The organism is Hyphomicrobium sp. (assembly GCF_003987855.1).
In the GTDB taxonomy this organism is placed as follows: domain Bacteria; phylum Pseudomonadota; class Alphaproteobacteria; order Rhizobiales; family Hyphomicrobiaceae; genus Hyphomicrobium_B.
In genome coordinates this window covers 139,874-183,692 of record NZ_RXIZ01000012.1, presented here as the reverse complement: position 1 = coordinate 183,692, position 43,819 = coordinate 139,874, and the positions used below count along the sequence as shown (strand labels likewise).

Here is a 43,819-nt window from a genome sequence, read left to right as displayed (position 1 = left end):
AATGGGCGTTGAAATCGCAAATCCCTTGCCACGGGCAACCATATCGCTCACCCCAAACGGGGTGTCGAACTCGAGTCCTTGCGGAAAGTCGATATTCAGTCGGCGGAGATAACGCTCTATTTCGATCCCTGTCTTTGATCGGGCGCTGTAGCGAATAAACGGGAGCTTGCCAGCGAGTCCCGCCAAATCGGCGACGGAACGCGGCGCCTTGTGCTTGGCGGGAAGCACGAGGATATAGGGCTCGGTCACGAGTTCGTGGCGATCGAACCCTTCGATGTCGCTCATATCGTCGACGCCGATAAAAAGGTCGAGATTTCGCGTCAAGAGGGCACCGGCGTGGGTGGCCGTGAGCCCCGACTGCACCGAGACCTGATCGGCATGGTTCACGAGAAACGACGCAATTGGACCCGTAAGCGCCCGGGAGAGGCTGTCGACCAAGCCGGCCCGGATCAGAGCAAGCCGCCCTTTTGCCGTGTGCCGGATCACGGTTGCGAGCTGGCGGGCTTCGGATACGAGCGCGGAAGCGCGCTGGCGCATTATTTCGCCAGCTGGTGTCAGCGCCAATGGGCGTACACTCCGATCGAAAAGCTGCACACCCATTCGGGATTCGAGGTCTGCCACTGCCTGAGACACAGCAGGCTGGGTCAGCGACAGCTTCTGAGCGGCGAGTGCCATCGAGCGCGCCTCGCAAACGCCCAGGAAAGCTTCCAAGGCGTGGAGATCGAACGGGAGCTTATTCGCGCGTGTCGCCATCCCCCACTGAATAAGATTTTCTTATATTAACGTCAATCCACCGGTGATCTATAAGTAAACTCGTTCCTACCCGGGCTCGACGACGGGCTCTTCAGGTCAGCCAAGAGATGGCCATGCTCAGCTCCGATCGCTACTCAATTTTCTCTGTCCTCGCAGAAGCACTCAAGGGGCAGACCGGCTGGAAGCCGACTTGGCGCAAAGCGGCTCCCAAGCCCAGCTACGACATCGTCATCGTCGGCGGCGGCGGCCACGGGTTGGCAACCGCATACTATCTGGCGAAGAGGTACGGAAACGCGAACGTCGCGGTCATTGAGAAAGGCTGGATCGGTTCCGGCAACGTCGGGCGAAACACGACGATCGTTCGCTCGAACTATCTGCTTCCTGGCAACATCCCGTTCTACGAAACAAGCATGAAGCTTTGGGAGGGACTGGAGCAGGATCTCAATTATAACGCGATGGTTTCTCAGCGCGGCGTTCTCAACCTTTATCATTCGGACGGCCAGCGCGATGCGTATGCGCGCCGCGGCAACGCCATGCATCTTCACGGTGTCGATGCCGAACTGCTCGATCTCAATGGCGTTCGCGCCATGTATCCATGGCTCAACTACGACAATGCGCGGTTCCCCATAAAGGGCGGACTGCTCCAGCGTCGCGGCGGAACGGTTCGCCATGATGCGGTGGCATGGGGCTATGCTCGCGGCGCCGACCGGCTCGGCGTCGACATCATCGAGAATGCCGAGGTTACCGGATTCCGAATCGACGGCGGAAAGATCCGCGGCGTTGAGACGACTCGCGGCTTTATCGGAGCGAACAAAGTCGGCCTCGCCGTCGCCGGCAACTCGTCGCGGGTTGCGGCGATGGCGGGCCTTATGCTTCCGATCGAAAGCCACGTTCTGCAGGCTTTCGTGTCGGAAGGTATCAAGCCCTTCATCGATGGCGTCGTGACGTTCGGCGCCGGTCACTTCTACATCAGCCAGTCGGACAAAGGCGGCCTCGTTTTCGGCGGCGATATCGATGGTTACAATTCTTACGCGCAGCGGGGTAACCTTCCCGTCGTCGAGGACGTCCTCGAAGGCGGGATGGCGCTGATGCCACGGATCGGGCGCGTGCGCCTTCTTCGCTCGTGGGGTGGCATCATGGACATGAGCATGGACGGATCGCCGATCATCGATCAGACACCCGTCGACGGCCTCTATTTCAATGGCGGCTGGTGCTATGGCGGGTTCAAGGCGACCCCTGCTTCAGGCTTGTGCTTTGCGCATCTCATAGCCCGCGACGAGCCGCATGAAGTCGCGAAAGCCTATCGACTCGATCGTTTCCGCACCGGGCACATGATCGACGAGAAGGGCATGGGCAATCAACCCAACCTGCATTGAAGGCTAGGCGAACATGCGCATCAAATGTCCTTATTGCGGTGAACGCGGCAACGACGAGTTCTCATATCTCGGAGACGCCAGCGTGAAGCGGCCTGACCCTTCCGCAGCCGATGCGAGCGACGCCTTCTACGCGTTTGCATACGAGCGCAAGAACGTTGCCGGTCCCATGCAAGAGCTCTGGTATCACGCCGCGGGATGTCACGCCTGGCTGGTCGTCACGCGCGACACCCGAACCCACGAAATCTCCGATGTGAAACCTGCTCAAGACGTCGCTCTGGAGCAGCAGAAAACCGCGAGCGCGCCATGACGCAATCTCAATCCTTCCGCGTTGCAGGCCTTGGTCTCGTCGACCGCGCGCAGCCGCTGGATTTCACTTTCGACGGCGTGCCATATACCGGTTTTGCCGGCGATACGCTGGCTTCTGCGCTGCTCGCCAACGGCGTCCACCTCGTCGGCCGGTCGTTCAAGTATCATCGGCCGCGTGGGATTCTCACGGCGGGATCGGAAGAGCCGAACGCACTGGTCGAGTTGCGGTCGGGGGCCCGGCGCGAACCGAACACGCGCGCAACGGTCACCGAGCTTTACAGTGGCCTGGATGCAAAAAGCCAGAACCGCTTTCCCTCGCTGTCCCTGGATCTTCTGTCCATCAACGGCTTGCTGTCGCCGGTCTTTTCTGCCGGCTTCTACTACAAGACTTTCATGTGGCCGGCTTCATTCTGGGAGAAGCTTTATGAGCCGATGATCCGTCGCGCTGCAGGGCTTGGCCGCGCGGCTGACGCCCCCGATCCCGACATCTACGACAAGGCGAATGCCTTCTGCGATGTCCTTGTCATTGGATCGGGGCCGGCAGGCTTGATGGCCGCGCTCACAGCGGCGCGCTCCGGAGCGAAAGTCATTCTAGTCGATGAAAACTTCGCCTTTGGCGGAAGGCTCATCAGCGATTGGCGGACAATTGAGGGCAAGAGCGGCTCGGAGTGGGTCAATTCGGTCGTCACCGAGCTTGCCTCTCTGCCCAACGTTCGGTTGATGCCGCGTACCACCGTTTTTGGCGCCTACGATACCGGCACCTTCGGCGCCGTTGAACGCGTCGCCGATCATGTGGCGGTTCCTGGTCCTGGGCAGCCTCGGCAGACGCTCTGGCATATCGTTGCGAAGCAATCGATCGTCGCGCAGGGATCGATGGAGCGGCCGATCGTTTTCGGCAACAACGATCGCCCCGGCGTGATGCTCGCGAGCGCCGTCCGCAGCTACATAAACCGCTTTGGTGTGGCCCCTGGTCGAACCGCGGTCGTCTTCTCAAACAACGACGAAGCGGCGAATACGATCGACGATTTGGTTCGCGCCGGCGTGACGGTGGCCGCGCTCGTCGATACCCGTCCGATGCTCCCACCCGCGATCAAGGCTAAGGCGCGAAAGCATGGCATTCGCGTTTTTGAAGGCGCTGCCGTGACCGACGCGGTCGGCGGGCAGCGGGTAAGTGGAGCCCGCATCGCAGCCGCGTACGGGTCAATCAATAACATCGTCTGCGATCTGATCGCAGTTTCAGGCGGCTTCAATCCCAATCTTCAGGTGACAACGCATCTTGGCGGACGGCCGCAATGGCAGGAGAGCCTAGCGGCATTTGTTCCCGGCACGCTGCCGAAGGGAATGTCGGTCGCGGGCGCAGCCAACGGAAGCTTCTCGCTGGCTGCGTGTCTCAGGGAAGGCGCGAGAGCGGGCGCCAACGCCGCGGCGGCCGGAGGTTTTAACAACGGATCGGCATCGGCGCCTGCGGTCGAGGACGAGCTGACCGAAGTTTCAGCCTTCTGGCATGTCGATGGCGCAAAGCATAAGGCCTTCGTCGATCAACAAAACGACGTGACAGCTGCCGACGTCCGCTTGGCGGAGCGCGAAGGCTTCCGGTCGGTCGAGCACCTCAAGCGCTACACCACCCTCGGCATGGCGACCGACCAGGGCAAGACGTCGAACGTCAATGGCTTGGCGATGATGGCTGAGCTCACCAAAAAGTCCATTCCGGCGACCGGCACGACCGCAGCACGGCCGCCCTATGTTCCCGTCTCCCTTGGCGTCCTCGCCGGCGAGCATCGGGGCAAACACTTCAAGCCGACGCGGCTTACCCCGTCGCACGACTGGGCGAAGGAGCAGGGCGCGGTCTTCATCGAAGCCGGCCTGTGGCTGAGAGCGCAGTATTTTCCAAAGCCCGGCGAAGCTGATTGGCTGACGACCGTCAATCGCGAGGTCAAAACCGTCAGAAGCGCGGTGGGTGTGTGCGACGTGTCTACGCTCGGCAAGATCGAGGTGCACGGTACCGATGCTAGGAAGTTTCTCGATCGCGTCTACATCAACATGATGAGCACGCTTGGTGTCGGCAAATGCCGCTACGGCATGATGCTGCGCGAAGATGGTATCGCGATGGATGACGGAACCGCCGCCCGCTTCGCGGACGACCGGTATTTCATCACGACAACGACGGTCAACGCCATCAAGGTTCTGCAGCATCTTGAACTCTGCCGTCAGTGGCATTGGCCCGATCTCGACGTGCAGCTCTTCCCGGTCAGCGATCAGTGGGCGCAATATTCCGTCGCAGGCCCGCGTGCGCGCGATCTTCTGGCCAAGATCGTCGATAAGCCGTTCGATATCTCGAACACGGCTTTTCCTTATATGGCGTGCGCGGAAATCACGGCGCTTGGCGGTATCAAAGCGCGGATCTATCGCCTCTCATTTTCTGGCGAGCTGGCCTTCGAGATTGCTGTTCCGGCGCGGCACGGCGATCTGCTCATGCGGAAACTGATGTCGGAAGGAAAAGAATTCGGCGCCATTCCCTACGGGACCGAAGCTCTCGGCGTGATGCGCATCGAGAAAGGCCACGTCGGCGGATCGGAACTCAACGGAACGACAACGGCGGCGGATCTGGGGCTTGGAAAGATGGCTTCGACGAAGAAAGATTTCGTCGGCCGAGTTCTCGCACAGCGGCCCGGCCTTGCTGATCCGGATCGGCCGCGCCTCATCGGATTCCGGCCGGTCGATCGGACCGCTCGACTCCGCGGTGGAGCGCACTTCATCGGCAAGGACGACCAGCCGATTGCAAAAAACGATCAGGGTTACATGACCTCGGTTACGTATTCGCCGATGCTTGGCCATTGGGTGGGCCTTGGGTTCCTCGCTCGCGCAGAGGCTCGCATCGGCGAAATCTTATCGGCGGTCGATCCCGTGCGCGGGGAAACCACGCTTGTGGAGGTCGTCTCGTCTGCTTTCTACGATCCAGAAGGAGCACGCTTGCGTGTCTAATCTTGCGAACGGCCTCGCCGCTGGAAAAGGCGCATCGATATCGGAGCGTTCTGACATCGCCGTCACTCACGTCGCCGCACGGCGTGGTGCGCGAGCCGCTCTGGACGACGCTGCACGGACGGCATTTGGGACAGCTTTGCCGTCGGCTCCGCGTGTGATCGAGGCGGGCACAGCGACGATCGTCTGGGCGGGGCCCGATCAGTGGCTTTTTATCGAAAAGGCCCAGGCCGGGTCCGATCCGAGCGTCAAGCTCGCCGCCACTTTTCAGGGGTTAGCGTCCGTCGTGGACGTGAGCGACAGCCGAACTCTTTTTCGGCTCGCCGCATCTGGGCCGTCGGAAGCGCTCATTCGGGGCATGGGCATAGACTTCGAGCATAATTCGTTCAAACCGGGCGATGTCGCGATCACGCACGTCTCCCATCTCGGTGTGATGGTGTGGCGGCTGCCCGACGGGAGCGGCTACGAATTTGCCTGTGCGCGCACCTATGCCCGCGATTTTCGCGATTGGCTAGGCAAAGTCTAAGATTAACGGGTGCCGGGTCCCTGCGTCTTTGCGGCCAAATAAATTTGTGGCCGCATAGTGGAATAATTTTCTTTGTCGTGCCAACCTGATTTTTTATTGATCGCATTTCAACCGCCGTTCCGGCGGAAAGCTTGCATGACAGACAAGACGCGCAAAACTCCCGTCGACGTTCTTGAGCCCGAGCCTCTCGCCACCGGATCAAATGCACCCGGCGCGGCGGAGCATACCCTCGAGCAGGCAATCGGCCATCAGGTCCGTCATCATCGCAAGCACACCGGCTTGACGGTGGCCGAGCTGGCGGCGGCATCGCAGATCTCGCCGGGGATGCTTTCCAAGATTGAGAACGGGCAGATCTCGCCATCCCTCAGCACTTTGCAGCTGCTGGCATCGGCGCTGAACGTGCCGTTGACAGTGCTATTTGCGTCGTTTGAGCAGCGTCGAGACTGCTCGTATGTGAAGTCGGGCGAGGGTGTCGTTATCCGTCGGCGCGGCACGAAAGTCGGCCATCAATATCAGCTCCTCGGCCATTCTCTCGATGGTCCCGTTGTCGTCGAACCCTACTTGATCACGCTCTCCGACGACGCTGTCGCGTACACCGGTTTTCAGCACGAAGGTGTCGAGTTCATTTTTATGCTTTCGGGCGAAGTGGAATATGCCCACGCCGACCGCAGTTATCATCTGCGCGCCGGAGATGCGATCCTCTTCGACAGTGCAGCGCCGCACGGACCTGCACGCCTGATCGAAGCGCCGATGAGCTATCTTTCGATCATCATCTACCCTCGGCCGTGATCAAAAGCTTTCTTTTAAAGAAATCTTCTTTCTTCTGAGTTGACAGGGTGTCGCGCCCAGAATAATGTCTGACCATTCCTTCGTCGCCCGGTCAGGAGACATCAGTTATGTGCGGCATCGTCGGACTATTCCTAAAAAATCCAAAAATGGAGCCGCAGCTCGGTGAGCTCCTTTCGGGCATGCTTTCGACCATGTGCGAACGCGGTCCCGATTCAGCAGGCTTTGCAATCTACGGCGCTGCAGAAGACGGCCGGACGAAAATCACGCTCCAATCCGCCAAGGCATCCGAAGACTTTGCCAAGCTCAAAGCAGCATTGGCCAAGAACACGAAATTGGATGGAAAGCTGTCGCTTCACGACACGCATGCGGTCCTCAGCGTTCCTTCCGAAAGCATCGACGACGCGAAGGCAATGTTGGCTACCGAATTCCCGACCATTCGTATTATGGCCACGGGAGAAAACATCGAGATCTACAAGGAAGTGGGTTATCCGACGGAAGTCGCGAAGCGCTTCGACCTCGCCCATATGTCGGGAACGCACGCGATCGGCCATACGCGCATGGCAACGGAATCGGCCGTGACGACGCTCGGCGCCCATCCGTTCTCCACGGGCGCGGACGAATGCCTCGTTCACAACGGATCGCTGTCGAACCATGCAAGTCTTCGTCGTGAGCTGATCCGCGATGGCATGACCTTCAACACTGAAAATGACACCGAAGTCGCGGCCTCCTACCTGACCTGGCGCATGAAGCAGGGCATGGATCTCGGACAGGCGCTCGAGAAGAGCCTTGATGACCTCGACGGGTTCTTTAACTTCGTTGTTGGCACCAAAGAAGGGTTCGGCGTCGTTCGCGATCCGATCGCCTGCAAACCTGCCGTCATGGCCGAAACCGACGACTACGTCGCATTCGGCTCGGAATATCGCGCGCTCGCTGGTCTGCCTGGAATTGATAAGGCGAAGGTCTGGGAGCCTGAACCCGCAACCGTCTATTTCTGGCAACGCTGATGCAGCAGCTAATTGGGGAACTCATGCGTACGTTCGATCTCGCTAAGAGTCCGTTGCGCGAACTTAACGAAGCACTGCACCGTCAGAAGGACGGTGCCAATGAAGCTCATTGGGAAGTGCTCAATCCGCGCGGCGGTCACGCCATCGCCGTCGGCATCGATGCACCGATCGAAGTCGATGTTCGCGGCAGCGTCGGTTACTACTGCGCCGGCATGAACAAGAAGGCGTCGGTCACTGTACACGGCTCGGCCGGGCCTGGCGTTGCTGAAAACATGATGTCCGGAAAGGTCGTCATCAAGGGCGATGCCAGCCAGTACGCGGGCGCTACCGGACGGGGCGGACTTCTCGTCATCGAGGGCAACGCATCGTCAAGATGCGGCATCTCGATGAAGGGCATCGATATCGTCGTCAAAGGCAATATCGGCCATATGTCGGCTTTCATGGCTCAGTCCGGCCACCTGGTCGTGCTCGGCGACGCGGGAGATGCGCTTGGCGATTCCATCTATGAAGCGCAGCTTTTTGTACGTGGCAAAGTGAAGAGCCTCGGCGCCGACTGCATCGAGAAAGAGATGCGGCCCGAACATCACGAAGCCTTGTCAAAGCTTCTCGAAGGCGCTGGCATCACAGATGCCAAGCCGAGTGAATTCCGGCGGTATGGCTCCGCCCGCAAGCTCTATAATTTCAACATCGACAACGCGGACGCATACTGATGTCGCCAAAAATCCCTCTTACAACGCCGCGCCCGTCGGCGACGTTCGACGATTACACGCTATCGGAAATCCGGCGCGCTTCCGCGACCGGCATCTACGACATCCGCGGCGGCGGCGCGAAACGGCGCGTCCCGCATTTCGATGACCTGCTGTTTCTTGGTGCATCTGTCTCACGCTATCCTCTCGAGGGATACCGCGAGAAGTGCAGCACGACCGTCACGCTCGGCACGCGCTTCGCCAAGAAGCCAATCGAGCTCAAAATCCCGATCACGATCGCAGGCATGAGCTTCGGCGCTCTATCTGCGAACGCTAAGGAAGCGCTTGGCCGCGGCGCATCGATCGCCGGCACGTCAACGACCACCGGCGACGGCGGCATGACGCCTGAGGAGCGCGGACAGTCCAAGACGCTCGTCTATCAATATCTGCCGTCGCGATACGGCATGAATCCGGACGACCTGCGCAAAGCAGACGCTATCGAAATCGTGGTCGGCCAGGGTGCGAAACCCGGCGGCGGCGGCATGCTGCTCGGCCAAAAGATTTCCGATCGTGTCGCCGAGATGCGTAACCTGCCGAAAGGCATCGACCAGCGCTCCGCTTGCCGTCATCCCGATTGGACGGGCCCTGATGATCTCGAAATCAAGATTTTGGAACTGCGCGAGATCACGAATTGGGAGAAGCCGATCTATGTGAAGGTTGGCGGGACGCGGCCTTATTACGATATCGCGCTGGCGGTCAAAGCAGGCGCCGATGTCATCGTGCTCGACGGCATGCAGGGCGGCACCGCCGCCACGCAGGAGGTCTTCATCGAGCACGTGGGCTTGCCGACGCTAGCCTGCATTCGTCCGGCTGTGCAGTCGCTTCAAGATCTCGGAATGCACCGTAAAGTGCAGCTCATCGTTTCGGGTGGCATTCGCAACGGCGCAGACGTCGCCAAGGCGCTGGCTCTCGGCGCGGACGCTGTTTCCATCGGCATCGCCGCCTTGGCAGCCCTCGGCGACAACGATCCGGCACTCGATGCGGAATATGCGAAGCTTGGCACGCGCGCCGGCTGCTACGATGACTGGCATGAAGGTCGCGATCCTGCCGGCATCACGACGCAGGACCCGGAGCTGTCGAAGCGGCTCGATCCGGTGCGCGCAGGGCGCCGCCTCGCAAACTATCTCAAGGTCATGACGCTTGAAGTGCAGACGATCGCGCGGGCGGCGGGACACAACAATATTCATAACCTTGAACCTGAAGATCTTTGCGCGCTGACGATCGAAGCAGCCGCAATGGCCCGCGTTCCGCTCGCCGGAACGTCATGGATCCCGGGAGTCAATGGATCGGGCGGCTTTTAAGCCGCCCCTTTTTTTGCACAACCGCACCAATACAGAATGAAACAGAAGTGTTGAGGAACGACAGCATGGCCCAGGATCTCGCTCAGCTCGCTAAAGAGCGCGGCATTCGCTACTTCATGATTTCTTACACCGACCTCTTCGGGTCTCAGCGTGCCAAGCTTGTGCCGGCATCAGCGATCGCCGACATGCAAAAAGACGGCGCGGGCTTTGCCGGATTTGCGACTTGGCTGGATATGACGCCAGCCCATCCCGATCTCTTCGCGATGCCGGATCCTGCAGCCGTCATCCAGCTCCCCTGGAAGAAGGATGTTGCCTGGGTCGCTGCAGACTGCGTGATGGAAGAAAAGCACGTTGGTCAAGCCCCGCGCGTGGTTCTCAAGAAGCTGATGGCGGAAGCCGCAGAGCTTGGCCTTTACATCAAGACGGGCGTCGAGTGCGAGTTCTTCCTGATCTCGCCCGAGGGAACGGAAATCTCCGACGACAAGGATAACGCGTCGAAGCCTTGCTACGATCAACAGGCGCTCATGCGCCGTTACGATGTGATCGCCGAGATCTGCGATGCGATGCTTGAACTCGGGTGGGGGCCTTACCAAAACGATCACGAGGACGCCAACGGCCAGTTCGAGATGAACTGGAACTTCGATGACGCGCTGATCACCGCCGACCGCCATTCATTCTTCAAGTTCATGGCCCGCTCGATTGCGGAGAAACACGGCCTGCGCGCGACATTCATGCCGAAGCCCTTTGCCGGCCTGACGGGCAACGGCTGCCACGCTCACATCTCCGTCTGGGACAAAGACGGCAAGACCAACATGTTCTATGATGCGTCGGAGGAGATGGGCCTTTCGAAGCAGGGCTACAACTTCCTCGGCGGAATCATGAAGCACGCCGAAGCGCTCGCAGCGATCACCAACCCGACTGTCAACTCCTATAAACGCATCAATGCTCCGCGAACGATTTCTGGCGCGACGTGGTCGCCGAACTCGGTGACTTGGACGGGCAACAACCGCACGCACATGGTTCGCGTTCCGGGCAAGGGCCGTTTCGAGCTCCGTCTTCCGGACGGTGCCGCCAACCCATATCTCTTGCAGGCCGTCATCATCGCCGCCGGACTCGACGGCATTCGCACCAACGCCGATCCTGGCAAGCGTCTCGACATCGACATGTATCAACTTGGACATACCATCAAAGACGCGCCGCGCCTGCCTCTGAACCTGCTCGACGCGATCCGCGCGTTCGATAAGGACACGGAGCTCAAGTCCGCGCTCGGTAATGACTTCTCCGCCGCATACATCAAACTCAAGACTGAAAACTGGAATTCCTACGCCTCGCACTTCACGGATTGGGAACGCGCCAACACGCTGGATTGCTAATTCCTCGCCTCCTCCAAATCTTGCCCCGGCCAGTCGGCCGGGGCTTTTTTATTGTTACAAATTTGAGATGTTGAAACGCGTTCACATTATGAATTGCACAGATGCGGCCGTTGTCCGGCCGACATCGGTATGGCAAATTCGGCATGGTAGTCATCATTTAAGCCGCTCGCGTCGCTGAGCGACCGAGAAAGCCGAGTTTACATGCCAACGAAATCCACTCGTGCCGCCTGCGGCATTCGCGTGGTAGCGAGTACACTTTCTACTGAGGACGCAATCTGCGCTGCACGAGCGGAACTCGCGGATGGTGTATTTCAACATATCCTTGTTTTCTTTTCGACACGGCATGAGCCAAACGCTCTGATCGCGGCCCTCAAAGAAAATTTTCCCGACGTCACCTTTTCGGGCTGCAGCACTGCTGGCGAGGTCGGGCCTCTCGGCATGACGCAGGACGGCATTGTGCTCATCGCATTTCCTGAGATCGGCTTTCGCGTCATGAGCGAAGTCATCCCGGACATCGCCAAAGGTGGCGTAGAGCGCGCCTCTGAAATCGCCCGCCGGTTGAGAGTGCAGATGATCACCGGCGTTTCGCGAGCGGCAAAGGAGAACATTTTCGCGCTCGTGCTCGTCGACGGACTTTCCGACCGAGAGGAGCCGTTGACCGCGGCGCTGCATTGGTCGCTCGATGACATGGAGCTTCTCGGCGGATCCGCCGGAGATGGACTGGCGTTCCATAAAACAGCGCTTATTCATCGCGGCGAGCTCATTCGCGGCGGAGCCATCCTTTTCGTCATCGAGACGGCGACGCCGTTCCGCGTTTTCAAGACGCAGAATTTCGAGCCGACACCCATCAAGCTCGTTGTGACGGCCGCCGATAACGAGAACCGCATCGTCTACGACCTCAATGCCGAACCGGCAGCAAGCGAATACGCTTCCACTATCGGCGTTCCCGTCGAAGACCTCGGGCCGATGAGTTTTGCTGCCTATCCCCTCGTCGTGAAGGTCGGCGGGGAATACTACGGTCGGGCGATCCGGAACATGAACCCAGACGGCAGCCTGTCGTTCTTTTGTGCCATCGACGAAGGTCTGGTTTTCACGGTCGGCCGGCCGCGTGATATGGTGCAGTCGACGTTGGAAACGTTGAAGCAAATTGATGCCGATCTCGGTGGCATCGACTTCGTGCTCGGTTTCGATTGTATTCTCAGGCGCCTCGATGCCGAAACCGGGCAGCTTCGCCATAAAGTCGAAGAAATCTATGAGCGCTATGGGCTCGCCGGCTTTCACACTTACGGAGAGCAGTTCAACGCCATGCATCTCAATCAAACACTAACGGGCATTGCGTTCTCAAAGCCACCTGCCAAGACTTCGCCGCCATGAATGATGAAGACGACCTGTCGGATTATCCGCTGTCACGACAAACCGATCTACGGCGGGTCGTCGATAAGCTGAGAAAGATCAACGCGGCGCTCATGAGGCGTGTTGAACGTTCCATGGATCAACAGGCTACGTCATTCTCTTTGTTCCAAACGGCAATCAATCAAGAAGCGCAAATTCGACGACGGACGGAAGAGCTAAATTTCGCGCTGACAAAGCTCGCTCAGACGAACCTCGAACTGAGTGAAGCACGTGATGAGGCTGAGCGCGCAAACGTCTTCAAAACCCGCTTCTTCACTTCTGTCGGCCACGATCTATTGCAGCCGTTGCATGCTGCGCGACTCACGCTCTCTGAACTCACGGAAGCGCAGAGCGATGCTGACCAGAAGAAGCTCGCGCAGAACATTTCAACCGCTCTCGTCAGCATCGAAGAACTGCTCACGAGCATTCTCGACATCTCCAAACTCGAAGCCGGCGTGTTCGTGCCGAACGTTCAGCATGTATCGCTCGGGGCCATCTTCGAGCAGCTTGCCAACAGTCTAGAGCCGGTGACGAGAAGGAAGGGTCTTCGGTTTCGCTGGCGGCCGACCGAGCTTGCCGTCAGTTCCGACCCGCTGATGTTGCGCCGTATTCTGCAGAACCTGCTGGCAAATGCTGCTCACTACACGGACAGTGGAGGCGTGCTGCTGGCTGCGCGGGCGCGTGGCAGCGAAGTTGTGATCGAGGTTTGGGATACGGGTCCCGGCATCCCGCTCCAGGAGCAACATCACATCTTCGAGGAGTTTCAGCGCGGAACGGCATCGGAGCGCGCCGGGGCCGCCGGGTTCGGACTGGGCCTAGCGATCGTGCGGCGCATGGTGGACGCGCTCGGGCATCAACTGGTGCTGCGGTCAATCGAGGGACATGGGTCGCGATTTTCCGTACTGGCGCCGTCCACGTCAGCACCCGAGACTGCGAAAGTTCGCCGGAACAGCACCAACGATGTCACGAGCTTCTTCGGAGCCAAGCAGGCGATCATCGTCGATGATGACCTGACCGTCCTCGGCGCCATGCAGACACTTCTGCTGCGGTGGGGCGTCGATGTTCGACCAGCGCGTGATCTTGAGGATGTCGACGATATCCTTGCCGATCCTACATTTCGACCCGCGATCATTCTTGCCGATCACCACTTGGACGACGGCGTTTTTGGTTTCGACGTGGTTCAGCGCGTTCGAAGCCGACTGACGGCCGATATCCCTGCAGTCTTGATCACTGCGGATCAGACCGAGTCCGCAGCGGAAGCGGCACAAAAGCTCAACTGCGAGCTGCTCTTGAAACCGGTCCGCCCCGGCGAGTTGCGCGCGCTGATGAAGCATCTCATCGGTTAAGGCGAGCGTCAGCTGCCGTTCGCCTCACCGAGGATAATGCTGAAGTCCAGCTTTTGCGCTTCGATGACGGCTTGTGTACGCGAAGAGACATTCAGTTTACGAAGAATCTCCGACACATGTGCCTTTACGGTTGTCTCTTCGATCTGCAGTTCGTGGGCGATTTGCTTGTTCAATAAGCCCTGGCGCAACATTCTCAAGACGCTGAGTTGCTTCGGCGTCAGTGTCCTCAAACGTCGCGCTAGATCGCTGCGCGTTTCCGAGGTCTGAACTTCAGGAGGCTGATAGCCCTTTGGAAGCGTCAGAGATCCTTCCAGTACGTCCTTGATCGCTTCCGCAATCTCGGTGCGATCCGCTGACTTCGATATAAATCCGGCGGCTCCATAACGCATCACATCCTGGACGATGCGTGGATCTTCCAATGCCGAAACCACAACGATCGGCATGCGCGGATGCAGGGTGCGCAATTCCAGCAGGCCATCAAAGCCGCGCACACCGGGGAGCGCAAGATCAAGCAGGACGATATCGAACGGTGTTCCGCTACCGAGCTCAGTCTTTGCGGCTTCGATCGATATCGCTGAGTGAGCGACAGTGCCAGGAAATGCTGTAGAAATTGCCCTTTGAAGTGCTTCAACAAAGAGTGGGTGGTCGTCGACGATCAAGATGTGCGCTGGCACAGACAATATAACCTCCGGAAAGCCGCCAAGATCTGCTCAGCGGATCCTGACGTTCACGCCCGAGAGCCACTATGTGCGGCAAACGTACGCATAAATTGCACTTAACTCCCGAAGGTATGTGCCAACAAACACGACTTTGGTCGTAGACCTGTTGGACTTAGACAAGAGATAAGGCTTGTCATCGATCCCGCCCGTAAATGAGGCGCTCGGACAATATTTCGCTGCGTGAAGCAGAAACAATGATCACGCTTTGCGCGGTTTGGCGCGTGTGGTCGGCGACGCAGCCGCGGGATCGTCGGGCCAAGGGTGCTTGGGATACTGCCCGCGCATATCAGCCCTCACCTCGCGCCACGATCCATCCCAAAAGCCCGGTAGATCACGAGTGATCTGAATAGGACGCTGAGCAGGAGAGAGAAGATGCAGCGTCAGAGGCAAACGGCCTCTTGCAATGGTCGGGTGATCCTTCAGTCCAAATAGCTCTTGGACGCGTATATGCAGAGCCGGAGCATCTTCGGCTTCGTAATCTAGCGCATGGTGATTGCCGGTCGGAGCTGTAAAGTGCGTTGGAGCTTCTTCATCGAGCCGAAGACGCAATTGCCTTGGGAGAATTGCAGCAAGAGCGTGTTCGAGCAGTTCCACATCGACGTCGGCTGCGCGCGTTTTTCCGACAAGAAATGGTGAGAGCCATTGCGTGATCGAAGCCTCAAGAGCTTGGTCGGAAAGATCTGGCCATGCTTTGTCGCCTCGGCGGAGGAAAGCTACTCGATTCCGGAGCTGCTGTTGCGCTTTCGACCAAGGCAGCGAAGCTACTCCGAGGCTCGCGATGCCTTCCGCCAAAATATCGGCAGCATCTTCACTGCTGGTCAATTGTCGGGCTTCGGACTTCATGATTATCGCGCCGAGACTGCGTACGCGACGTGCTCTTAATGCGCGCGCGTCTTTGTCGAACACGATTTCGTCCCGCGTCTCAATGCGGCCGGACGAGATCAATTCAATTTCACTTTCATCGATAGCGGCCGCGAGGAGAATGCGCGTTGAGGCGGCCCGCCCTTGCAGCTCGGCCGCAACGATATACGGCGCCGAGGCGAGATGCTGAGTGTCGTCCATCTGACCGGCGCGGCCGCTTACAAGAAGAAAGCTTCCCCGCTTTCCTCGGTTCTTTGCGATGCGGTCTGGGTAGGCGAGGGCGAGAAGTTCGGACGCCGACACATCGCGTGCTTGTCCGTTCTTATTCTCTACAGCTCGCGCCCATTGCCGTGCGAGCGCGCGCATTCCATCGGAGCGCCGTGATCGGTCACGACGAAAATTCTCGAGACGAACGGACAGATCGACGTCGTTTCCGCCAAGACCTCTTTCTACCAAGATCGCGGCGATCTCAGCGGCCAACGGCGCACGCCCATAGTCACCGGCCTTCCAAACCATCCGCGCCAAGCGCGGCGGGAGAGGAAGCGAGCGTATTCGCCGGCCCTCATCGGTGAGCCGGCCCTGGGTGCTCAAGGCACCGATCGTCTCGAGTTCGGTTCGGGCGGCCGCCAGTGCGCCATCGGCGGGGGGATCGAGCCAGGAAAGCGACCGCGGATCATGTGTTCCCCAATCCGCGCAGTCCAAAAGCAGGCCCGATAGATCGGCGGAGCGGATCTCGGGCTCCACGAAAGGCAACAAGCCCTGGGTCTCCGGTTCGTCCCAAAGTCGGTAGCAGACGCCCGGCTCCGTTCGTCCCGCGCGACCACGACGTTGGTCAGCCGACGCTTTGGATACGCGCACGGTTTCAAGCCGCGTGATGCCGATGTCAGGTTCGAAGCGCGGCACGCGAGCGACGCCGCTGTCGATCACAACGCGCACACCTTCAATGGTAATCGACGTTTCCGCGATTGATGTCGCGAGCACGATTTTGCGTCTACCATTGGCGGCCGGCGAAATCGCGCGATCCTGAGCAGCTGCGTCTAGTCCGCCAAAGAGCGGAACGACCTCAACATTCGCGGGCAACGAAAGCTCGGCAATGCGATCAGCAACGCGCGCGATTTCACCCTGCCCCGGCAGGAACGCGAGGATTGATCCCGTGTCATTTGCGACCGCGCGCCGAATTGCGGTTGTCATGTCGTCGTCTAAGCGACCGGTGCGGCCAACATATCGCGTTTCGATCGGAAAGGTGCGCCCTTCGCTTTCGATTACGGGAGCATCGCCGAGAATTTTCGAAACGACGCTCGCGTTGAGCGTAGCCGACATCACCAGGATCTTCAGATCAGGTCGAAGACCTGCGCGGGAATCAAGTGCGAACGCGAGGCCCAAGTCGGCATCCAGCGAGCGCTCATGGAACTCATCGAATAGAATGGCCGCGACCCCCTTCAATTCGGGATCATCGAGAATCATGCGCGTGAAAACGCCTTCCGTTACGACTTCGACGGCGACACCCGGGCCTGTTTGCGAAGCAAGACGCGCGCGCAGGCCAATTTCGCGGCCAAGGGTACTGCCGAGCGTTGCCGCCATGCGTTCGGCTGCGGCGCGAGCGGCAAGGCGTCGAGGCTCAAGAACGATGATCTTTTGATTTCCGCGCCACGGCTCTTCGAGCAGTGCCAGAGGTACGCGCGTCGTCTTACCCGCACCAGGCGCCGCAACGAGTACGGCTGTCCCGTTCGTGCGGAGCGCAGCGCGAACGTCGTCGAGCACCTCATCTATGGGTAGCGGAGCGGCGAAGCGTTGGATCGTCATGATCCGCCGAGATACGATGCCGGGCGCGCTAAAGCAAAGGTCGTCCGCCTAAGCCTTTGATGTGGCCGCACGGCGTATTGCTTCGATATTAGCGCGATAGCTCGCTTCAGTTCCGCCCTTGAATACCGCGGAACCCGCGACGAGGACGTTTGCACCCGCTTCCGCGACAAGCCGAGCGGTTTCCGGCGTCACCCCTCCGTCGACTTCAATATCGATTGGCCGAGAGCCGACGAGTGCCTTGACCCGCCTGATTTTGTCGACGACGGCGGGAATGAACGACTGCCCGCCAAATCCGGGATTGACGCTCATGAGGAGAATGAGATCGAGGCGATCAAGAACATACTCGATGACGTTCTCGGGGGTTGAGGGATTTAACGAGACGCCCGCTTTTTTGCCGAGCGCGCGGATCGCCTGAAGAGAACGATCGAGATGGGGCCCCGCTTCGGCGTGAACGGTAATGATGTCGGCGCCCGCTGCTGCAAAATCGCCGAGATAGGGATCAACGGGTGCAATCATCAGATGCACGTCGAAGATTTTCTTCGATGTGCCGCGAACAGCTTTGATCACAGGAGCGCCGTAAGTGATGTTCGGCACGAAGTGCCCGTCCATCACATCGCAGTGGATCCAATCGGCACCGGCGGCGTCGACGGTTCTGATCTCTTCGCCGAGCTTGCTGAAATCGGCAGAAAGAATTGATGGAGCGATCAGGAGCGGGCGAGACACGGATAACCTTTCGACTGTTCGTTCAGATAACGCGGCGGCGGCGTTCAACGAGCTGCAGGATGAGCGGTGTCAAGATGAGTTGCATGGCGAGATCAAGCTTTGACCCCGGAATAACGATGGAGTTGGCCCGCGACATGAAGCTGTCGTGCAACATCGAAAGCAAGTACGCGAAGTCTATGCCTCGTGGTTCCTTGAACCGAATGATCACCATCGATTCGTCGGGAGTGGGGATCCAGCGCGCGATGAACGGGTTCGACGTATCGACAGTCGGTATGCGCTGGAAGTTGATGTCCGTCTGGGTGAATTGCGGGCAGATGTACTGCACATAATCGGGCATGCGGCGCAGAATCGATTGCGTGACTTCCTCTGTCGTGTAGCCACGCTCCGAGCGATCGCGCTGGATTTTCTGAATCCATTCGAGGTTGATCACGGGGACGACGCCGATTTTAAGATCCGCATGGCGCGCCACATCGTGCTCGCCAGTGACCACGGCGCCGTGCAGCCCTTCATAGAGGAGGAGGTCGGTGTCGGGCTCCACCTCTTCCCACGGCGTGAAAGAGCCAATCGGCGTTCCGAAAGTCCGAGCTTCCGTTTCGTCGTGAATGTAGTGCCGGTAAAGTCCTTTCCCGTTCTCGGCGTACGTCTGGAAAAGCGTTTCCAGCTCTTCGATGAGGTTCGCCTCGATACCGAAATGACTAAAGTTGTGATTGCCGCGCTTGGCCGCGGCCTTCATTGCCTTTTCCATGCCGCAACGATCATAGCGATGGAAAGCGTCGCCTTGGACGAAGGCGGCTTTGACGTGTTCACGCCGGAAAATGGTGTCGAAGGTCTGCTTCACCGACGTTGTTCCCGCGCCGGAGGAACCGGTGACCGAGATGATCGGATGCTTGATCGACATTGATAAGGCTCGCCGTGCTTCTGTTAAGACTCTGAGGTCACGGCAATGCTCTGAACAGGCCCCGGCGGCCGAAGAGCGGAGAGCGCTCACCCTTGAATTCTTGGCCGCTGTAGATGCGCATGACGCGATCAACCTCATCGCGAGATCCGCATATCAACGGTGTCTTCTGATGCAATGCGCTAGGCACGACGTCAAGAATGCGGTCTCGGCCCGTTGTCGCCCGACCGCCCGCTTGCTCAACGATCCAGCTTAACGGATTGGCTTCATACATGAGGCGAATTCGCCCTTGATGGAAGCCTTTTCGGCGATCTCCGGGATAAAGGTAAATGCCGCCACGAGTCAGGATGCGGAATACGTCCGCGACCGGGGATCCCGTCCAGCGCATGTTGAAATCGTGGCCGCGCGGCCCGTTCTCTCCGTTCTCGCAGTCGTGAATATATATGCGGATCGGTTCGTCCCAGTGACGCGCGTTGGAACCATTGATCGCGTATTCGTTCGCCTCGGTCGGAATGGCAACGTTCCTAGTGGTGAGATGGTAAACGCCGTGAGCCCGATCGAGCGTGAAAATCTGGGTGCCGTGGCCGACGGTCAGCGCGAGTACGGTCTGAGGACCGTAAACGAAGAACCCCGCCGCAAGCTGATGCGCGCCAGGCCGGAGGAACGCTGCCTCGCCCTCGGATGAGGGGTGGCGCGGCAGAACCGAGAAAATCGTGCCAACCGAGACATTCGCATCGACGTTCGACGATCCATCGAGGGGATCGGTTGCAACAAGAAGCGGCGCATCCTTGGTAAGGGAAATCGGCATTGCCGCCTCTTCGGAGGCTAGCGCGGCGACCGGCGCATCTCTCAAGGCATCGACGATGATGCCGTTCGCAAGAACATCGATCTCTTTTTGCTCGTCGAAATCGCCTGTGCGCGCGACCACGCGTCCGAGCCGGTTGTCCAGGCTTCCTCGGCCTATGATCTCGGAAAGGCGTACGCTGGCGTCGGCAAGCGCGGAAACGGTGTCCGCAACCTGGCCGCGCGTGCGGCCCTCCAGCGTCCAGTTCGCAAGGTACTCTTTAAGCGTGGGGAGACCCATCCTGTCCTTCCAGCGCCCAACGATGCTTCATAGAACTATCTAAGCTTAAGTGGGCGCGAGAAGCGAGATGGCAGTTTCAGCTTAACGTGCACTGGCGAAGACGCCGCGCAGTTTTGCTGGCCTGCAGCATCCGGCTGTTTGGCGTCAGGAGTTGTAGGCGCGCTCTATCAGACGTCGAATTCCTCGATCTTCGAAAACGCTTGGCGCAGAGCGTCTGACCACGAGCCGGAGAGTTTCCGGAAATACTCATCGTCGGCACTGATGCGCTTCTCGCGCGTCACATCGAAGGTGTCGCGCTCGTAGATGACGAGATCGATCGGCATGCCAACCGAAAGGTTCGACCGCAATGTGGAATCGAATGAGAGCAAGATAAGCTTTGCAGCTTCACCCAGGCGCATGTCGGAACGCGCGACGCGGTCAAGGATCGGCTTGCCGTACTTGTGCTCGCCAATCTGGAAGAAAGGCGTGTCGTCGGTGGCCTCGATGAAATTGCCTTCCGGGTAGATCTGGAAGAGGCGGGGGCGTTCGCCCTTTATCTGGCCGCCGAAAATGAAATTGGTATTGAACCCGAGCTTGCTTGCTTCCAGTGCGGCGCCATCGATGCGGCGCGCTTCGCGGACGGCATCCCCGACGACACGGGCGGCGCGATACATGTTCGGGGCGTTATAAAGAGTGGGAAAATCCTCCTCCGGATCAGCGACCAGGTGTTCGTTCAACAAGCTGATGACGGCCTGTGTTGCGGCGAGGTTGCCGGCGCTCAGCATCACGAAAACGCGGTCACCAGGCTGGCGCCAAACCTGCAGCTTCTTGTATTGAGCAATATTGTCGACGCCCGCGTTCGTCCGCGTGTCGGCCGCGAACACCAGTCCGCCCTCAAGACGGAATGCTACCGCGTATGTCATACAATCGTCTCCAGCGCCGCCAGGCTGTTATTGTTGCTGGCTGCTCTGCTGCTGAACTTCGACGATGACGTCAAGCTCTTCGTTCGCAATTCCCCGGCGGGAGCCGCGAATAGGGGCCGCATAGGTTGAATCCAGGCCGGTGGCGAGGCGCACATACGTCTCCGTCGGGCAGACGCGGTTGGCTGGGTCGAATCCCACCCACCCCAATCCGTCGAGCCAAACTTCCGCCCAGGCATGGTTAGCGTCGGACGGCTCGTTGGCGCCGGTGAGCACATATCCGCTGACATAGCGAGAAGCGAGGCCCAACGATCTCGCCGCCGCGATGAACACGTGCGCGTGATCCTGGCAGACACCTTTGCCTTCCCGCAAAGCTTCATCGGCGGTCGTGTGGGCGCTCGTAGCGCCGATCTCGTACTCGATCGCGTCACGTACGGCGTGCATCAGGTTATGCATTCCGCGGATGTCGGCCTTCGCCCCAGACTCTCGCTGTAAGTCGCGAATGGCATCGGTGGCGATCGTCCGCGAGGTTACGCGCCGATAAACGCGCAGCGGCGCGGGCTCAGCCAGGCCTCTGACGATACCTGCCCGGTCCTCCGTCTCGACGACGCCTTTGGCGATAACAAGCGACTCGGAGTGCTCCTGCGTACAGCTCGCCAGATGAACCATATTGCCGAAGCCGTCGCGGAAGGGCTTCACACCCTCTATGCCCGGAGCGCTAACCCGCCATTCGACAACGCGCTGACCCTGGAACGAGGGAGGCGTGAGACGCAGGGACAGAATGGAATACTTCGTCGGCTCGCTGTAGACGTAACGCGATACATGCCCAATCGAAATACGCATCTTCGGCACCTCAATCGGTGAAGTGATATGCGGCGGAGATCTCGTTACCAAGTTTGTTATTGCGGGCGATGAACTCCTGCACGAACTCGTGGAGGCCCGATTGGAAGATGTTTTGGATGTCGGCCTCGAGCAAAAGATCTCGAGTGGATTCCGCTGTGGTCTGGCAGTCGTGACGAACGCCGTAGAGAACCGCCAAGTCCCTTAGCGCCGCCGAGAGCTCGTCGTAGCAGGAGCGGAGCGAACGCGGCATCTGGCGGTTGAGGATCATGAAATCCGCGATCTTCAACGGGCGGTAGTGGTCCTTGAAGACCCAGCGGTAACTGCGGTGCGCCGATACCGATCGCAACAACGCCGCCCACTGGTAGTTGTCCTTTTCGCCTCCGACCATCTCGCTCGAGGGCAGCAGATGGTAGTATTTGACATCCAAAATGCGGGCAGTGCTGTCGGCGCGCTCGATAAACGTCCCCACTTGGCTGAAATAGAACGTGTCGTTGCGCAGGATCGTATTCAGCATCGCGCCACGATAGAGAGCGGAGCGGGACCTCACCCAGTCGAGAAGTTCCGGTAGCGAGTTCGAGGTAACCGCGGATGGTCGAATGGCTGAAAACTCCAGCCATGAGCTGTTCAAGCTTTCCCACATCTCGCGCGTCAGCGCCGTCCGCTGCGCCCTACCGTTGCGGCGGGCGGCGGCAAGGCAGGACGCGACGCTCGACGGGTTGGCGGTGTCGAACAGCATGTAATCAATCACGTTCTGCGAAATGAGCTCGCCGTGACGCTGAACATAACCATGCAAGCATCCCGCGCTTTCGAGCGTCGAGCGCCATTCCTCGTGGAAGCCCTCGCCTTCGCGCGGAAGCAGCACGATGCGGTAGCCGACCTCGAGGAGGCGGGCCATGTTTTCTGCGCGCTCGATATAGCGCGACAGCCAATAGAGGTCGTTTGCGGTACGTCCAAGCATTCCGAAGCTATTCCTGCAGCACCCAGGTGTCCTTGGTGCCGCCTCCCTGACTGGAGTTGACGACCAACGAGCCCTTCTTCAGGGCGACGCGCGTCAACCCACCGGGCATCAGCCGCACTTGGTCGCCGATCAGCACGAAGGGACGTAAATCGAGGTGCCGAGGCGCAACGCTCGTATCCGCCAAGGTCGGGCAGGTCGACAGCGAAAGCGTCGGCTGGGCGATATAGTTCTTGGGGTTGGCAAGGAGCTTGGCACGAAAGGCTTCGATCTGCTCGCTGGTCGATTTCGGACCGACAAGCATCCCGTAGCCACCTGAACCATGGACTTCCTTCACGACCAGCTCGCCCAGATGATCGAGGACGTACTTGAGGCTGTCGGGCTCGCGACAACTGTACGTTTCCACGTTGGCAAGGATCGGAGCCTTGCCAGTGTAGAATTCGATGATCGCCGGGATGTAGCTGTAGATCGCCTTGTCGTCAGCAATGCCGGCACCCGGTGCGTTGACGATCGTCACGCGGCCAGAGCGATAGACATCGAAAATTCCGGGCACGCCGAGCAGCGAGGTCGGCTCGAAAACGAGCGGATCGAGAAAATCGTCGTCGACGCGGCGATACAAAACGTCAACTCGCTTCAGACCCTCGGTGGTCTTCATTCGTAGCGAACCATCGATGACAACGAGATCGGAGCTTTCCACCAGATCGACGCCCATCTGGTCGGCAAGGAAGGAGTGTTCGAAGTAGGCGCTATTATAGATGCCGGGGGTCAAGAGCGCGATTGTGGGTTCGGCGTCGAGGTTGCTCGGGGCGACGCTTTCGAGCGTCTTGAGCAGGGCGTCGGGATAGTTTTCGACCGGCCGCACCCGGTTCCGGCTGAAGAGATCCGGAAAGAGATGCATCATCGTCTCGCGGTTCTCGAGCATATAGGAGACGCCGGACGGGGTCCGCGTGTTGTCCTCGAGAACCATGAAGTCGTTTTCGCCCGTGCGCACGAGATCGACGCCGATGATGTGGCTGTAGATGCCACGGGGCGGGTCGACGCCGATCATCTCGGGCAGAAAGGCAGAGTTCTGGATGACGAGCTCCTCAGGGATCTTGCCTGCCTTCAAGATCTCCTGCCGATGATAGATATCGTATAGGAAGGCATTCAGCGCACGGACACGCTGCTCAATTCCAAGCTCGAGCCGGCGCCATTCCTCGGCGGATATGATGCGGGGGAGGATGTCGAAGGGGATGAGGCGCTCGCTGGCTTCTTCGGCACCGTAGACCGCAAACGTAATTCCTGAGCGCCGGAAGAGAACTTCGGCCTCTGCGGTCTTCTGGCGAAGGGTATCGAGATGTTGAATGCCGAGCCATTCGGCAAATGCCTTATAGGGGGCGCGAACCTCACCGCCGAAGCCGTTCATTTCGTCGAATGGCGCGACCAAACCTTCCCTCCCGTGACCGTCTTTTGGGCTGTCATCGCAAACCCTAGGCCACTTTACGCAAAGCCAGGAATTGCTGCACCTACGTATTCACAACAGCATCAATTTGCTTCGGAAATATGCAGCCTCCTCTCGGTGCAGCATAAAATTTCGGCAGATAACGAAGATCATGCCTCGGCGGGATCGGAAGTGCGCGGGGCGGGAAGTGCGGACCGAGATTTCAGTGCCCACGCCGTAGCAATGCCGAGAATGCCCATCGCGATTCCGGCTGATAGCAGCATTCCAACCGTTCCGAGCGCTGTCAGGCCCAAGCTGTAAACGGGTGGCCCGAACGCCTGTCCGACGAACACGAAAAACGCGTGTGCCGCGACGGCGGAGCCGCGGTTCGATGGCGCCAGCTCCGTCGCTGGGTCTGAAGCGAATTATGGATCATATAGAAGCCGACGCCGACGATCATGAAGATCGCCATCTCGATTGGCCAGGATGTGCCGAGGCTGAGGAGGGCGAGGCCAAGTCCCGAAACAATGCCACCCGCCATAATTAACCTGTAGAGGCCGAGGCGGCCGAGCATGATGCGGACGAAAGCCGTATAAACGAAACCGCCTAGACCGAAACCCGCGAGCACGAAGCCCGCTTCTCGAAGGCCGCCGGCGCCTCGCTGTTCCAACAGGACCGCGACGAAGGGGAATAATCCGAAGATTACGATCCCCTCGACGAAGACAGCAGAAAAACAGACGACCGAACGCGGATTGGCAAAAACCGTCCGATAGCCGGCAATGAACTCGCGAGTATTTGGCGTGCTGCGATGTACGCCGGCGTTGGGATGCAATTGCCATAAAGTCACTAAGAACGCCGCAACCGTCACTCCCGTGGCTGCCATCGTCGCCGCCCGCCAACCGAAATACGAGGCGACGAACCCTGATCCGATAGAACCGGTGAGCTGGCCCGCGATGATCGCCGTCAGCACCCGGGAGAGCGCAAGCTGCCTCTCTGCCATGGGAAACCGATCACCGACGATGGCGAACGCCAGAGGGATGATACCGCCCGCTGCCGCCCCACCCACAAGTCTCGATAGCGCCAGAAGCCCAAGCGTCGGGGCGAGCGCAGAAGCAAACAAGCATGCTGCCAGTATTGCCAGAGAGATCTTGATGATGAGCGCCTTGCCGAAGGCATCGCCGAACGCTCCCAGAAATGGCTGAGCGAAAGCGTAGGGAAAAGCATAGAGCGATGCCAGCATCGCGACGGCCGCGGTATCGACGTGAAGGTCCCGGGAGATCTCGAGAACGACAGGATCGACGATCCGCATCGACATCGAGCTGACGAAACAGCTGGTGGCCAGGATGGCGAGGACGCGCATGTCGCTTTTCAGAAGTTTCCGACCCTAATGAGCGGCCTCTAACAGAAGCGGGGCAGGCCCTGGAACGGCCTGCCCCGAATAGCTGATATGTATCAGGGTTCGTAGTTGATCGAGCGATTAGAACAGCCCTTGGATCTGACCTTTGTCGTCCAAGCGGATCGAATCTGCGGACGGAACCTTGGGAAGGCCCGGCATCGTCATGATCTCGCCGGTTACGACGACCACGAACTCGGCTCCTGCGGACAACCTCAGTTCGCGAATCGGCACGATGTGGCCCGTCGGTGCTCCGCGCTTGGAGGGATCGGTCGAGAACGAGTACTGCGTCTTCGCCATGCAGACCGGCAAATGTCCAAAGCCTGCAGCTTCAAGGTCCTTGAACTGCGTTTCGACGCTGGAATCGCACGAGATGTCGGCGGCGCGATAGATCTCCGTTGCGATGGTCTTCACCTTGTCGCGCAGCTTCATATCATCGGGGTATAGCGGCTTGAAGTTGGCCTTGCCTTCGTCGATCACCTTCACGACGTGGTTGGCGAGAGCTTCGGTGCCTTTGCCGCCATCGGCCCAGTGCGTGCACAGGAAGGCTTTCGTGCCCATGCTCTCCGCCGCCTTCTGAACCTCGGCGATCTCGGCATCGGTGTCCGTGATGAACTTGTTGACGGCAACGACGGCCGGAACGCCAAACTTGTTCACGTTCTCGATGTGACGCTTGAGGTTCTCGCAGCCCTTGGCGACAGCTGCGGGATTTTCTGCCTTGAGATCGTCCTTGGCGACGCCGCCGTGCATCTTCAATGCGCGGACGGTGGCGACGATGACGACGGCGGACGGCGCGATGCCGGCCTTGCGGCACTTGATGTCGAAGAATTTTTCGGCGCCGAGATCAGCGCCAAAACCTGCTTCCGTGACGACGTAGTCGGCGAGCTTCATCGCCGTCTTCGTCGCAAGAACCGAGTTGCATCCGTGAGCGATGTTTGCGAACGGGCCGCCGTGGATAAAGACGGGGTTGTTCTCGAGTGTCTGAACCAAGTTCGGTTGCAGCGCATCCTTCAGGAGAACCGTCATGGCGCCGTCTGCCTTCAGGTCGCGCGCACGGACCGGCTTCTTGTCGCGCGTGTAAGCGACGATGATGTTGCCCAAGCGGTTTTCGAGATCTTTGATGTCCTTCGACAGGCAAAGGATCGCCATGACTTCAGACGCGACCGTGATGTCAAAGCCGTCCTCGCGCGGGAAGCCGTTCGACACGCCGCCCAGCGAGTTGACGATCGAGCGGAGCGCGCGGTCGTTCATATCGAGAACGCGTTTCCAAGCCACCCGGCGCTGATCGATGCCAAGTGCGTTGCCCCAATAAATGTGGTTGTCGAGAAGCGCCGAAAGCAAGTTGTGAGCACTGGTGATGGCGTGAAAATCGCCGGTGAAGTGCAGGTTGATGTCTTCCATCGGCACGACCTGGGCGTACCCGCCGCCCGCTGCGCCGCCCTTGACGCCGAAGCACGGCCCAAGGGAGGGTTCGCGCAGAGCCGCAATCGCTTTTTTGCCGATGTAGTTGAGGCCGTCGCTCAGACCCACCGTGGTCGTCGTCTTGCCTTCGCCGGCTGGAGTCGGGCTGATCGCCGTGACGAGGATCAGCTTTCCGTCCTTATTGCCCTCAATTCCCTTGATGTATTCGGCAGAAACCTTGGCCTTGGTCCAACCATAGGGGACCAACGCTTCTGCGGGCACACCGATCTTTGCCGCAACATCGGCGATCGGCTTCAGCTTCGCTTCACGCGCAATCTCTATGTCGGACTTCACGGTCACGGGGATTCCTCCTAGAAATCTTTTTTTATAGACAGACGATTAACCGAAACGGGGTCCGGCGGGAGCCTGAATTTACCTTCAGAACCGGAGCAGCTGAAAGATTTTGTAGAGCCCCGCGAGACCTCTGCGCTGATGCCTTACTTAGCTCGTGTACGCAAGGTCTACTCAACGTCGCGGGGTCTGAGTAACCGCACTGCATGAGGGGCGAACGATGATGCACTGCGGCGAAGCGCGGTGGCGATGCAGGCGGGGCTTTAAGGAGGGGTTGTCGTGCAAGAGCGGGTTGACCGGGTTGCGAGTGTTCCCCTCGGCGGCGGGGAGAAGAGGTTGCGCCATCGGATCTACGAAATCATTGAGACGGGACACGGAGAAGACGCCGCCAGCAAAATCTTCGATAGCTTCATCGTTGCACTCATCCTGCTGAACGTTGCAGCCTTCGTTGCGGAAACGGTGCCGAACATGCGCGCGCACTGGGGAACGCTCTTCCATTACTTCGAGATCTTTTCGGTCGCGGCATTTACGATCGAATACGCCTTGCGGATTTGGACCGCCGTGGAAGTTCCATATCTGGCCCGTGCGCGACCTTTAAAAGCCCGCTTGAAGTTTGCGCGACAGCCAGCGCTGATCATCGACCTTTTGGCGTTCCTGCCGTTCTACGTGAGCGCGGTCTTTCCGATCGATCTGCGAATCCTGCGAACGCTTCGCCTGTTGCGGTTCCTCAAGTTGTCGCGGTACTCGCCGGCGATGTACACGCTGATCCGTGTGCTTTCGAATGAGCGAAAGGCGCTCGCGGGGGCGGGCCTCCTGCTCGCGATGGCGCTGCTCTTTTCGGCCACGCTCATGTATTACATCGAAGGCGATGCGCAGCCGGAGAAGTTCGGAAGTGTGCCGGAAGCCGCGTGGTGGGCGATCGCAACTTTGACGACTGTCGGATATGGCGACGCCACGCCGATCACCGCGCTCGGCAAAGTCGTCGGAGGCCTCACTATGATCACGGGCCTTTGTATTCTCGCCCTACCGGTCGCGATCATCTCGACAGGATTTGCGCAGGAATTGCAGCGGCGCGACTTCGTCATCTCGTGGTCGCTCATGTCGCGTGTTCCCATGCTCGCGCGCCTGGATGCCAAAGAAGCGGCGGAAATCATGCCGCTGCTTGAGGCTCACAACCTGCCGCCAAACGTCGAAGTGGTGAAGAAGGGAGCGCCTGGAGACGCCATGTACTTCATTGCGTCGGGCAAACTCGAGAAGTTCGTCAATGGCGAGCGCCACGTGTATTCAGCGGGAGATGTTTTCGGGGTCGACGCAATGTTCGAGAATGGTCTGCACGGCGACGCCGTCATCACAGCGTCCCGGTGCCGTCTGCTGAAATTGCAGCGGGAGGACTATCATAGGCTGGCGTCGAAGCAGCCGCGGGTGGCGTTGCATATTCGCAGACTTGCTGCCGACATGCGCGCGTCAGCTAACGACTGGAAAGCTTTCTAAGGTCCAGGCACAAAAAAACAGCGGGTGATGACACCCACTGTTTCTAGTCATGCAAGTTTTTGCAAAACTTACTTCGGGAGCGTGCAGCTCTTCGTTGCCTTGTCCCACTTGCCCTTGGCCTTCTTGCAGTCGGCTTTGGTCTTGGGAGCTGCGTCGTCAGCGTAAGCAACGACGGGAGCCGAAACGGCCATCAGAAGACCAGCGATAACCGCGCCGCTCAGAATCTTGGAAATCATTTGTCTCTCCTTAGCATCTCTTCCGGTCATTGCGACCGTCAGCGTGGGGTCAATACGGAAGGTTCTTTGCGAGTTTCTGGCTGCCAGCATACATTTGCGTAAGGTCAGCCCGCGCGCGGCATAAGTCATTAAAATCGCTTCGAATTTTCGAACCCGTGCCCGGAACGAGAACGTGATTTAAAACGCGTTTGAGATGATGGTGGCCGCGAATGATGTCAGCCGACAGCGCGCACGACCAGAACCGTGGCGTTATCCTGATAAGGCTCTTTTATCGACTCGATGGCGCGAATGATCGCCCTTGCAACGGCCGCGGCGCCGTCTTTGGCATAGCCTTGAACGAGGCGGGCAACCTCGCTCGTTTCCAGCGTCGCGATGCCATCGCTGGCCAGGATGATGAAATCTCCCGGCTCGAGCTTCAAGGGCTGCCGCGAGACATCAAGGAGATCTATTTCCTCGCCCGTAACGGCTGACCGCAGCATGTGTCGGCGCGGATCGTGTCGAGCTTCCTCGGCCGTCAACTTGCCTTCCGCAACCATGCGCTCAAGCTCGGGGGCGAGCGAGTGATCTTCATTCAGAACCGCGAGCTCGCCACGCCGGAAAAGAAAGAGCGGACTATCTCCAACGCTGACCCATTCGACGCCTGCGGGACTAAATGCGGCGCCGATCAGCGTCGAGCCCATTCCGGACAACAACGGATTTTGAACGATTTTGCTCGCGATGGCGGCGTTTGCTGCCCCCAGCGCGGAGATAAGGCGCTCGCTAAGGTCGCCGGTCGAGGCCACGGCATGCTTCAGGAAGTGGTCACACACCGTGCGGCTTGCGAGGGCACCGCCGGTGTGGCCGCCCATGCCATCGGCGAGGACTGCGAAGCCCGAACGGTCGTATTCGGGCCCGTCGTTGGACAAGGCGATCGGATCCCCGCCGGATAGAAAGGCGGCGGTATCTTCCTGATAGTCGCGGGCTCCGCGCGTTGCGGCGACTGCATGCTCGAACGGCGGCATTCGATCCTTAAGCTTCGGAAATCTCGGACCAGTCGAAGTCGCTTCCGCAGAATGGCAGGAATGCGACCTGTGTGCGCCCGAGGGTTATGACGTCCATCGACTGCAGCGGTACAGGACCGGCCGGCCGCTTGTCGTTTACGGACACGACATTTGTCTTAGCAAGATTTGGCACGAAGAGGAAAGAGCGATCGCTTGAATCATAACGCAGATACGCCTGCGCTTCGTTTGAAATCGCATCATCGCCGAAGTCCAACGGAATTCTATTCTCGCGCGATCTTCCGACCGTATTGTTGCCCTCATAAATAGGGCGGTACGAGCCGATTCCTGGGCCGCCGACGACGATCAGAAATCCGACCACTGGATCACGTTCAAAAACGCCGTGCTCAATCTTCTGCTTGCCACGGACAAGAACCGTGCGCGGCGCCTCATCGGGTTCGACCTCTTTGGGCTTGAGCTTGGGCTCGGGCCGGATAACGCGTGTGGTGGGCGGTGCGTCGGCTTCCTTCGGAAGACCAAATCCTTCTGGAATTTTCGGCTCTGGGCCGGTTCGCGCCAAACGCGCGGCCTCCTCGGCGCTCGGTATTTCTGATTTTTGCGCAGGCGAAGGCGCCGGCGGCTTCTCGTTAGCGGTTGGCGACGGTGTCACCCCTTCTTGCGGCCGGGCCTGAGCCGGCGGCGGGGGCGCAGCGGTATCCTCGCGGCCAGCCGCCATCAGGGCATCGCGGAGCGATCCAAGGAATTTATGGGGTTTGGCGCCCTTTGCCTCATTCCCACCCGTCGTCTCGCCTCTCTCAACCGCCATTTTCACCTCTCTAAAAGTTGCCGAGCGCGGACATCCGCCATGCCGCACGTGTCTTCAACGCATGAACTGGAACCTGGACGGAAGCTTGGCGGCGGCGTGAGTATTAGCCGGCGCCGGCGCGAAAACGCAGCTTCCCTGGACCAAGCTGGATGAGGTCGCCGTCTCGCAAGCGCGCTTCGCAGCAGCGCTTACCGTTGACAATCAATCCGTTGCTTTCGACGCCGGTCAAATCCGTGATGTGCCAGTCGTCGAAATCTTCGCGATGAATGGCAGCGTGATAGCGGTGCACAAACTTGCTGGGGATGCGAATGTCGTTGTCGTCCTCCCGCCCGATTCGGAGCATGTCGCGAAGGATCGCGCAGCGCATGCCGCGGCCGTTTTCTATCTCGACGAAGGGGTGATGAGAACCCGGGCCGCGATGACCTTCTGCCATAGCTTCGAATCCGTCGTTACGCCCAGGCCTATAGCGCCGGGTCGCGTTCGGGGCGCGGGTCAAAGGTTTTGAAAGAGGCAATAGCGTCGCCAGAATCGGGAGCATAACGGCGAGCATCAATCCCAATGTCAGCGTCGGAGCGGCGCGATAGCTCTCCCGCAGCAGCGATTGAGCATGCGCGACGAGCGAGCCGCCGTCCTCTGTTTGGTGATGAGGATCGAATATATTCTCCGCGTCGCCACGCGAGGCACAAAAAGTCAAGACTGCCATCGTCAAGAGAATCGCCGTACCCGCTAAGGCGGTTCGCATCCGTCCTGACTTGGGTTGCAGCATCGATCGAATCCCTGTCCGCAACGGGAAGTTGGTGAGCAGATGGCGGCGGCAACATGGCGCGAAAGCGACACCTTGGCGAATTATTCATCGCGGGTTCATCGCCCGTCGATACGCCACATTCTTGCGTCATGGGATCAAAACATAGACAAGATCGAACCGGCTCGATGAGAAGCCGGAGTGAGCCTCGCGTCCGGGGTTGCAGACGCCCCGAAGCGCCGGCCAAACCTACAATGGGTAATCACAAGCGCGCGGGGGCCCGCGCTCGAGGACAATGACGCAGCTTGTCGCTTTACCGGACGGCACGGAACTCGCGGGCGATTACAAAATCGTGCGCGTGCTCGGTGCGGGCGGCTTCGGCGTCACCTACCTCGCGGACGAACCGGAACTGACCCGGAAAGTCAGCATCAAAGAATATTTTCCAAGCGATTTTGCGCTCCGTACCGAGAATCACGAGGCGACTCCCCGCTCAGAAAGTTGCACGAGCGATTACAACTGGGGCCTCGACCGCTTCGTTGAAGAAGCGCAGACGCTGGCGAAGTTCGACCACCACAACATTGTCAAGGTGCATCGCATCTTCCGCGCCAACAACACCGCCTACATGGTGTTGCGGTTCGAGGAGGGCAAAAGCCTCAAGAACTGGCTCAAAGACCTTGGCCGGGCGCCGCGGCAGAAAGAACTTGATCAGATCGTAGCACCGCTACTCGATGCGCTGGAGGTCATTCACAAGGCCGACTTCCTGCATCGGGATATTGCGCCGGACAACATCATCATTCGCAACACCGGAGATCCGGTGCTGATCGATTTCGGCGCAGCGCGGAGCGATATCGCGGCGCATTCCAAAACGAAGACTGTGTCCGCGCTCGTGAAACCCGGCTACAGCCCCTACGAACAGTACGCCGAAACAAGCCGGCAGCAGGGTCCGTGGTCCGACATCTATGCGTTCGCCGCCACGCTCTATCATGCCGTAACCGGCAAGCGGCCGCCGGATTCGCCGTCACGTATGATGAAGGACGAGATGGTGCCGGTTCGCGATGCCGCTCTCGCGGGCTATCGTGCATCCTTCCTTGGCGCCATTCAGCAAGCCCTTGCGCTGTCCGTAGATGCGCGTCCGAGGTCGGTCGCGGAATGGCGGGGCGCACTGCTGGCACCCGATCCGGAAAAGCCAGGTCTCTTCCAGCGGCTTCGCGAAAAAACGGAAGTTTGGCGAAAGGAAGAGGAGGAAAAGCGGGCGACAGAAGTCGTTACGAACGCCCCTGTTCCGCCGCCGCCCGATGCGCCTGGTCCCAAAGGCGTGATGCTCGACTTCGTCGAGTCGCTGAAAGATCCGGCCGGCGCAAAAAGCAAGACCAAGCCGCCGGTGGCAGCTGCCGCACCGTCTGCTGCGGCTTTGAAAAAGGCCGCCGCCGCCGAAAAAGCGAAAGCGCGCGCTGAGAAAGCAAAGGTAGATAAGGCTGCCAAAGCTGCAAAGGCCGCGGAGAAGTTGCCGCCACTGCCTCCTCCGCCTCGGCCAGCAGCAGAAAAAGCAAAGTCGAAGCAGAAGGCGCGACCCAATCCGGACGTGCCGCGCCGGTCGGTTACGCGCTGGTTGAAGACCAAGCTCATCATGGGCGCTGCGGCGGCGGCCGTCGTATTCGCGTTCCATGATCGCATTCCGCAATTTCTGACCGCGCCGAAGGCCGCGATCACCACGGGAGCGATCGGCAAGACGCCGTCGGCGCCTGAGCCGACGCTCACCGAAACCGCGGAGATAAAGGCCTACGGCGCGCCCGTCGAGCGGATGGCTCTTAGCGGCGACGGCCACCTCATCGTCACAGCCGCGCACGAGCCGCAGCTCAAAATCTGGTCCTACGACACACGCTACCAGCTTGGCACGATAACGTTGGATGATGGTCCAGCCGTGTCACTCGCCGTGCGTAACAACCGGGTCGTCACGGGTCACGCCAACGGCGTGGTGGCCGTTTATGATCTCGATACCAAGCGGCGGCTGTACAGCTTCAAGCGCAACGACGCGACCATTTGGGCGGTCGACTTTATCGGTTCGGAAGATCGGGTCGCGGCGGCGAGCCACGATTGGACCGTCGCGCTTTGGGAGACCGCTTTCGAAAGCGCACCTGTCGCGGTGCTTGAGGGTCACGAAAATGCCGTGCAGGCGCTCGCCGTCGATCCGACCGGGCGCTGGATAGCCTCGGGCGGCGCGGATAGGGCGGTGCGAATATGGAGCGCGGAGACGAAGGATATGCGCCGTCTCTATCGCAATAATTCGGACTTCATTTCCGCGCTTGCTTTTTCCCCTGATGGAGCTTCGCTTGCGACCGGCAGTCTCGACGGCACCGTCAAGTTGCTATCGATGAATTCATATCGAATGCAGCGAACACTCAGCGGGCACAACACGCGCATCACGTCGCTGGCGTTCTCTGAGACGGGCGATCTCTTCGCCTCCGCATCGGAGGACGGGGTCGTGCGCGTCCGAAACCTGAAACGGCCGCGCACCTATTTGCCGCTCAGCGGGCTTGGCACTGGCGCCACGGCCGTTGCCTTCTCCAGCGATGGGCGAACGCTTTTGACCGGGGGGCAGGACGGCATGATAAGGCTTTGGTCGCTGCCCGAAGCGCAGGTCGCGCAGCGCAATTGAACCTGCTCTGCGCCGACGAAAAGCTTGTTGGCCGCTCTTGAACTGACAAAGGGCTGCCATCATTCGCCCGAAAATGCCAAACAACGAATCTTTCTGCGGGGAGGATGCACCTGATGTTCGGGTGGCGCAGGCGAAGCGAAGGCTTCGAGTGGAAAGACTATGTGCGGACGACGGTTCTCGTGCGCCGCGCCGACCGGCAGCGCCGGATTGAGGACGCGCGCGTTGCTGCAATCGAGAAGGTCAAGAACGTCGCTGACGCCGGCGTCGACGCGGGACTTGCAGGGGCGGCGGCGGCGAAGAACGGCTTCTTTCGCGCTCTCTCTGTCATTGGCTGGACGATCGCCGATGTAGCTATCGCCGTGTTTTGGCTGCTGGCGCGGTGGGCGCGTTTCGGTTGGAACGTGGTGAAGGATGCACTGCTTGGAATCTTGGCTCCGTTAGGCCCGATGACGCGCGTGGCGGCGGATGCCGTTCGAGAAAAGCTCTCTATCTTGCCTGCGCTGGCGAAAAAGTCGCCGCTGCAGGCGCATCACCTCATCACCGCGGCGCTCGTTCTCGGACTGATCTACATCGGCGGTCCGATGCTGCGCAGCGCGGATGGGATCAGCGCGCCGGTATTGAACATCGGATCGGACGCCCCAGTCGACGCCGCTGCCGGTGGCTCATCGCATCGCGTCACCGTTTCCAATGTTATTTCCGGAGCTGCCGCCGCCCTTTCCGGCGACGTCTTGCGGGTCGACGGCACGCTCGTACGGCTTGAAGGGATCGAGGCGCCTGCCGCCGCGCAGCCTTGCTATCGCGACAACGGCCGCCGCTGGAACTGCGCCTTTGCGGCGCGCGCGGCGCTCAACAAGGTTGTTCGCGGCCATCAGGTGACCTGCACCGCCTCCGGCCAGGATAGCGATGGCCGCACGCTTGCCCATTGTCTTGTCGACGGCTCAAACGACATCGCAGTTGGTCTTGTCCGAGACGGCTATGCGTTCGCGACGGACACGTCGTTCTTTGGTTCGCTCAGCAGCGAGGAAAGCTCCGCAAAGGAAGCCAAGCGCGGCATCTGGCAGGGAGAAGTCGTTCGCCCGCAAGCGTGGCGCGATCAAGCATGGGAAGCCGCCAAGCGCGATGCGCCGGACGGTTGTCCGATCAAGGGCGTGGTGCGTGCGTCCGCGAAGATCTACGCCCTGCCATGGTCAGAGGCGTACGCGGAGGCGCGCGTCAGGACTGATCGGGGCGGCCGTTGGTTCTGCAGCGAGGACGAGGCAAAAGCCGCAGGCTTTGCCGCTTGGGACAAATCCTGAAGTTCACGGCTTCGAACAAAAAAAATCCCGCAGTCGGGGGAGACTGCGGGGCTTAAGTAGATCTACGTCAGGGAACGTGGGAGCGACGCCAAGATCTATACTGACTATACAGCTGTTGGTGGCATCACAGACAGGGCTTTCGCGACACCGCTAAGTCTTTCGTCCTCCCCTGTTGCCGCGGTGCAATGTCATAGATGCCTACGAGCAACTAGCGCTGCCCCAGGATTCTCCGCGTTGCTAAGCTAAGCTGGATCGTCGTGTGTTGATTGCGCATCTAACCTCGCTAGTCGAGCGCCATCTGAATTGTCATTACATCTTGCAACCGCAAGTTCTCTAACCAGCACTGCCCTGTTTGTGGGATTGGGGTGCAGTCCCGTCTTTGCACAGAGCAAATAAATCCGTGTGCAAACGGCGCATAAGCGAGCAAACACGGATTCTTCTTTAGCGCGCACAAGCTGCGGGCGAAGCTGGCAGAAGTTTGTGTTGCAGATTCACACCATCGTTTTTGCTGAACAGTCTAACAACGGTCAGAGCGCTCCCTGTTTTGAGTCGCTATCGCTAAAGTGCGCGCGCTAGGGGCACGGGCGTTAGTAACCAGAGGGGTTATGTTTATGTTGCGCAGACTGGTACTGGGGCTGTGCGCCATTTTGGCCACAGGCGCGGCAGAGTTGGGCGGCGTCGGTACAGCAGTCACGGTCGGCGCCGCCGGCCTGATCGGCTTGACGAGCAAAGCATCGGTCGCGGAGGCGCAATCCTGGCGCTACCGTCACCGCCACAGGCATCGCTATCATTATCGTCACGGAGATCAGCTCATTCTGATCACCGAAACGGACGTCGACCTATCGCTCGACCGCTATACGATCGACGTGCGGCAGGCCAAGGGCGCCTATAAAGGCATTCGTATCAAGAATGCGATGGGCAAGCTGTTCGATGTCCGACGCGTGAAAATCGTCTACGGCGATGGCAGCGTGTGGACCGAGGATCGCCAGATCGACATGTACTGGGGCGAGCGCAGCCGGCCGATCAATCCCACTTTCGACAGCAAGTTCATCGATCAAATCGTGATCGAGCAGGCACCTGGTTACGGCCGCGGGCGGCTCCAGGTCATCGGCATCCAGGACCCGGAAGGCCGGTCGATGGATCGTGCAGGCCGTAGCGGGCCGGCGGAAAGCTATGACGGACCGCCGCGTGGCGGGAACTCGGGCATCGCCGTTCGTCCTACAGTTCCGGTGGCGACACCGACGGCACCCGGTCAACAAACACCGGGCGGCGACGTGCTGTTTGGGGCCCAATACGTCGGCTTCCTGACCGACCGCGATGTCATTCGCGTCGGAGCGGAAATCGGCAAGTTCGCGCGAATTCGCTTGCGTGTGTTGGACAACGACATCCACATCAACGAGATGAAAATCGTCTACGCGAATGGCGAAAGCGATACGCTGGCGATCAACGCCGACATACCGAAGAACTCGCGTACGAACTGGATCGACCTCAGGGGAGACCGGTTCATCCGGGAGATTCAGCTGGTCTATCGCTCACGGCCGAGCTTCAACGGTCAGGCGCGTATCGAACTTTTCGGGCAGTACGCTCCCGGCTGGCTTGGACCCAACGGCGAAGGCCGCAAGTATAACCAGGGCTGGGTGCTGCTTGGTGCGCAGACCGCGGGCTTCATCGGATTCGACAAGGATATCATTCCGATCGCCAGCAACGAGGGTGGCTTTCGGCGGCTGCGCGTGACGGTACGTGATCGCGCCATCACCCTGAATGAGATCAAGGTGGTCTACCGCGACGGTGAGGAGGAGACGGTCCCGATCCGGACGCGTGTCGACGCCGGTGGCACGTTCGGCCCGATCGATATCCGGGGCGGACGCCGTCAAGCCATCGACCATATCGAAGCTAAGTATCGCTCGCGGTTCTTCGACTCCTCGGCCAAGGGCAGGGGCTCGGCAATCGTCGAGATCTGGGGCCAGCACTAAGGTTCCGGCGATGGGTCGCCATGGGAGAAATCGGGAGGGCCGGGCACATTCCGGCCCTCTTTTTTTCGCACCAATGCTCCCGCGGCGGACAACGCGACGATTTTTGCGCAGAAATCGCGACTTTCCGCACGTTTTACTGCCTCAAATGACGTCACTGGCGTTTCGCGGAGCAGGTTGATTGTGCTACGCGACCGCTGCCACTGTGCGCCTGTCGATTCCTCAGGGGGACAAAGCATTGAACGTGAACCTTAAGCAGCCGCTGCAGGCAGAAGGTCGGGCCGACGCTTTGGTTCGCGAGCGCCTCTCAACGCAGGAGGCAATGCCCGAAACCGACAAACAGCGCGTTCGCCGTCTCGCCGCACATTGCCAAAAATACCGAGGCTCCGTTCCTCGGCTCGCGGCGCTGCAGCTACTGACGACGATCGTTCCTCTCATCGCAATCGTCGGCGCCATGTTCGCGACCGTCAATCACGCCTACTGGGCTACTCTTCTGCTGGCGCTGCCTGCGGCTGGGCTACTTGTCAGGGCCTTCATCATCCAGCACGACTGCGGGCATGGCTCGTTCTTCGCTTCCCGGGCGCTGAACGATTTTGTCGGCCGCGCGATGAGCCTTCTGACGCTTGCCCCATATGGTCTTTGGCGGCGCGAGCATGCACAGCACCACGCAACGTCAGGGAATCTCGATCGTCGCGGCGCTGGCGACATCAAGACGATGACGGTAGCCGAATATCGGAAGCTTTCGACCCTTGCTAAGCTTCAGTACAAGATCTACCGCCATCCGGCTTTTCTGTTCGGCATCGGCGTTCCCGCCTATTTCGTGATCATCCAGCGCCTGCCGTGGCTCCATTCGCTGGCCGCGCGGGATGCCTGGAAGAGCGTGCTGGCGTTGAATCTCGGCTTGGTCGCGCTCTATGCGCCGCTTTGCTACGCCTTCGGCATCGCCAATGTGCTTTGGGTCGGTTTACCGGTGCTGCACATCGCGGCGGCAGCGGGCGGCTGGCTGTTCTTCATCCAGCACCAGTTCGAAGAAACGACGTGGGAGCAGACGGAGGGCTGGGATTTTCAGGTCGCCGCCCTACTCGGATCCTCCTATTACGATCTGCCGAAGGTCCTCAACTGGTTCACGGGGAATATCGGCCTGCACCACATCCACCACCTCAACAGCATGATTCCCAATTACCGGCTCATGGGATGTCTCGAGGCAAGTCCGGAACTCAAATCCATCAACCGGCTGACGCTGGGCGAAAGCCTTCGCTGCACCCGTCTCAAGCTTTGGGATGAAGAGCAGCGCAGGCTCATCGGTTTCGACGAGCTCCCGGCTACGACCTAAGTTTTCCCAGGGCATTTTCATGCCATCAGAGTCTCCGCGATCGCCCCTCGATGAGCTCAAGACGGTTCGCGACTGGCTGAGATACGCCGTCACCTGCATGACTCGGGCGGGGCTGATCTATGGGCACGGGACCGATAACGCGGTCGACGAAGCGGCTTTTCTCATTCTTTCGACGCTCGACCTGCCGATCGAAGACATCAACCCGTGGCTCGATTGCCGATTGACGGCAGCAGAACGCGACAACGTCGAATTCGTGATCTCAACACGAATCGAAACGCGCAAGCCGGCCGCTTATCTGACGAATGCCGCCTTCATCCAGGGCCGCAAGTTTTACGTCGACGAACGGGTCATCGTGCCGCGATCGCTGATCGGCGAGCTACTGGCGGACGATCATCTCTCAACGATCGTGGCAAACGCCAACGGCATCACGCGCGTGCTCGATCTATGCACGGGATCCGGCTGCCTCGCGATCTTGGCGGCTGAAGCCTTTCCAAACGCGAAAATCGATGCGGTCGATATCTCGGAGGATGCTCTGGCAGTCGCGCACCGGAATATCAGGGACTATCGACTGGAAAGCCGTGTTCGCGCGTTGAAATCGGACTTGTTCGGAAGCTTGCCGCCGGAGCGGTATGACGTGATCATATCGAATCCGCCGTATGTCACGGCCGAAAGCGTTGCCGCCTTTCCACCTGAGTACAAAGCCGAACCAAAGCTCGCGCATCTCGGGGGAGTAGACGGTCTGGATCTGGTGCGACGCATCCTCGAAGAAGCGCCTAAGTGGCTCGCGCCGAAAGGAAGTCTCATCGTCGAGATTGGCGAGGCGCAGAAGGACTTGGAGGCGGCCCGGCCCGATTTGCCCTTCCTCTGGCTCGACACAGAAACCAGCAAAGGCGAAATTTTCGCGTTGTTCGCCGAAGATCTTACGGCTGGCACTTCTGAAGGAAAGCGCCGGGGCAACGCCCGGCGCTGAGTCGACTCAGCCGAACGCCCCGAAGTGGTGCGATATCCCCGTCCCGATCTCCCGCACGAATTCGTACGAGGTCTCCATCGGCGTGAGGATTTCGGTTTCGAGGCGCGCGTAATCGTCGATGCCGCGCGGCCGGTAGCTCGCCTGCTCGTCAAATGATTTCGCTGTCAGGTTCTTCTCGTCATGCGGGAAGGCCTTGCGGAGCACGCTCAGGACTTCCGGGATCTCAAGGCTCAACGCCATCTCGAGAACCTGCGTGTGCGATAGACCGTCTTGCGGTGCGAAGCGGGGAAGCTGCGCCGCCAGAATGAAGATGCGCATGATGAGCGCGAGACGGATCGCCTGCAGAAGATCCAGCTCCAAGCGGTTCTCGTCAGGCACCATTCCGTCTTCGATGTTGAGATCGGCGAGAATGGCGTGGAGATCGATCGCATCGAGACGCAGAAGATGGACGAGTTCGGAGATGTCGCCGTGACGATCGTCGGGAAGCAGATGCGTGGCGAGGGTGCGGAAGGCGCTGTTTAAGGATTGTTCGCGGCCCCACGAGGCGCGGGAAGCCCAAAGGCCGGCGTTGAACAGTTGAGCGTTGGCGGCCATCGCGTTGAGGCTGGATATCGTTTTGCCGTGGGCGATCATCGCAAGCAGCGACTGCAGCCGCTTCGACTTCCTAGCGAGCTTGTAAAAGCGATCGCGATCGACCCCGACTGCCGTTCCAAGGCCCGCAACGACGTTCGCGATGTAGCCGAACTGCTGCAGAATTGCGTTATTCGGGATAGCGCGCATGCGGGCTGGATTGCCACGATCGGAAGCGTGATCGCCCTGGCGCTTCACCGGACGCGAACCTGTCTTGAACAGGAGGTTCGGGCCAAAGGCGCCAAGCACGGCGCGGTAGCCGTCGTGCGCGAACAGGTCCTGCTGGAATGCGCGCAACCTCAAGAAGAAGTCGAGACTGAAATCCTGCGCGGCGTAGAACGGATCCTTTTCGGCCGGTGGAATGTCACCGTCCACGATGATGGTGGCCAGCGCGCGCGTCGTCAATGCGCGGTTGCCGAAGAATACGTAACCGTCACCGCCTTGGAAGCTGGTCTCGTGCTTGACAGGAATATTCGCGGCGCCGAATCGGCGGCGCGCCTCGTTCGTCATCACATAGTGCAGGCGACGGTACAGCGTGCCGGGATGCGCACCTCGGCCCATGGACTCGCCGTGGGTCGAAAACAGAAGCGTTTCGATGCCTTCGAGCTTGGCGGTGTCGACGAGCGCAGCGAGCGCCTTGTAAAATCGTTCGACTGCGAGGGTCGCGGAGATCTGACCAATAAACCGGCCAGCGTCGGAAAACCCTGTCTGGATGCTCAGGCGCTTGCGGCCGCGCACGTACTCCCGATAGGTCTCTTCCTCGACCAGGCGCTCCATGATGCGGGCGCCGTTCTCAAGGCCGGTCGGCGTCTCGAACAGGGGTGAGATGTCGGTGATGTGATCGACGCCGAAAAGCTTGGCGAAGAACACGGCGATCAACACGGTCGCGGGAGACTCACATTCCGCGATCAGAAAGCGGATCGGCGTTTCCTTGTCGACGTGCTTCATGATCTGCGCGGTCAACGCGAATTGGCGGATCGCGGTCGCACTTTCCAGATCAAGCGTCGCGAAGTTCACTGTCTCGCGCGGCGTGTTCTTGATCATCTCGACGATACGGACGAGTGACTGGCTTTCGGTGAGGTCGCGCGTCCAAGGCTCATGCACATACGCACGGAAGGCGTTGTGCAGCTGCAGCGCGTTGATACGCAGATGGATATGCGACATGCCAAGACCAGTCGCCTCGACCAGACCGGCAAGCGCTGCCGTCGCCCGCTTCATTTGCGGGGCTTGCACAGTGTCGATCAGTGTATCGAAGAGCGCTTGAAGCGACTCGACGGTCAGCAGATTGTAGCCGTCCGTCTTGGTCATGACGTTGGCCGCCTTCGCAAGGCCTTCCGTGTTGTTCGTGAAGCCTTCAAGAGCCTTCAACTGCTCATCGACGGCGGCGATGCCGAGATCGAGCTTGCCGACGATCTGACGGGCGACGCGTTGAGCTGCATCGCCACTTTCCAGCTTGTGCTTCAGAACGACGAAGCGTTCACGAATATCGGCGAGCGCGGCGCGTTTTTCGCGCAAACGGGTCTCGAATGAAAAAGTCCAGGTGATGTCGGTACGGCCGTCGAGGTCGTAACCCACCCAGGACGCAAAGGTCGTCATCTTCGGACGGACCTTGAAAGCGGCGTCGCCGAACTTCTGCGCGGCGACGCTATAGAACCCGTGCAGCAACTCTTCGTAAGCGTTGCGGAGATTGCGGATCGCGTCCTGCGCACACTTGTGCTCGTGGTGCAGGGTAAGCTTGTCTTCGGGACGGTGCGGCAGGCCGATGGCCACGTCCGAAGATGGATCGGCGACAGCGATGTCGACCATCCGGCGATAGAGGGCATCCGAGAGCCCAAACGTCGGGTGAGCGGTAAGAACGATGCCGGTGCGCGCCCGTGACCAGCGCTCGGCGAATGCTTCCAGATTATTGCCCGACTCGTTGGCGGTCTTTTCAACGTAGGCGGTGAAATCCTTGAGGGTGGTCGATTGATCGACGTAGCCGATCTTCTCGCGCAGGCCGCGGGCGCGACGCACAAAGGCGCGATCCATCAGGCGGCCAGCGAGGGCCTTCATCTCGTCGAAGGTCACTTCGCTGGATTCGAGCCGGCGAGAAAGATCGAAGGCGACGTTCAGAATGGGATTGAGCGAGGGGTTGTCAGGGATTTGCGCTCTGAGACGCTTCAGTTGATTGACCAGCTCGGTTTCGTCGAGTTTGGCCGAACCGACAGCGGGCGTCGTATCCTGCATCACCAAGGCTCCATGTCCCTCCTGGGGACCGACTTCTCACGTATGTTCTTATGTAGCGAGGCGGATGGCCGGAGGCAAAGGCGCACTCCGGCCAATTTGGAACTCAGGCTACCTTTTTCATCTGGCCGAGGACCTGGGCGATGGTCGAGCCCATCTCGGACGGCGTCGGCGCAATCGTGACGCCGCAGCCCTTCAGGATCTCAACCTTCTCAGCAGCCGATTCACCGAATGCCGAGACGATGGCGCCGGCGTGTCCCATGCGGCGGCCCTTGGGAGCAGACAGGCCAGCAATGTAAGCAATCACCGGCTTCTTCATGTGCTCCTTGGCATACAAGCCAGCTTCCGCCTCCTGCGGTCCGCCGATCTCGCCGATCATCAGGACGGCATCCGTCTCAGGATCCGCCTCGAAGGCTTCGAGAACGTCGCGGTGCGACGAGCCGTTGATCGGGTCGCCGCCGATGCCGACCGATGTCGAAACGCCGATACCCAGCGCCTTCATCTGCGCGGCTGCCTCATATCCCAGCGTGCCCGAGCGGCCGACAATGCCGACGCGGCCAGGAAGGTAGATATGTCCCGGCATGATGCCCAGCATCGCCTTCCCTGGCGAGATGGTGCCCGCGCAGTTCGGTCCCGTCAGGACCATGCGGCCTTCTTTCTTGTAGCGGCGCATATAGCGCTTCACGCGGATCATGTCCTGGGCGGGAATACCGTCGGTGATGCAGACGCAGTATTTGATGCCCGCATCGGCGGCTTCCATGATCGCGTCGGCCGCGAACGGCGGCGGCACGAACACGATCGAAGCCTCAGCTCCGGTCTCATCGACAGCGCCCTTGACGGTGTTGAACACCGGCCGGCCGAGATGGGACGAACCGCCCTTGCCCGGCGTCACGCCGCCGACGACGTTCGAGCCGTAATCGATCATTTCCTGCGCGTGAAACGTGCCGATACGTCCGGTGAAGCCCTGGATCAGGATCGGCGTCTTTTCATTGATAAAGATAGCCATTGGTGCGTTTCTCCGGATTTAGGCTGCTTTTTTCGCCGCTTCGACGGCTTTCTTTGCCGCTTCTGCCAGCGTGTCCGCGCTGATGACGGTGAGACCGCTGGTGTCGATGATCCTACGACCTTCCTCAACGTTCGTTCCGGCGAGACGGACGACGATCGGCATCGTGATGTTGAGTTCCTTGACAGCGTCTACGACGCCCTTGGCAACCCAATCGCAACGGTTGATG

General features: G+C 59.7%; 36 protein-coding genes (1 of these 36 only partly in view). 17 read left to right on the top strand and 19 right to left on the bottom strand.

Annotation, left to right across the window (positions count from 1 at the left end; translation table 11 throughout):
• The coding region (locus EKK30_RS10925) for a LysR family transcriptional regulator (RefSeq protein WP_290984595.1) at positions 1–753 on the bottom strand (753 nt) is incomplete at its 3' end.
• A gap of 113 nt (positions 754–866) precedes the next feature.
• Here EKK30_RS10925 and EKK30_RS10920 point away from each other — a divergent pair.
• The 11 genes from EKK30_RS10920 (at position 867) to EKK30_RS10870 (ending at position 13,891) form a co-directional block, all read left to right on the top strand.
• Entirely contained in the window at positions 867–2,129 is a 1,263-nt protein-coding gene (locus tag EKK30_RS10920) for a sarcosine oxidase subunit beta family protein (RefSeq protein ID WP_290984592.1), read from the top strand.
• 13 nt (positions 2,130–2,142) lie between these two features.
• Entirely contained in the window at positions 2,143–2,436 is a 294-nt protein-coding gene (locus EKK30_RS10915; RefSeq protein ID WP_290984589.1) for a sarcosine oxidase subunit delta, read from the top strand.
• Entirely contained in the window at positions 2,433–5,417 is a 2,985-nt protein-coding gene (locus tag EKK30_RS10910) for a sarcosine oxidase subunit alpha family protein (RefSeq protein WP_290984587.1), read from the top strand. The genes EKK30_RS10915 and EKK30_RS10910 overlap by 4 nt, the downstream gene beginning before the upstream one ends.
• Positions 5,410–5,940 (top strand): sarcosine oxidase subunit gamma, encoded by a 531-nt coding sequence (locus EKK30_RS10905; protein ID WP_290984584.1) that lies wholly within the window; start codon positions 5,410–5,412, stop codon positions 5,938–5,940. The genes EKK30_RS10910 and EKK30_RS10905 overlap by 8 nt, the downstream gene beginning before the upstream one ends.
• A gap of 135 nt (positions 5,941–6,075) precedes the next feature.
• Positions 6,076–6,729 carry an XRE family transcriptional regulator gene (locus tag EKK30_RS10900; RefSeq protein WP_290984581.1) on the top strand — a complete coding sequence of 218 codons (654 nt, stop codon included), beginning with the start codon at positions 6,076–6,078 and terminating at the stop codon, positions 6,727–6,729.
• Between the two features lie 107 nt (positions 6,730–6,836).
• Positions 6,837–7,733, top strand: a complete 897-nt coding sequence (locus EKK30_RS10895) for a glutamine amidotransferase family protein (protein WP_290984578.1) — start codon at positions 6,837–6,839, stop codon at positions 7,731–7,733.
• 23 nt (positions 7,734–7,756) lie between these two features.
• Positions 7,757–8,443: a GXGXG domain-containing protein gene (locus EKK30_RS10890; protein WP_290984799.1), complete on the top strand. Its 687-nt coding sequence runs from the start codon at positions 7,757–7,759 to the stop codon at positions 8,441–8,443.
• Positions 8,443–9,780 carry an FMN-binding glutamate synthase family protein gene (locus EKK30_RS10885; protein ID WP_290984575.1) on the top strand — a complete coding sequence of 446 codons (1,338 nt, stop codon included), beginning with the start codon at positions 8,443–8,445 and terminating at the stop codon, positions 9,778–9,780. Before EKK30_RS10890 ends, EKK30_RS10885 begins: the two co-directional genes overlap by 1 nt.
• Before the next feature lie 65 nt (positions 9,781–9,845).
• Positions 9,846–11,153, top strand: a complete 1,308-nt coding sequence (gene glnT / locus EKK30_RS10880) for a type III glutamate--ammonia ligase (protein WP_290984572.1) — start codon at positions 9,846–9,848, stop codon at positions 11,151–11,153.
• A gap of 201 nt (positions 11,154–11,354) precedes the next feature.
• On the top strand, positions 11,355–12,527 hold the full coding sequence (locus EKK30_RS10875; RefSeq protein ID WP_290984569.1) for an FIST N-terminal domain-containing protein: 1,173 nt from the start codon (positions 11,355–11,357) through the stop codon (positions 12,525–12,527).
• The gene (locus tag EKK30_RS10870) at positions 12,524–13,891 is read left to right on the top strand and encodes a hybrid sensor histidine kinase/response regulator (protein ID WP_290984566.1); all 1,368 of its coding nucleotides are present in this window, start codon (positions 12,524–12,526) and stop codon (positions 13,889–13,891) included. Before EKK30_RS10875 ends, EKK30_RS10870 begins: the two co-directional genes overlap by 4 nt.
• Before the next feature lie 8 nt (positions 13,892–13,899).
• On the opposite strand, the gene EKK30_RS10865 is transcribed toward EKK30_RS10870, so the two are convergent.
• The 11 genes from EKK30_RS10865 to EKK30_RS10815 form a co-directional block, all read right to left on the bottom strand.
• Positions 13,900–14,571: a response regulator transcription factor gene (locus tag EKK30_RS10865; protein WP_290984563.1), complete on the bottom strand. Its 672-nt coding sequence runs from the start codon at positions 14,569–14,571 to the stop codon at positions 13,900–13,902.
• Between the two features lie 237 nt (positions 14,572–14,808).
• Positions 14,809–17,274, bottom strand: coding sequence for an ATP-dependent helicase HrpB (gene hrpB, locus EKK30_RS10860; protein WP_290984560.1), 2,466 nt, complete (start codon positions 17,272–17,274; stop codon positions 14,809–14,811).
• 48 nt (positions 17,275–17,322) lie between these two features.
• A complete protein-coding gene (rpe, locus tag EKK30_RS10855; RefSeq protein ID WP_290984556.1) occupies positions 17,323–17,997 on the bottom strand; it encodes a ribulose-phosphate 3-epimerase in 675 nt (224 codons plus the stop codon).
• 22 nt (positions 17,998–18,019) lie between these two features.
• Positions 18,020–18,895 carry a phosphoribulokinase gene (locus EKK30_RS10850; protein ID WP_290984554.1) on the bottom strand — a complete coding sequence of 292 codons (876 nt, stop codon included), beginning with the start codon at positions 18,893–18,895 and terminating at the stop codon, positions 18,020–18,022.
• A gap of 37 nt (positions 18,896–18,932) precedes the next feature.
• Complete coding sequence (locus EKK30_RS10845) at positions 18,933–19,976, bottom strand: class 1 fructose-bisphosphatase (protein WP_290984551.1); 1,044 nt, start codon at positions 19,974–19,976, stop codon at positions 18,933–18,935.
• 167 nt (positions 19,977–20,143) lie between these two features.
• Positions 20,144–20,878 (bottom strand): proteasome-type protease, encoded by a 735-nt coding sequence (locus tag EKK30_RS10840; RefSeq protein ID WP_290984548.1) that lies wholly within the window; start codon positions 20,876–20,878, stop codon positions 20,144–20,146.
• Positions 20,879–20,905: 27 nt separating this feature from the next.
• The gene (locus tag EKK30_RS10835) at positions 20,906–21,718 is read right to left on the bottom strand and encodes a transglutaminase family protein (protein WP_290984545.1); all 813 of its coding nucleotides are present in this window, start codon (positions 21,716–21,718) and stop codon (positions 20,906–20,908) included.
• Between the two features lie 10 nt (positions 21,719–21,728).
• Entirely contained in the window at positions 21,729–22,676 is a 948-nt protein-coding gene (locus EKK30_RS10830; RefSeq protein WP_290984542.1) for an alpha-E domain-containing protein, read from the bottom strand.
• 7 nt (positions 22,677–22,683) lie between these two features.
• Positions 22,684–24,078, bottom strand: a complete 1,395-nt coding sequence (locus EKK30_RS10825) for a circularly permuted type 2 ATP-grasp protein (protein WP_290984796.1) — start codon at positions 24,076–24,078, stop codon at positions 22,684–22,686.
• A gap of 319 nt (positions 24,079–24,397) precedes the next feature.
• Positions 24,398–25,453, bottom strand: coding sequence for an MFS transporter (locus EKK30_RS10820; protein ID WP_290984539.1), 1,056 nt, complete (start codon positions 25,451–25,453; stop codon positions 24,398–24,400).
• Between the two features lie 117 nt (positions 25,454–25,570).
• Positions 25,571–27,247 (bottom strand): formate--tetrahydrofolate ligase, encoded by a 1,677-nt coding sequence (locus EKK30_RS10815; RefSeq protein ID WP_290984536.1) that lies wholly within the window; start codon positions 27,245–27,247, stop codon positions 25,571–25,573.
• 270 nt (positions 27,248–27,517) lie between these two features.
• On the opposite strand from EKK30_RS10815, the gene EKK30_RS10810 reads away from it, so the two are divergent.
• On the top strand, positions 27,518–28,729 hold the full coding sequence (locus EKK30_RS10810; protein ID WP_290984533.1) for a cyclic nucleotide-gated ion channel: 1,212 nt from the start codon (positions 27,518–27,520) through the stop codon (positions 28,727–28,729).
• A 68-nt stretch (positions 28,730–28,797) separates the two neighbouring features.
• Here EKK30_RS10810 and EKK30_RS10805 read toward each other — a convergent pair whose 3' ends face one another.
• From EKK30_RS10805 to EKK30_RS10790, 4 genes are all read right to left on the bottom strand, one after another.
• A complete protein-coding gene (locus EKK30_RS10805; RefSeq protein WP_290984530.1) occupies positions 28,798–28,965 on the bottom strand; it encodes a hypothetical protein in 168 nt (55 codons plus the stop codon).
• 215 nt (positions 28,966–29,180) lie between these two features.
• Entirely contained in the window at positions 29,181–29,966 is a 786-nt protein-coding gene (locus tag EKK30_RS10800) for a protein phosphatase 2C domain-containing protein (protein WP_290984527.1), read from the bottom strand.
• 7 nt (positions 29,967–29,973) lie between these two features.
• Positions 29,974–30,768, bottom strand: coding sequence for an FHA domain-containing protein (locus EKK30_RS10795; RefSeq protein WP_290984524.1), 795 nt, complete (start codon positions 30,766–30,768; stop codon positions 29,974–29,976).
• A 103-nt stretch (positions 30,769–30,871) separates the two neighbouring features.
• On the bottom strand, positions 30,872–31,471 hold the full coding sequence (locus EKK30_RS10790; protein WP_290984521.1) for an FHA domain-containing protein: 600 nt from the start codon (positions 31,469–31,471) through the stop codon (positions 30,872–30,874).
• A gap of 334 nt (positions 31,472–31,805) precedes the next feature.
• Between EKK30_RS10790 and EKK30_RS10785 the strand changes: the two genes are divergently transcribed.
• The 5 genes from EKK30_RS10785 (at position 31,806) to prmB (ending at position 39,734) form a co-directional block, all read left to right on the top strand.
• Complete coding sequence (locus EKK30_RS10785) at positions 31,806–34,166, top strand: serine/threonine-protein kinase (protein WP_290984518.1); 2,361 nt, start codon at positions 31,806–31,808, stop codon at positions 34,164–34,166.
• 113 nt (positions 34,167–34,279) lie between these two features.
• Positions 34,280–35,461: a thermonuclease family protein gene (locus EKK30_RS10780; protein WP_290984515.1), complete on the top strand. Its 1,182-nt coding sequence runs from the start codon at positions 34,280–34,282 to the stop codon at positions 35,459–35,461.
• A gap of 611 nt (positions 35,462–36,072) precedes the next feature.
• On the top strand, positions 36,073–37,434 hold the full coding sequence (locus EKK30_RS10775) for a DUF2541 family protein (protein ID WP_290984512.1): 1,362 nt from the start codon (positions 36,073–36,075) through the stop codon (positions 37,432–37,434).
• Between the two features lie 241 nt (positions 37,435–37,675).
• Entirely contained in the window at positions 37,676–38,764 is a 1,089-nt protein-coding gene (locus tag EKK30_RS10770; RefSeq protein WP_366927332.1) for a fatty acid desaturase, read from the top strand.
• Between the two features lie 19 nt (positions 38,765–38,783).
• The gene (prmB, locus tag EKK30_RS10765; protein ID WP_290984506.1) at positions 38,784–39,734 is read left to right on the top strand and encodes a 50S ribosomal protein L3 N(5)-glutamine methyltransferase; all 951 of its coding nucleotides are present in this window, start codon (positions 38,784–38,786) and stop codon (positions 39,732–39,734) included.
• A gap of 6 nt (positions 39,735–39,740) precedes the next feature.
• On the opposite strand, the gene EKK30_RS10760 is transcribed toward prmB, so the two are convergent.
• The 3 genes from EKK30_RS10760 to EKK30_RS10750 all read right to left on the bottom strand — a co-directional run.
• Entirely contained in the window at positions 39,741–42,590 is a 2,850-nt protein-coding gene (locus tag EKK30_RS10760) for a phosphoenolpyruvate carboxylase (protein WP_290984503.1), read from the bottom strand.
• 103 nt (positions 42,591–42,693) lie between these two features.
• The gene (gene sucD, locus EKK30_RS10755) at positions 42,694–43,593 is read right to left on the bottom strand and encodes a succinate--CoA ligase subunit alpha (RefSeq protein ID WP_290984500.1); all 900 of its coding nucleotides are present in this window, start codon (positions 43,591–43,593) and stop codon (positions 42,694–42,696) included.
• Between the two features lie 18 nt (positions 43,594–43,611).
• On the bottom strand, positions 43,612–43,819 hold the 3' end of the coding sequence (locus tag EKK30_RS10750) for a malate--CoA ligase subunit beta (protein WP_290984497.1). It continues 959 nt past the right edge of the window; only the last 208 of its 1,167 coding nucleotides appear in the window; its start codon lies beyond the right edge, outside the window — the gene reads right to left on this strand; the stop codon is at positions 43,612–43,614.

Coding starts and splice junctions, on each gene's coding strand:
- EKK30_RS10920 (WP_290984592.1), top strand. CDS start 867: ATGCTCAGCTCCGATCGCTACTCAATTTTCTCTGTCCTCGCAGAAGCA.
- EKK30_RS10845 (WP_290984551.1), bottom strand. CDS start 19,976: ATGGGTCTCCCCACGCTTAAAGAGTACCTTGCGAACTGGACGCTGGAG.
- EKK30_RS10890 (WP_290984799.1), top strand. CDS start 7,757: ATGCGTACGTTCGATCTCGCTAAGAGTCCGTTGCGCGAACTTAACGAA.
- prmB (WP_290984506.1), top strand. CDS start 38,784: ATGCCATCAGAGTCTCCGCGATCGCCCCTCGATGAGCTCAAGACGGTT.
- sucD (WP_290984500.1), bottom strand. CDS start 43,593: ATGGCTATCTTTATCAATGAAAAGACGCCGATCCTGATCCAGGGCTTC.
- EKK30_RS10820 (WP_290984539.1), bottom strand. CDS start 25,453: ATGCGCGTCCTCGCCATCCTGGCCACCAGCTGTTTCGTCAGCTCGATG.
- EKK30_RS10915 (WP_290984589.1), top strand. CDS start 2,143: ATGCGCATCAAATGTCCTTATTGCGGTGAACGCGGCAACGACGAGTTC.
- hrpB (WP_290984560.1), bottom strand. CDS start 17,274: ATGACGATCCAACGCTTCGCCGCTCCGCTACCCATAGATGAGGTGCTC.
- EKK30_RS10800 (WP_290984527.1), bottom strand. CDS start 29,966: ATGCCGCCGTTCGAGCATGCAGTCGCCGCAACGCGCGGAGCCCGCGAC.
- EKK30_RS10835 (WP_290984545.1), bottom strand. CDS start 21,718: ATGCGTATTTCGATTGGGCATGTATCGCGTTACGTCTACAGCGAGCCG.
- EKK30_RS10850 (WP_290984554.1), bottom strand. CDS start 18,895: ATGTCGATCAAGCATCCGATCATCTCGGTCACCGGTTCCTCCGGCGCG.
- EKK30_RS10875 (WP_290984569.1), top strand. CDS start 11,355: ATGCCAACGAAATCCACTCGTGCCGCCTGCGGCATTCGCGTGGTAGCG.
- EKK30_RS10775 (WP_290984512.1), top strand. CDS start 36,073: ATGTTGCGCAGACTGGTACTGGGGCTGTGCGCCATTTTGGCCACAGGC.
- EKK30_RS10795 (WP_290984524.1), bottom strand. CDS start 30,768: ATGGCGGTTGAGAGAGGCGAGACGACGGGTGGGAATGAGGCAAAGGGC.
- EKK30_RS10870 (WP_290984566.1), top strand. CDS start 12,524: ATGAATGATGAAGACGACCTGTCGGATTATCCGCTGTCACGACAAACC.
- EKK30_RS10885 (WP_290984575.1), top strand. CDS start 8,443: ATGTCGCCAAAAATCCCTCTTACAACGCCGCGCCCGTCGGCGACGTTC.
- EKK30_RS10900 (WP_290984581.1), top strand. CDS start 6,076: ATGACAGACAAGACGCGCAAAACTCCCGTCGACGTTCTTGAGCCCGAG.
- EKK30_RS10895 (WP_290984578.1), top strand. CDS start 6,837: ATGTGCGGCATCGTCGGACTATTCCTAAAAAATCCAAAAATGGAGCCG.
- EKK30_RS10760 (WP_290984503.1), bottom strand. CDS start 42,590: ATGCAGGATACGACGCCCGCTGTCGGTTCGGCCAAACTCGACGAAACC.
- EKK30_RS10785 (WP_290984518.1), top strand. CDS start 31,806: ATGACGCAGCTTGTCGCTTTACCGGACGGCACGGAACTCGCGGGCGAT.
- EKK30_RS10805 (WP_290984530.1), bottom strand. CDS start 28,965: ATGATTTCCAAGATTCTGAGCGGCGCGGTTATCGCTGGTCTTCTGATG.
- EKK30_RS10780 (WP_290984515.1), top strand. CDS start 34,280: ATGTTCGGGTGGCGCAGGCGAAGCGAAGGCTTCGAGTGGAAAGACTAT.
- EKK30_RS10830 (WP_290984542.1), bottom strand. CDS start 22,676: ATGCTTGGACGTACCGCAAACGACCTCTATTGGCTGTCGCGCTATATC.
- glnT (WP_290984572.1), top strand. CDS start 9,846: ATGGCCCAGGATCTCGCTCAGCTCGCTAAAGAGCGCGGCATTCGCTAC.
- EKK30_RS10790 (WP_290984521.1), bottom strand. CDS start 31,471: ATGGCAGTCTTGACTTTTTGTGCCTCGCGTGGCGACGCGGAGAATATA.
- EKK30_RS10825 (WP_290984796.1), bottom strand. CDS start 24,078: ATGAACGGCTTCGGCGGTGAGGTTCGCGCCCCCTATAAGGCATTTGCC.
- EKK30_RS10840 (WP_290984548.1), bottom strand. CDS start 20,878: ATGACATACGCGGTAGCATTCCGTCTTGAGGGCGGACTGGTGTTCGCG.
- EKK30_RS10910 (WP_290984587.1), top strand. CDS start 2,433: ATGACGCAATCTCAATCCTTCCGCGTTGCAGGCCTTGGTCTCGTCGAC.